50 protein-coding genes and 1 tRNA gene (2 of these 51 only partly in view) are annotated in these 55867 nt (G+C 61.0%); 23 read left to right on the forward strand and 28 right to left on the reverse strand.

Translation table 11 applies throughout. The features are described 5' to 3' along the window. The 3 genes from htpG to N902_RS0101895 form a co-directional block, all read right to left on the reverse strand. On the reverse strand, positions 1–427 hold the start of the coding sequence (htpG, locus tag N902_RS0101885) for a molecular chaperone HtpG (protein WP_027369548.1). Its footprint begins 1481 nt before the window's first position; 427 of the gene's 1908 nt are visible here — the first part of the coding sequence; it begins with the start codon at positions 425–427; its stop codon lies beyond the left edge, outside the window. A 167-nt stretch (positions 428–594) separates the two neighbouring features. Beyond that, positions 595–1788 carry a TraB/GumN family protein gene (locus N902_RS0101890; protein ID WP_051564107.1) on the reverse strand — a complete coding sequence of 398 codons (1194 nt, stop codon included), beginning with the start codon at positions 1786–1788 and terminating at the stop codon, positions 595–597. Between the two features lie 193 nt (positions 1789–1981). Continuing rightward, positions 1982–3304 (reverse strand): M48 family metalloprotease, encoded by a 1323-nt coding sequence (locus tag N902_RS0101895; RefSeq protein ID WP_027369550.1) that lies wholly within the window; start codon positions 3302–3304, stop codon positions 1982–1984. A gap of 217 nt (positions 3305–3521) precedes the next feature. On the opposite strand from N902_RS0101895, the gene N902_RS0101900 reads away from it, so the two are divergent. Beyond that, positions 3522–3845 (forward strand): BON domain-containing protein, encoded by a 324-nt coding sequence (locus N902_RS0101900; protein ID WP_027369551.1) that lies wholly within the window; start codon positions 3522–3524, stop codon positions 3843–3845. Positions 3846–3919: 74 nt separating this feature from the next. Here the strand turns inward: N902_RS0101900 and otsB are convergent, their stop codons facing one another. The 3 genes from otsB to N902_RS0101915 are packed head-to-tail and all read right to left on the reverse strand — an operon-like array spanning position 3920 to position 9450. Further along, positions 3920–4744, reverse strand: coding sequence for a trehalose-phosphatase (gene otsB, locus N902_RS15950; RefSeq protein WP_034621250.1), 825 nt, complete (start codon positions 4742–4744; stop codon positions 3920–3922). Positions 4745–4751: 7 nt separating this feature from the next. Beyond that, complete coding sequence (locus N902_RS0101910) at positions 4752–5798, reverse strand: adenine nucleotide alpha hydrolase family protein (protein ID WP_208596250.1); 1047 nt, start codon at positions 5796–5798, stop codon at positions 4752–4754. After that, positions 5770–9450: an AsmA-like C-terminal domain-containing protein gene (locus N902_RS0101915; RefSeq protein WP_027369553.1), complete on the reverse strand. Its 3681-nt coding sequence runs from the start codon at positions 9448–9450 to the stop codon at positions 5770–5772. The genes N902_RS0101910 and N902_RS0101915 overlap by 29 nt, the downstream gene beginning before the upstream one ends. Before the next feature lie 204 nt (positions 9451–9654). Here N902_RS0101915 and N902_RS15955 point away from each other — a divergent pair, with 204 nt between their 5' ends. Both N902_RS15955 and N902_RS0101925 read left to right on the forward strand, forming a co-directional pair. Beyond that, positions 9655–11199, forward strand: a complete 1545-nt coding sequence (locus N902_RS15955) for a M16 family metallopeptidase (protein ID WP_051564109.1) — start codon at positions 9655–9657, stop codon at positions 11197–11199. A 14-nt stretch (positions 11200–11213) separates the two neighbouring features. Beyond that, the gene (locus N902_RS0101925) at positions 11214–12644 is read left to right on the forward strand and encodes a M16 family metallopeptidase (RefSeq protein ID WP_027369554.1); all 1431 of its coding nucleotides are present in this window, start codon (positions 11214–11216) and stop codon (positions 12642–12644) included. A gap of 72 nt (positions 12645–12716) precedes the next feature. Here the strand turns inward: N902_RS0101925 and rpe are convergent, their stop codons facing one another. Beyond that, on the reverse strand, positions 12717–13391 hold the full coding sequence (gene rpe, locus N902_RS0101930) for a ribulose-phosphate 3-epimerase (protein ID WP_027369555.1): 675 nt from the start codon (positions 13389–13391) through the stop codon (positions 12717–12719). A 304-nt stretch (positions 13392–13695) separates the two neighbouring features. Here rpe and tkt point away from each other — a divergent pair, with 304 nt between their 5' ends. Further along, positions 13696–15693 (forward strand): transketolase, encoded by a 1998-nt coding sequence (tkt, locus tag N902_RS0101935; RefSeq protein WP_027369556.1) that lies wholly within the window; start codon positions 13696–13698, stop codon positions 15691–15693. Positions 15694–15821: 128 nt separating this feature from the next. Here tkt and N902_RS0101940 read toward each other — a convergent pair whose 3' ends face one another. Together N902_RS0101940 and N902_RS0101945 are read right to left on the reverse strand one after the other, a co-directional pair. Then, a complete protein-coding gene (locus tag N902_RS0101940; protein WP_027369557.1) occupies positions 15822–17045 on the reverse strand; it encodes a histidine phosphatase family protein in 1224 nt (407 codons plus the stop codon). Positions 17046–17109: 64 nt separating this feature from the next. Then, positions 17110–18048, reverse strand: coding sequence for a radical SAM protein (locus N902_RS0101945; protein WP_027369558.1), 939 nt, complete (start codon positions 18046–18048; stop codon positions 17110–17112). A gap of 87 nt (positions 18049–18135) precedes the next feature. Between N902_RS0101945 and rdgC the strand changes: the two genes are divergently transcribed. Then, the gene (gene rdgC, locus N902_RS0101950; protein WP_027369559.1) at positions 18136–18750 is read left to right on the forward strand and encodes a recombination-associated protein RdgC; all 615 of its coding nucleotides are present in this window, start codon (positions 18136–18138) and stop codon (positions 18748–18750) included. A 90-nt stretch (positions 18751–18840) separates the two neighbouring features. On the opposite strand, the gene N902_RS0101955 is transcribed toward rdgC, so the two are convergent. Both N902_RS0101955 and dprA read right to left on the reverse strand, forming a co-directional pair. Next, positions 18841–19764 carry a tyrosine recombinase gene (locus tag N902_RS0101955; protein ID WP_034621312.1) on the reverse strand — a complete coding sequence of 308 codons (924 nt, stop codon included), beginning with the start codon at positions 19762–19764 and terminating at the stop codon, positions 18841–18843. 109 nt (positions 19765–19873) lie between these two features. Further along, on the reverse strand, positions 19874–21025 hold the full coding sequence (gene dprA / locus N902_RS0101960; protein WP_027369561.1) for a DNA-processing protein DprA: 1152 nt from the start codon (positions 21023–21025) through the stop codon (positions 19874–19876). Between the two features lie 81 nt (positions 21026–21106). Between dprA and N902_RS0101965 the strand changes: the two genes are divergently transcribed. Genes N902_RS0101965 through N902_RS20080 form a run of 3 tightly spaced genes read left to right on the forward strand, consistent with a single transcriptional unit; the run spans position 21107 to position 23227 of the window. After that, positions 21107–22033 (forward strand): hypothetical protein, encoded by a 927-nt coding sequence (locus N902_RS0101965; protein WP_153304120.1) that lies wholly within the window; start codon positions 21107–21109, stop codon positions 22031–22033. 55 nt (positions 22034–22088) lie between these two features. Then, positions 22089–22649 (forward strand): THUMP domain-containing protein, encoded by a 561-nt coding sequence (locus N902_RS20075; RefSeq protein ID WP_051564111.1) that lies wholly within the window; start codon positions 22089–22091, stop codon positions 22647–22649. Beyond that, positions 22646–23227 carry a hypothetical protein gene (locus N902_RS20080; RefSeq protein ID WP_244147357.1) on the forward strand — a complete coding sequence of 194 codons (582 nt, stop codon included), beginning with the start codon at positions 22646–22648 and terminating at the stop codon, positions 23225–23227. The genes N902_RS20075 and N902_RS20080 overlap by 4 nt, the downstream gene beginning before the upstream one ends. 143 nt (positions 23228–23370) lie before the next feature. On the opposite strand, the gene N902_RS0101980 is transcribed toward N902_RS20080, so the two are convergent. Further along, positions 23371–23458, reverse strand: a tRNA-Leu gene (locus tag N902_RS0101980). Positions 23459–23512: 54 nt separating this feature from the next. On the opposite strand from N902_RS0101980, the gene N902_RS0101985 reads away from it, so the two are divergent. Next, positions 23513–23734, forward strand: a complete 222-nt coding sequence (locus N902_RS0101985) for a hypothetical protein (protein ID WP_027369563.1) — start codon at positions 23513–23515, stop codon at positions 23732–23734. Here the strand turns inward: N902_RS0101985 and N902_RS15965 are convergent. After that, complete coding sequence (locus N902_RS15965) at positions 23704–24360, reverse strand: 16S rRNA (guanine(527)-N(7))-methyltransferase RsmG (RefSeq protein ID WP_051564115.1); 657 nt, start codon at positions 24358–24360, stop codon at positions 23704–23706. The genes N902_RS0101985 and N902_RS15965 overlap by 31 nt on opposite strands. Positions 24361–24569: 209 nt before the next feature. Here N902_RS15965 and N902_RS0101995 point away from each other — a divergent pair, with 209 nt between their 5' ends. From N902_RS0101995 to N902_RS0102040, 9 genes are all read left to right on the forward strand, one after another. Further along, positions 24570–25541: an ACP S-malonyltransferase gene (locus tag N902_RS0101995; protein ID WP_034621252.1), complete on the forward strand. Its 972-nt coding sequence runs from the start codon at positions 24570–24572 to the stop codon at positions 25539–25541. Positions 25542–25623: 82 nt separating this feature from the next. Beyond that, a complete protein-coding gene (gene argS / locus N902_RS0102000) occupies positions 25624–27279 on the forward strand; it encodes an arginine--tRNA ligase (protein ID WP_027369565.1) in 1656 nt (551 codons plus the stop codon). Positions 27280–27329: 50 nt separating this feature from the next. Beyond that, complete coding sequence (locus N902_RS0102005) at positions 27330–27992, forward strand: SPOR domain-containing protein (protein ID WP_027369566.1); 663 nt, start codon at positions 27330–27332, stop codon at positions 27990–27992. Between the two features lie 160 nt (positions 27993–28152). After that, complete coding sequence (locus N902_RS0102015; protein WP_027369567.1) at positions 28153–28698, forward strand: pyruvoyl-dependent arginine decarboxylase; 546 nt, start codon at positions 28153–28155, stop codon at positions 28696–28698. 19 nt (positions 28699–28717) lie between these two features. Further along, a complete protein-coding gene (speB, locus tag N902_RS15970; RefSeq protein ID WP_034621254.1) occupies positions 28718–29602 on the forward strand; it encodes an agmatinase in 885 nt (294 codons plus the stop codon). Next, positions 29589–29975 carry a preQ(1) synthase gene (gene queF / locus N902_RS0102025; protein ID WP_027369568.1) on the forward strand — a complete coding sequence of 129 codons (387 nt, stop codon included), beginning with the start codon at positions 29589–29591 and terminating at the stop codon, positions 29973–29975. The genes speB and queF overlap by 14 nt, the downstream gene beginning before the upstream one ends. Positions 29976–30184: 209 nt before the next feature. Beyond that, positions 30185–30841: a queuosine precursor transporter gene (locus N902_RS0102030; RefSeq protein ID WP_034621256.1), complete on the forward strand. Its 657-nt coding sequence runs from the start codon at positions 30185–30187 to the stop codon at positions 30839–30841. Further along, complete coding sequence (locus tag N902_RS0102035) at positions 30838–31998, forward strand: class I SAM-dependent RNA methyltransferase (protein WP_027369570.1); 1161 nt, start codon at positions 30838–30840, stop codon at positions 31996–31998. The genes N902_RS0102030 and N902_RS0102035 overlap by 4 nt, the downstream gene beginning before the upstream one ends. A 33-nt stretch (positions 31999–32031) precedes the next feature. After that, positions 32032–33723 (forward strand): long-chain-fatty-acid--CoA ligase, encoded by a 1692-nt coding sequence (locus N902_RS0102040; RefSeq protein ID WP_027369571.1) that lies wholly within the window; start codon positions 32032–32034, stop codon positions 33721–33723. Positions 33724–33989: 266 nt separating this feature from the next. Here the strand turns inward: N902_RS0102040 and dxs are convergent, their stop codons facing one another. The 9 genes from dxs to rpoZ form a co-directional block, all read right to left on the reverse strand. After that, a complete protein-coding gene (gene dxs, locus N902_RS0102045; protein WP_244147358.1) occupies positions 33990–35930 on the reverse strand; it encodes a 1-deoxy-D-xylulose-5-phosphate synthase in 1941 nt (646 codons plus the stop codon). A gap of 158 nt (positions 35931–36088) precedes the next feature. Beyond that, positions 36089–36964: a polyprenyl synthetase family protein gene (locus tag N902_RS0102050; RefSeq protein WP_027369573.1), complete on the reverse strand. Its 876-nt coding sequence runs from the start codon at positions 36962–36964 to the stop codon at positions 36089–36091. Next, positions 36948–37205, reverse strand: a complete 258-nt coding sequence (xseB, locus tag N902_RS0102055) for an exodeoxyribonuclease VII small subunit (RefSeq protein WP_027369574.1) — start codon at positions 37203–37205, stop codon at positions 36948–36950. Before xseB ends, N902_RS0102050 begins: the two co-directional genes overlap by 17 nt. 92 nt (positions 37206–37297) lie before the next feature. After that, entirely contained in the window at positions 37298–38677 is a 1380-nt protein-coding gene (xseA, locus tag N902_RS0102060) for an exodeoxyribonuclease VII large subunit (RefSeq protein WP_027369575.1), read from the reverse strand. 113 nt (positions 38678–38790) lie between these two features. Beyond that, entirely contained in the window at positions 38791–40533 is a 1743-nt protein-coding gene (locus N902_RS0102065; protein WP_027369576.1) for a proline--tRNA ligase, read from the reverse strand. Positions 40534–40592: 59 nt separating this feature from the next. Then, complete coding sequence (gene ispG, locus N902_RS0102070; RefSeq protein ID WP_051564119.1) at positions 40593–41723, reverse strand: flavodoxin-dependent (E)-4-hydroxy-3-methylbut-2-enyl-diphosphate synthase; 1131 nt, start codon at positions 41721–41723, stop codon at positions 40593–40595. Between the two features lie 85 nt (positions 41724–41808). Then, positions 41809–42297, reverse strand: coding sequence for a cyclic pyranopterin monophosphate synthase MoaC (gene moaC, locus N902_RS0102075; protein WP_027369578.1), 489 nt, complete (start codon positions 42295–42297; stop codon positions 41809–41811). Next, a complete protein-coding gene (gene dnaJ, locus N902_RS0102080) occupies positions 42294–43409 on the reverse strand; it encodes a molecular chaperone DnaJ (protein WP_027369579.1) in 1116 nt (371 codons plus the stop codon). The genes moaC and dnaJ overlap by 4 nt, the downstream gene beginning before the upstream one ends. Continuing rightward, on the reverse strand, positions 43402–43626 hold the full coding sequence (rpoZ, locus tag N902_RS0102085; protein ID WP_027369580.1) for a DNA-directed RNA polymerase subunit omega: 225 nt from the start codon (positions 43624–43626) through the stop codon (positions 43402–43404). The genes dnaJ and rpoZ overlap by 8 nt, the downstream gene beginning before the upstream one ends. Positions 43627–43890: 264 nt before the next feature. On the opposite strand from rpoZ, the gene N902_RS15975 reads away from it, so the two are divergent. From N902_RS15975 to ispH, 3 genes are all read left to right on the forward strand, one after another. Further along, entirely contained in the window at positions 43891–44607 is a 717-nt protein-coding gene (locus tag N902_RS15975) for a tRNA lysidine(34) synthetase (protein WP_051564170.1), read from the forward strand. A gap of 173 nt (positions 44608–44780) precedes the next feature. Next, positions 44781–45809, forward strand: a complete 1029-nt coding sequence (locus N902_RS15980; RefSeq protein WP_034621262.1) for a tRNA dihydrouridine synthase — start codon at positions 44781–44783, stop codon at positions 45807–45809. Between the two features lie 18 nt (positions 45810–45827). After that, a complete protein-coding gene (ispH, locus tag N902_RS15985) occupies positions 45828–46709 on the forward strand; it encodes a 4-hydroxy-3-methylbut-2-enyl diphosphate reductase (protein WP_051564123.1) in 882 nt (293 codons plus the stop codon). A gap of 314 nt (positions 46710–47023) precedes the next feature. Here ispH and rnc read toward each other — a convergent pair whose 3' ends face one another. From rnc to N902_RS0102115, 3 genes are all read right to left on the reverse strand, one after another. Beyond that, positions 47024–47713 (reverse strand): ribonuclease III, encoded by a 690-nt coding sequence (rnc, locus tag N902_RS0102105; protein ID WP_027369581.1) that lies wholly within the window; start codon positions 47711–47713, stop codon positions 47024–47026. A 165-nt stretch (positions 47714–47878) separates the two neighbouring features. Next, a complete protein-coding gene (rnhA, locus tag N902_RS0102110) occupies positions 47879–48352 on the reverse strand; it encodes a ribonuclease HI (RefSeq protein ID WP_027369582.1) in 474 nt (157 codons plus the stop codon). Positions 48353–48397: 45 nt separating this feature from the next. After that, positions 48398–49777, reverse strand: coding sequence for a phosphomannomutase/phosphoglucomutase (locus tag N902_RS0102115; RefSeq protein WP_027369583.1), 1380 nt, complete (start codon positions 49775–49777; stop codon positions 48398–48400). A gap of 135 nt (positions 49778–49912) precedes the next feature. Between N902_RS0102115 and hflK the strand changes: the two genes are divergently transcribed. Together hflK and hflC are read left to right on the forward strand one after the other, a co-directional pair. After that, positions 49913–51010, forward strand: a complete 1098-nt coding sequence (hflK, locus tag N902_RS0102120; protein ID WP_027369584.1) for an FtsH protease activity modulator HflK — start codon at positions 49913–49915, stop codon at positions 51008–51010. 101 nt (positions 51011–51111) lie between these two features. Continuing rightward, on the forward strand, positions 51112–51981 hold the full coding sequence (gene hflC / locus N902_RS0102125; RefSeq protein WP_027369585.1) for a protease modulator HflC: 870 nt from the start codon (positions 51112–51114) through the stop codon (positions 51979–51981). A gap of 60 nt (positions 51982–52041) precedes the next feature. Here hflC and N902_RS0102130 read toward each other — a convergent pair whose 3' ends face one another. From N902_RS0102130 to pnp, 3 genes are all read right to left on the reverse strand, one after another. After that, positions 52042–53052 carry a Gfo/Idh/MocA family protein gene (locus tag N902_RS0102130; protein ID WP_027369586.1) on the reverse strand — a complete coding sequence of 337 codons (1011 nt, stop codon included), beginning with the start codon at positions 53050–53052 and terminating at the stop codon, positions 52042–52044. Between the two features lie 14 nt (positions 53053–53066). Then, a complete protein-coding gene (lpxB, locus tag N902_RS0102135) occupies positions 53067–54275 on the reverse strand; it encodes a lipid-A-disaccharide synthase (protein ID WP_084287602.1) in 1209 nt (402 codons plus the stop codon). Positions 54276–54472: 197 nt separating this feature from the next. Continuing rightward, positions 54473–55867, reverse strand: partial view of a polyribonucleotide nucleotidyltransferase gene (pnp, locus tag N902_RS0102140; protein WP_027369588.1) — the 3' portion only. Its footprint extends 840 nt past the window's final position; only the last 1395 of its 2235 coding nucleotides appear in the window; the start codon falls outside the window, past its right edge; the stop codon is at positions 54473–54475.

The raw sequence follows: 55867 nt of genomic DNA on the forward strand, positions 1-55867 counted from the left end.
ATTTGGTGGTCACCCGGACCTGGCTGGCGACCATGAATACGGAGTAGAAGCCGACGCCGAACCGGCCGATGATGTTTTCCGGGCTTTCCTGCTCCTCGGTGACCTTTTTGAGGAACTCCTCTGTCCCGGACTTTGCGATGGTCCCCAGATTGCTGACCAGCTCCTCCTCGCTCATTCCTGTCCCGGTGTCGGCAATGGTCAGCCGCCCGGCGTCCTTATCAGTTGAGATCCGAATCTCCAGGGGCTGATCCGGATCGGCGACCTCGGTTCCCTTGTTCTGGGCGAATCTGACCTTGTCCAGGGCGTCGGATGCATTGGAGACCAGCTCCCGGAGGAATATTTCCTTGTTCGTGTATATGGAATGGATAATGATATTTAAAAGCTTTTGGGTCTCGGCTTGAAAGTCGTAGCTCTGGGCTGTGGACATAGAGCGGCATCCTCCTCTTCAGGGTTTGTGGTTGGAGACGGTTTTCGGGGCCAGCCTGAGATTCCTTCGCCCCTGGGCAGCCCAGGCCCGAAGAAATCTCCAATTGCAATACATAGACATGCTGGGCTGGTTGTCAAGGAAGGCTGCTGAGAGGGCGGGGAGAAGACCTAAAACAGCCGGCTGGCGATCCACCCTCCGGCCACGAATGTGCCCAGGGAGCTGCCCAGGTTGGCCAAAACCACAACCAGGAGGATGCGGCACACAGGATTGAGCCAGAAGCTGCGCACAGAACCAAGAGCTCCGGGCAGGCCCTCCAGGTCGGCCACAGTGGGCTTTTTGACCCAGGCCTGCACCAGGCCGGCAACCCAGCCGGCAGCCACAGTGGGATTCAGGCTGGTGAGTGGAGCGGCCACAAAGGTGGAAACAATGGTGATTGGATGGGCCAGGGCCAGGGCAACGGCCAGAGCGGAGAAAATGCCGTTGACCAGGACCCAGATGGAGACGGACTGGATCGACTGCTCCGGTCCTTGAATAAATCCGTAGACAAGGAGGCCGAGAATAATGGCCGGGATGAGCCATTTGAGGACTCTCGGCCATTTCGCGGGCGGGGGGAGTTCTTGAAGAGGGGCCGGGTCGATCTGCGAGGGCAGGGCCTTGACTATTCCCGGGACGTGTCCGGCCCCGACCACGGCGACAACAACCCGGCCGGGGGCGTTCTGGATTGCATGGGCCAGGTACAGATCCCGTTCATCGATGAGCCGTTTCTTGACCTGAGGGTAGGCTCGAGCGACCTGATCCATGACCACTTCCAGCTGGTCCTTGTCCTTGAGCTCTTCAATGCTGGACTCATCCACCTTGTCCGGGACGATCAGGGTGCCCACAAGGTGAAAGAGCATCTTCAGCTTCTGCCACCAGGGCAGATAGCCCCAGACCCTTTTCAGGGTAATGTTCACATCCCGGTCGGCCAGGACCAGATTCGCCCCCTGCTCTCGAGCCTGGGTCACGGCAGCCAGCATCTCCGCCCCGGGCTGGATCCCCAGTTGCTTGGCTATGGAGCGGTAAAAGCCGGAAAGAATCAGCTGCAGGAGGAGGAAAAGGGCCTTTTTCTCCTTGACCACCTTGAAGAGATCCATGTTTTTCCAGTCATCGGGCCGGGTCATGGCCTGATGCCGGGAAGGACAGAGCTCGACGCAGACGGTCTCCGGCCGGATCTGGGAGATGGCGGTCTCCACGTCCCGGACACTGGCATGGGAGACATGGGCAGTGCCCACGATATGCACGGTCTTGTCCTCTAGACGGACAGTGGTCACGCTTGGGGGCAATGCGGTTTGAATCTTCGAATCAGTGGTCGTATCGGTCATTGCTGAGGTCAGTATGGTTGTGCGTCGATCTTTTGAAAAAAAAAGATCGATACGACGGTTTGACGGACAGAGTCGGCCCGTAGACCAGCCCTTGTAGACCTTTTGCATGCCCAAAGCAAGCCGAGCCGGTCTCTATCCGGAGGGAACAGAGCGATCCAGTATTGGATCCCAAGGCCGGCACCGGGTGGGTTGGTCAGCGGATATAGCCCCATTCCTTGAGTCGGGAATAGGCATACCGGGCCTGGTTTCCCTGGCTGCCTTGGCGCAGAAACTGCATATACCTGGAGGCGGCCGACTCTTTGCGGCCCATTCCCTCCAAGGACAGGCCTTGCAGGAAGGTGGTCATGGGATTGCCGGGCAGGACTTGGTCGTAGGAGGAAAAGGAATGCAGAGCGGTCTCGTAATCCCCCTGCTCCAGATTGATCACCCCGGTCATGTATTTGGCCTGCGCTTCCCGGGGATAAACCTCTTCCGCCTGCTGGGCGTAACGCTCAGCCTCCCGGGGACGCCCGAGGGCCATGAGGGCCTGGGACATCATAACCAAGGCGGCATAGTCGTCCGGAGCGACCTGGAGGGCCCGGCTAAATGATGCTTCTGCTTGGGCATAGTCCTTTGCGGCCATCTGCTTCTGGCCGTCCTGCATGGCTTTGATGGCCGGCTTGATCTTGCGCAGGTCCGCGGTCTGGTCCATGTAGCGTTCCTTGTACACCGGGTTCTGCGCCGCATACCCAAAGCGGGATTCGGCGGTCCGCCGGGCGGTCTGCAGCCGTTCCCTGGACATGGGATGGGTGGAGAACATGGTCTCCAGGGCCGAGGGCTGCCGGGAGGAGAGGTTGACCAGCATGTCCTGCAGGCCGATCATCCCCTGGGGACTGTAGCCGGCTTGAACCATGTATTCCATGCCCAGGGCATCTGCTTCCCGTTCATTGTCCCGGCTGTACTTGGCCAGAAGCATGCTCGCCCCGAGGCCGCCAAGGTTGGAAAGCAAGGCAGCGTAGGTGTCGTCGTCTCCCAGGGCTATGCCGGCTCCGGTCAAGAGTGCGGAGACAAAGACGCCCTTGGTCATTTGTTCACCGGTATGCCTGGCGTTGACGTGGGCGAGCTCATGCCCGAGCAGGGCGGCCAGCTCGGCCTCGTTCTCCATCTCCACCAGTATGCCCCTGGTTACCGCAATGCTCCCGCCTGGAAAGGCATAGGCGTTGACGTAGGCGGCGTTTACTCCTTGAAAGGAGTAGGGCATGTCCGGCCGGTGGGTCAGGGCGGCCAGGCCCTGTCCAGTCCGGTTGATATAGGCGTTGAGGCCCGAATCCCGGATCACTCCGTAGTCGGCTGAGAACTGGTGCGGGGAGCGTTCACTATCTATCTGAATCTCCTGTTCTCTGGACATGAGCATGAACTGGGACTGGCCGGTCACCGGGTTGACGGCGCATCCGGACAGGGTTCCTGCGGCCGCGCCCATGCTCAGGGCAAGAAACGAGCGTCTGCTCATCCAGGAAGTAGGGGGTGAGGTGGTCATACACAGGTCTCCAGGCAGAAGTATAATCAATGCTGGTTCTTCGACGTAGCCTGTGGATTTTTGGAGTTTGCCATCTCTTCTGTGTCGAAGAGCCTCAATGCTCATGCGCATGGTATCTCCAGATCCAGCGATCTGTCCAGGGCCCACATTGACCACCGGACCCAAATCCAATATTTTCGCTCACAGGTACAATAACCCCTGGTTCAAGGAGAGGTCTATGGCGGATGAAGAATACCCGGAAGGCCCGTCTTTTGCTGAAGAGATGGAAAATCTTTCTGACGAAGAGGTGGAAGAGGCAATACTGGACCGCATATTGGACCAAGGAGAGATCGACACGGAGAACTTTCATATCCAATGCCAAAACGGGATTGTTTCCGTGGAAGGGGTCCTGCCCTCGGCGGAGCAGTATCAACAGCTCATGCGCCTGTTGCGCGACGACCTGCAGCTGGAGCATGTGGTGGACAGAATACGCATTCAGGATGAAGTGGTTTTTGGCGACGACGAGGATGTTTTCACCAATTACGATCAGGACTTTGAATAACCCTGATCCGGGCCCCGTTCTTTCCTCATCCATGGGTGCTGTGCCGCCGGAACGATGAGGTCTCTGCCCTCAGGCTACCCAGAGGGGCCGTTACCTTCCAGCCATCGGAGGAGCTTTTCCAAAAAGAGGTGGACCTCCCGGGGGGTGTTCAGCCGGTAAGCGGCCCGGGTGGTGCGCTCCTCTTCGCTGACGCAGATGCCTGCCCCAGGCAGGGGGAGCACGGCAAAGGCGTGTTCGTCTGTGGTGTCATCTCCGATATAGATGGGTGCGCCCCGCCCTTTCCAAGCAGGAAGGAGGTCCAAGATATACAGGAGCGCTTGTCCCTTGTCCCATTCCAGGTTGGGCTGGATTTCGATCACTTTCTTGCCCCCAAAGTGCCGGAGTCCCTGGTGGAGGGCCAGGACTCTTTCCACCCCGGCCTGGACTGCATCCAGGTCCCGGGGCAGTGCCTGACGGTAATGTACGGCCAGGGAGTGCCGCTTGCGCTCGAGGTGCACGCCTGGAAAGGCCTGGAGCAGGGTGCGCAGTTCCTGTTCGACCCGGTCCAGGACGGGTGAAGGGGGATGCGGCTCAATCCGTCCGTGACCGGGGATCAGCAGATCGAAACCGTGGCTTCCGGCGTAGATCAGGCCGTCCACCTGGACCAGGCCCCGGATATTGTCCAGGTCCCGGCCACTGATGATTCCGGTCCAGCTCAGGCGGGCCAAGCGGCGAAGAGTGTCCCGCACCGGCTCGGAAAGCTCCGCCAGATCAGGATGATCTGCGATGGGGGTCAGGGTCCCGTCGTAATCCAGAAACACGGCCGGCATCCTGTCTTCCAGCCCAGTGACCACCTCCTGAAAGGAGTGCAGGGCGTGGGGCAGGGAATGGAGGCTGGCTGAAACACGGGCAGTGGACATAAAGGCCTCAGGGTTTGGATTTTTCCACCAGGCGGTTGTATAAGCTGCAAATGCCGCATAGATCGGCATAGGCCGGCTCCCCGCACACGCGGCATGTGCCGAAGCCGGATGCGGTGTCCTCGTCTGTTTCCCTCCCCTCGGTCTCCGGGCGTTCCCGGACCTGGCTTGTCCCTTGCGTAGCCGTTGGTTTATCCCGCAGATAGGAAAAGAGAAAGCTGCGTTTGGTTCCGGGCATGGACTGTTCCATAAGCTCCAGGGCCTGCTTGAAGGTGTGGGAGGTCGCTCCCCGGGAAAAGGAGCAGGTTTCATGCACCGGGACAATCCCCCGCAGCTCGCAGTAGGCCAGAAGCTCCTTGATCTCCAGGCGGTACAGGGGCTTGAGCTTGGCCGGGATCCGGGGGTGGGGCGACGGCAGGTAGGGATATTGCTTGGCCACGTGCTCCAGGCGCCTGCCCACGAGGTTGCCCAGAAGCCGCCCGGCCTCGTCGTCCAGGTTATGGCCGGTGACCAGGGTATTAAACCCTTCCCCGGCGGTGAGCCGATTGAAGTAGGCCCGTTTGAGCCGTCCACAGACGGAACAGGTCTTCCCCCGCAACAGACCGTGAACCTCGGGAATGGAGTACCCGAAGATCTCCTTGAGGCTGTACTCGCTCCAGCCCAGGCCGCGGGGTAAGGCAAAGTCGGCCACTGCCCGGCTGGAGGCCTCGGAAAACCCCGGGATGTCCAGATTAAGGTGCAGGCCCCTGGTCTCATACCCCAGCTGATGCACAAGATCCCAGACAGCCAGGGAGTCCTTGCCTCCGGACACCGCGACCATGACGGGACGGGGCTGAAACTTCATCTCTTTTAATCCCCTGCCCACTGCGGTGTGCACAAAGTGCAGAAAGCAGTCCGGACAGAAGTTGGCGTGATGGGAGGGCAGGTGGATCTCGGCCTGCCCACGGCAGCGGGTGCATTTCGCCCCCCGGGGCAAGGGGTGGGCAGGGCTGAACGTGGGTTGTTTGGGGAGCAGGTCAGAAACCGGATCACTCGCCGAGGGCTTTTTTGTCTTCATTATGCTCATCGGTAAAGGGCTGAAAGATTTTTAGGGGCAGTTTGAGGGTCCTGTGCATCAAGTCCACAAGCTCCTTGCTCACAGCCTGAGGGGATAAGGGGATGACCTTTGGATTCTGCCAGGAGCCGGTGACCCGCACAGGGATAGTGACCAGATTCCCCCGGGTCAACCCGCTGATGACCGGGATTTTTTTTATCAGCCGGTCCAAGGTCTTCAGGGGGGCGACCAAGACGACGATATCCACGGTCTCTTGTCCAAGATCAACCGTGCCGGAGAATCCCATTTCCAGGCTGTGGCCGTCAACAAGCCCATGGTCGACCTTGATCCGAGAGCCCTGCATCCGGGCTGAGGCCTGCAGGCTGGCAAATCGGATCCCTTCGTTCTCCAGATCCGGCAAGCTGCCGAAGAAGATCTCTGTGCTGTTTATGACCTCAAGGACCCTGGCCAGGATGGAGTACCTCAGCAGTCGGCCGTCAGTGACCTCGATGTTCAGTTCGCCGTGCAGGTGGGAGGCCAGGTCTTGTGCATCCGGGGCAGTGCCACCCAGGTGCCCGCGCAGGTCCAGGGTGCCGGTGGCCAGTTCCCTGCTGGATCCGGTCAGGCACTCCAGGATCGGCGTCAGGGGTTGCTGCTGGCAGGAGGGAGCAACTGTAAACCCAATCTCCTCCTGGGGCAGGGTGATCTTCCCCGGCACAGAGATCCCGCACAGGGCGCTCTGCTCATGGATGCGGACGGTCAAGGGGGCATTCGGCTGGAGATTCCAGGTCAGATGCAAGGGAGATATGATCCGGTTGTGGTAGCGAAAGGTTTCCACCCGGGTCGTGACCCGGCCCTGGACTGCCGGCAACCCGTGGTCCTCATCCGAGGAGAATCTGGAGGCCAAGGAGCTGAATCTGGACGTGACCCACGACCAGTCCGCCTCCTCGGCCTGGATGTTGAGGTCGAGGACGGTCTTTTTTGCATCTGTGCCCTGCATTGTGCCCTGGACAGCAATCTCATGTCCGTCCCAGGCCAGGGATGCGTCGTCAATCCTCAAAGAGGCCTGAGATTCGGCCTGTAGCCTAAGGCGGTGCAGGGTGAGCTCCGGGATGCCTTCCGGCTTCAGGCCGGTCTCAGTGATCTGGATCCCGCCCCGGACCTGGTCCAAACCCCATGAAGATGTATTGAGCCGGGCCTGCAGATCACCGGAGATCATCCCCTGTGTCCCGGTGATCCAGGGCTGGTCAAAGATGCGCTCCAGGGCTGCCGGACGGATCCGCCCGGCAAGGGAAGCCTGAATCCAGGGGCCTGTTCTGCTCCCGGAAAGAGTCCCCCGCAGGTCATGGTCCTGGATCGAAAACTCCCTGAGCTCAATCTGGTCCGCACCCCACAGGACATCCAGTGCGGCACCAAGCCCGGAGCCGAAGCCGAGGCGGGCCCGGAGGACAAAGGTCCCCCCGGCCTGATGCTGGAACCGGCCCTGATCAATGCTCAGGGGCCCCTGGACCTGAAAAGGGGAGGGAACCCCGGCCAATCTCTGTATCAGCCGGGCACTGTGCGGGCCGAACCGGCCGTCGAATTCAAGGTCCAGGCCAGGTGTTTTCCAGTCCACAGGCAATCCAGGCAGCACTGCGTCTATTTCGGCTTGACCGTCGAGAAAGCTCAGACTCAGGTTGCGGACCGCGCTTCGCTGCGGCCCCCAGACGATCTGCCCGGAAGTGAGGTCTGCGGGCTGGGACAACACGGGATGATCGACGCGAACGTTGTGGACTTGAGCCCTAAACTCCAGCCTTCTTTTCCGGGGAGAGGACAAGGGGAGATTGAGGGAGGCTTCTGAGACATCGGCCCGACCGAGCAGGTTCAGCCGGCTCAAAGCGTTGTTTGGGGCCAGTTCACCGGAGAGATCCTGAATCCAGGGCCAGAATGATCCAAGGTCCAGCCGCCCGTGCATACCGCGGATGTCCAGGGCCGGCTCATCTTTCCAGGTCAGGGCGGCATCGCTGAGTTCCAGCCGGCTGGAACCCAGCTCGGTCTGAGCTGACTCCACGGTCAGGCGGCGATTGGTGATGCGCAGATTTGTCCCCTTGGCCGTCACGGACCAGGGAAGCCGCTGATGTCCGCCGTTGATGGTGAACTCCCGGGCCAGGATGTCGATATTCAGGCCCTGAGGGGTCTTTGTCAGGTCCAGCTCTCCCCGGGCCCTGCCGTGAATATCGCTCAGTCCTTGCAGTTCACGGATAAACGCCTGGTCCTTGACTGTTGTATGCAAAATAGCGGGGATGTGCTCCACAGGGCCGGAAACCTGCATGGAAAGGGCGAAGGGTCTGTCCTCTCTGTCTTCCAGGCCGAAGCGGAAGCTCCCCTCCCAGCCCCTGGCCCGGTCCATTCGGGCCGAAATTCCGGAACCGTACAGGATTTTCTCCTTGACCCAGGCGTATCCGTCGGCTTCCCGCAGGGTCAGGTCGAGCTTGGGGATGTGCAGGGTGCCTTCTTCCATACGACCCTGGATAAGGAGCTCGCGCTTGAGCTCCTCGGTGTTTGATCCGTGGGTGCTGATATGCAGATCGGGAACGCGGCCTGCGCGGATCACTCCGAAAAGCTTATTCAGGAACTTGGATTTGGGAAACAGGTCCATGCATATCCCGGCCACGGGGGGGACGATCAGATCCCGTCCCTGCACGCCCAGCTGCAGCCACGGATGTTCAAAGTCCGCCCCTATCTGTCCGGTCAGGGAGATCTGGGGGTCCCGAAGGCGAGCATCATGGATATCGGCATACAGGGATGATGCCTGGAGCTGTAGGGTGCTTTCAACGGCAAGGCCGCTGATATCCCGGGTGCTGTGTTGTGTGCTGACCCGCAGGTTCTCGGCGGTCAGGTCCAGATGGGCATTCAGCCGCAGGTCATTGTGCACTGTGAAGCTGCTGTTGATGGTCACAAAGCCTGATTGAAAGCACAGGGGGAGCTCAGGTGGACCCAAAAGGGACAGGACCCGATCCGCCTGCAGTCCCTCGATCTGGGCGGTGCCCTGGATCTGGTCCTGATTCGCGGGGATTTCGGCAAAGAGGTGGAGGCTGTGGGCCAGGTCCCCCCGGGTCTGCAGGTCCAGGGTGATTGTTTCCGCATGGGCCAGCCGGGCAAAAACCCGGGTAAAGATCACCTGTTTTCCCTGGGGGAAGGATAGGCCCAGGGTTCCGGAAACGATGCCCAGCTCGGCACCCTGAGGCAGGGCAGAGGAAATCTTCTGAATGACGGCCTGCATTTTCTCCTGCCCGAGATCCTGTTCTGGAGCGGAGATGTCCAGGTCAACCCTGGGGCCGGTGGCCACAGCTTCGGCAAGGCTCAGCCTGCCCAGGAGGAGGTGTTCAAAGCTGGGCCTGATTTCCAATTCCTTGGCGGTGACCAGGCCGGCCCGGGGAAGGTGGATCTCAACCCCGCTGGCCCGGACCAGGGGCAAGGGGAAGAAGTCCAGCTCCATATCAGCGGCTTGCACGGGAACGGGCAGGGAGTCTTGGATGCGAGCGAGGAGGGCTTGCTGGATGCGGGGACTGTTTTTAATCCCGATCTCAGCAGCCAGGAGGACGAAGCCCAGAGCGGAGGCGACACAGAGCACCGAGGCCCCAAGCCAGGCGACAATTCTGAACAGGAAGTGTTGCTGAAAGTGTGTCGTGTTCATGGACCGCACGTCGGGTTGGGGGAAAAGAAGCAGGCTGTTTTGTCTATTCTAGGTGAGGAGAGCAGTGATGTCATCTCCTCTCTGGATATTTTCCAGGCTTGGTTTGACGAGGAATATGGTGTATGGGAAATCCTGAGCATCCAACGAAGGTGCCAGCGATCACGTCTTGACCCAGTTTTTTGCAAAGACCAAGGAAAGTCCGATATGAAGACAGCGTGGAAAGCATCTCTGTGGCAGTGTTGTCTGCTGTGTGTTGTGGGTATCCTGGCCTGCGCGTTTCAGGTCTGCGCAGCCGAAAACGACCTGCTGACCAGGATGGAGGGCAAGGTAAGCCGATTCACCCTGGACAACGGGCTGAGCTTTGTGGTCATCGAGCGCCATCAGGCCCCGGTGGCCAGCTTTGTGACCATGGTCGACGTGGGTAGTGTGGATGAGCCGGCCGGACTGAGTGGTCTGGCCCATATGCTGGAGCATATGGCCTTTAAAGGCACTTCCAGGATCGGGACCACGAATTGGGAGGCGGAAGAAGAGGTTTTGGACCAGCTGGAGCAGGCCTACCTAAGCTGGCGCAGGGCCCAAAAGTCCAATGACGCAGCCCAGGACACCGTGCAAGCCAGAAAGGAGAAGTTTGAACGCCTGCGGGAGAAAGCCAAGTCCTATGTCCAGCCCAACGAGTTCGCCTCCATTATTGAGGCCAATGGGGGCACGGACCTGAACGCGGCCACTTCTTCGGAGTACACCATGTATTTCTGCAGCCTGCCGGCGAACAGGGCTGAGCTGTGGTTCAGCCTGGAGTCGGAACGCCTGCGGGACCCGGTGTGGCGGGAGTTCTTCACTGAAAAAGAGGTGGTTCTGGAAGAACGCCGGATGCGGGTTGACTCCAGCCCCATCGGGCGGATGATGGAACGCCTGCTGGCAGCATCCTTTGTGGCCCACCCCTACCGGAACCCGGTCATCGGCTGGGAGTCCGAGATCAAGGCCGCCCTGCCCTCGGATCTGACCAGACTGTACGAAAAATACTACGTCCCGGAGAATATGGTCTGCGCGGTGGCCGGAGATGTAGACCCGGAGCAGATCCGGGCCTGGGCGGAGGAATACTTCGGCGCTCTGCCCACAGGGCCCAGGCCCCCGGAGGTCCAGACAAAGGAGCCTGAACGCCTGGGAACAAAGCAGCTAAAAATCTCCAGCCGGGCCCAGCCTGTCTTGGCCCGGACCTACTCCGGAGTGAGCCGCTTCCATCCCCAGGCCCCGGCTCTGGAGCTGGCCAGTGACATCCTCAGTCAGGGCCGGACCTCCCGCCTGTATACCTCTCTGGTTCAGAAACAGGAGCTGGCCGCTCAGGTGGGGACCTTCTCCGGATATCCTGCAGATGTCGACCCCGGACTGTTTGTGCTCTTTGCCCTGCCCAATGCCGGGGTGTCTCTGGACGATCTGGCAGCGGGCATAGATGAGCAGCTGGCCCGCATGCGCACCACTGACGTCTCTGACCAGGAGCTTAAGAGGGTGAAAGGTAAGGCCCGGGCCCGGCTTCTGCGCAGCCTGGATTCCAATCTCGGGCTGGCCAGGAGCCTGGCCAAGGCCCAGCTCCTGGACGGGGACTGGCGGGAGGCCTTCCTGGCCCTCAGACGTCTGGAGGATGTTCAGCCCGGAGAGATCCGCAAGGCGGTGGGGACCCATTTGGATCCGGATACAAGGGTTGAGGTCCGCCTGGTGCAAAACAGCAAGCCACAAGGCAAAACGAAGAATTAAGGGAAGGCTGTCCTATGTCCAGATTTATGTTCGGGTTGCTCCTGGTCCTGGGGATGTGCTGTGTCGCTGCGCCGGGCTGGAGCGACGCCCCGCCGCATTATACTGAGCTGACCTTTCCGCAGCTTTCCGATTGGCCCCATGTGCAGCCGCAGACCTTTACTCTGCCCAACAAGGCCCGGGTGGTGGTCATTGAGGATCATGAGCTGCCCCTGGTCCGGATCCAGGTCCTGGTCCGCTGTGGAGAGGCCCAGGTGCCGGAGGGACAGGAAGGTCTGGGAAAAGTGGCCGTCAAGGCCCTGCGCAGCGGGGGAAGCAGGTCCTACCCAGGGGAAGAGCTGAATGCCCTCCTGGAGAACAAGGCGGCCAAGCTCTCGGTTGATATGCGCTTTGCCTCCACCAAGATTTCTCTGGACCTTCTGCGCCGGGACCTGGACAGCCTGGTGCCGGTGCTGGGAGACCTCCTGGCCCACCCCCGGTTTCCGGAGGACAAGATAGCATGGGCCAAAAAGCAGGTGCTGACCGAAATCGCCAGGCGAAACGACAATCAGCAGGAAGTGGCCTTTCGGGAGTTCAAGCGTCTGGTCTACGGTCCGGAGACCGTCTACGGCCGTCTGCCTGACCCAGAAACGGTTCAAGATGTGCGGAGGGATGATATCCGGGATCTGCATGCCCGGCACTTTACCGGGGCCAATATGCTCATCGGAGTGGTTGGGGATGTGCGGGCGGAGCGGGTCCAGACCATGCTGGCTGAGAGCATGAGCGCCGTTCCGGCCGGAAAACCTGTGCAGCTGGACTTTCCTCCTGTGGAAGCCTCCGGGGAGCCGAAGCAGCAGTTCATCCATATGCCCGGGGTGAATCAGGTGTCCATACTCATGGGCCATAAGGGTGGCCTGCGTCAAAGCAAGGACTATGCCGCCCTGCAGGTCATGAACGCAGTCCTCAGTCAGGGCTTTTCCAGCCGTCTGTTCCAGAACCTGCGGAGCCGGATGGGGCTGGCCTATTCCGTCTATGGGCGCTTCGGGAGCAAGTACTTTTATCCCGGGGTTTTCCTGGCCGGACTGAAGACCCGGAGCGCGAATATGGTCCTGGCGACCAAGGCCTTGAAAAAAGAGATTGTCACCCTGCACAGGGACGGGGTCACCGGGGAGGAACTGCAGCGGGCCAAGGAGGAGTTCGTCAACTCCCTGGTCTTTCGTTACGAGACGCCCAAAGAGATCCTGGACCGCCAGCTGTACTATGCCTATCGGGACATGCCGGCGGACAGCTTTGAACGGTTGGTCGAGAACATCAGGGATGTCCGGGTCAAGGATGTGAACAGGGCAGCGGCCCGGCATCTGCACCCGGACCGGCTGCAGACGCTCATGGTCGGCAACCGGGATATGGTCCAGGATCAGCTGTCCGAGTTTCCAGAGATGAAGATCGTGGAGCTGGAAAAGGGAGACTGAAGGAAAGTCCAAGCCGTGGAGTGGGCCGGGCTTGAGGCCAAGCCCGGCTCCTTTGCGCATCTTGGCGAACCCTTACGGCCTGCTCCCGGCCGCTTCCAGGAACTCACGCAGCCGCTGCGCGTAGGGCGGATGCTTGAAAAAGGCCGAGCCGGAGACCAGAATGTCCGCCCCGGCCCGAACCAGCTTTTGGGCATTGTCCAGGTTCACCCCGCCGTCTACCTGAATGCTGCAGCGACAGCCTCTGTCTGTGATCATCTGTTTCAGATCCGCGATCTTGTCCAGGGAAAAGGGAATGAACGACTGGCCGCCGAATCCGGGGTTCACGCTCATGATCAGGACCATGTCCAGCTGGGGCAGGACGTAGTCCAGAACAGACAGGGGGGTGTGCGGGTTCAGGGCGAGCGCGCATTCGGCCCCCAGCTCCCTGATCCGGCTCAAGGTGCGTTCCAGGTGGACACAGGCTTCGGCATGGACGCAGACCAGATCCGCGCCGGCAAGGACAAACTCGTCCACATACCGATCCGGGTGGTCAATCATCAAATGCACGTCGAAGAACAGGCCGCTTTGACGGCGGCAGGCGGCTATGAACGGCGGTCCCAGGGTGATATTGGGCACAAAGTGGCCATCCATGACGTCCCAGTGCGCCCAGCGCAGACCGGCCTGTTCCAGGGCGTGCAGCTCATCAGCCAGGCGGCTGAAGTCAGAGGAAAGCAAGGAGGGGGAGAGAATGAACGGCTCTGCGGGCATGAATACCTCGATGAGAAAAGATTGACTCCAGATCAAAGTCCTTTTATGCGAAAGCGACGGGCCCTCTGGTGTTGCCCCGAGATTTTTGCAAATGGGTGCGAAATGTTCTTTATCCCGCCTATGGCCGGGCTCGCGCTATGTCCGCAAGCGGGAGTGTATTTCCCGCGCAGCTTCAGTGCAGCGCGCAAAAAGTAAGCAACTTTTTGCCCTCATTAATAATGAACCAGAGGGAAGAACCGGCCCGTCGGCTGTGCGCTGGGTATGCTATGCTGACTTTCTTTTGTCCGTCAAGCAAGGAGGAATCATGCCGTCCCGCAGGGAACTCGCCAATGCTGTGCGCTTATTGAGTTTGGATGCCATCCAGAAGGCCAAATCCGGACATCCCGGAGCGCCCATGGGCATGGCCGATATCGCCGAGGTGCTCTGGAACGACTACCTGGTGCACAATCCGAGTGATCCGGCCTGGCCCAACAGGGACAGATTTGTTCTGTCCAACGGGCACGCCTCTATGCTCTTGTATGCCCTGCTGCATCTGAGCGGATACGATCTGGGCATAGAAGACATCAAGGCCTTCCGCAGCCTGCATTCCAGGACTCCCGGCCACCCGGAGCACGGGGTCACGCCAGGGGTGGAGACCACGACCGGGCCTCTGGGACAGGGGATGGCCAATGCAGTGGGAATGGCCATAGCTGAGCGGGTCTTGGCCGCCCAGTTCAACCGGGAAGGGTTTCCCCTGGTCGATCACCACACCTATGTGTTCCTCGGCGACGGATGCATGATGGAGGGTGTCTCCCACGAGGCCTGCTCCCTGGCCGGGACCTTGGGGCTGGGCAAGCTGATCGCGGTGTACGACGACAACGGGATCTCCATTGACGGCAACATTGCCTCCTGGTTCGGGGACGACACAGCCAAGCGGTTCGAGGCTTACGGCTGGCATGTGATCCCGGAGGTGGACGGCCACGACAGCCAGGCGGTGGTGCAGGCCCTGGACCAGGCCCGGGAGGTTCAGGACCGCCCCACCCTGATCTGCTGCCGGACCCAGATTGCCTATGGGTCCCCCGGTCTGGCCGGAAGCCACAAGGCCCACGGCGCCCCTCTGGGAGAGGAGGAAATCCAGGCCGTGCGCACAAAGCTCGGATGGGACCATCCAGCGTTCGTGGTTCCCGAGGCCATCGCCCAGGGCTGGGATGCCAGGGAGAGCGGGGCCAAAGCCCAGGCAGAATGGGAGGAGATGCTTGCCAGGTACGCTGCTGATTACCCCGAGCTGGCCGCGGAGTTCAAGCGGCGCATGGCCGGGGAGCTGCCTCCGGACTTTGCCCATCTGGCCTGGAAGGCGGTCAATGAGCTGCAGGCCAAGGCCCAGGTTATGGCCACCAGAAAGGCGTCCAAGATGGCCCTGGAAGAGCTTGGTCCGCTGCTGCCGGAGCTTTTCGGCGGCTCTGCCGACCTCAGCGGGTCCAACCAGACCGTGTGGTCCGGATCCCGCCCGGTGAGCAAGGAGGGGTGGGAAGGCAATTATCTGCACTACGGCGTGCGCGAGTTCGGGATGGCCGCAATCATGAACGGCATGGCCCTGCACGGGGGGCTGATCCCCTATGGGGGGACCTTCCTGGTCTTTTCCGACTATGCGCGCAATGCCATCCGCCTCTCGGCCCTGATGGGGATTCGGGCCATTCATGTTTTGTCCCACGACTCCATCGGCCTTGGCGAGGACGGCCCGACCCACCAGCCTGTGGAACATGCCTCTTCCCTGCGCTTGATGCCCAATCTGCACGTCTGGCGGCCCTGCGACACTGTGGAGAGCGCTGTGGCCTGGGTTTCGGCCCTGTCCCGCCAGGGGCCGAGCGCCCTTTTGTTCTCCAGGCAGAGCACAAAGCATCAGGACCGGAGCCCGGAAACGGTTCAGGCCATCGCCAAAGGCGGCTACATCCTGTTTGAGCCGGACGCGTACCCCCAGGCCATCGTCATAGCCACCGGATCCGAGGTTGAGCTGGCCGTGCAGGCGGCCGAACGGCTGGGACACCAGGGCCGGGCGGTGCGGGTGGTTTCCATGCCCTGTGCCGAGGTGTTTGCGGCCCAAAGCGAGGAATACAGGGAGAGCGTTCTGCCCACAGCGGTGCAGGCCAGATTGGCGGTGGAGGCCGGCAGCTCCGACTGGTGGGCCGCATATGTGGGAACCCGGGGACGGGTCCTGGGGATTGACCGTTTTGGCGAGTCCGCCCCCGGACCGGATCTGTACGCCTATTTCGGATTGACCGCACAGCGGGTGGAAGAAGAGCTCATTGTCTTGCTCGGACAGTGACAGTCCCCCAGTTGCAGTTCGTGCTGTCCTAGACGGTATGCCCAGACCTGGGCATACCGTCTACAAGATCAGGTGGAGCGGTTCTCAATGGTCTTTGCCAGCCCCGGTGCAGGTCGTGGGCGTAGAGGCTAGCTGATCTTTTTCAGCTCAAAGAGCTTCTTCTGCTGCATGGAAACAATATGGTAATATTGGTTCTGGGGGACGTAGATGTAGGGAACGTCCTCAATCCGGCGGTAGAGGAAATGGGCCAGGATCATCCGGTTGACCGCCCGGTGCCCGACAATAACGATATGATCCGCATTTCCGCTTAAGAACAGGGCCTTTTTCACCCCCCTGTCGATCCGGGTCCGCATGCTCACGTATCCCTCACCCTGGGGATAGACGTAGTTGTATTTGTCCATCATCCGTTCGTAATACACATGGGGCATCTGGGCCTTGATCTCCTCGTAGGTCATCTCCTCGCAGATACCGGCGTCAATCTCATTGAACTCCTCCAGCTGTACCAGGGTGCACCCGCAGGACTGATTGTCGCAGATCGGCTTGGCCGTCTGTCTGGTCCGCTGCTTCTGGCTGCAGAAGATATAGGGCAGAGGGACCGAACTGAACACGTCGCCCAGGCGGAAGGCCTGCTCCTGTCCCTTTTCGGTCAACGGGGCATCGCCCCCGATCCGCTCTATGAGATTGTCCGTGGTCTGCCCGTGCCGGACGAGGAAGAGGTTCTTTACGTAGTCGGTGACCAGCAGGTCCCGGAGCTGCTCAAAGTGAGGCAGGTGATCGGTGAGCCAGAATTTGAGGATCTTGTTGTGCAGGGAGTCCACCTGGATGTAGTTGGCTTCATTCTGGAAAGGGTCGGAGATATGTTGATAATACCTGATCCGCTCCTTGAAGCTGGCCACCGCTTCCTGGTGCCCGAAGCGGCTGAACTCCGGCAGGCGGGCCTTCCTGTTGATGTTGGCCTCCAGGATCTCCGGATCGTTGTTCACGGTCTCAATAAAGAGCACAGGGTGGTCAGTGAGCATGGAGAGGATGAGCTCCCGCCGTTTGCGGCTGACGTTTGTCGCATCCAGGATGGCCACTTCACCGCCCTGATCGATGAAGTGGGCAGCATTCTTGATGTTGGTGACCGCAATGTGCTCGCGCAGGGCCGAGCTCTGTTTGTTGTTTGGGTCGTAAAAGTCTGAGTTGGCGGTGTTTCGGTCGATGAGGCGGCGGCGGAGGTCCCCGTTGTTGAAAATCTCAGTGGCGATGCCGCTGGCCAGAAAGCTTTCCTTGATCCGGGCGGCGATGGTTGATTTTCCCCGGGCCGGCAGGCCGGTCATGACGATGTACAGCTTTTGAGGGGTGGTATGCATAGGCGATGGTCCAGATGGCGGGCCTGCATTCCTGGAGGAAAGGCAGGTCCACACAGTAGTTATTTCATAGCGTGAAGAAGTCCTGCAGGCGCCGTTTGGGGCCTGGATCAATCCGGGTCAGGCCCAGGGCCCTGGCATGGGCGAAGGCCTCTTCCCTGGCCTGTGCGGGGATGGGCCCGCAGAGCTCTGGATAGGACCAGGCCTGTCCGCACGGCCGGTACTGGTCCATGATGTTTATATAGGTGTCTTTGGAGATCTCCCGGACCACAAAACGCAGCCAATCCATGGTCCCGGCCAGGCGGTCCGGCATGAGCAGGTGGCGGACCAAGAGCCCGCGGACAGCAGTGCCGTCGTGGTCCAGGACCAGGTCCCCGACCTGCCGATGCATTTCCTTGACCGCCGCCCTGGCCTGCTGGGGATAGTCCCCGGCCCGGCAATAGATCGCGGCTGGTTCGGGGTGATAGAATTTGATGTCCGGCATGTAGATGTCCACGATCCCTTCCAGCATGCGCAGGGTCTCAACCCGTTCGTAGCCGGAGCAGTTATAGACCAGGGGCAGATTCAGGCCGGACGCGGCAGCCTCCACCAATGCTTCCAGGATGTGGGGAACAACATGGGAGGGGGTGACCAGATTGATGTTTGCCGCCCCATGACGTTGAAGATCGAGCATGATCCCGGCCAGCTGTCCGGCGCGGACCGGGTGTCCTTGGTCTGTGTCGTGGCTGATGTCGTAGTTCTGGCAGAAGACACAGCCGAGGCTGCATCCGGCAAAAAATACGGTCCCCGAGCCCCGGCTTCCGACCAGAGGAGCTTCCTCTCCATAGTGCAGATGGGCCGAGGCAACCACCGCCCGGCGTCCGGTCCGGCAATAGCCGAGCTCTCCCTTGCTTCTGTTGACCCCGCACTGTCTGGGGCATAGATTGCATTCGGCCAAGGCGTCTACCGCCTGCTTGGCTCTGGCAACCAGAAGGTCACGGCTTACGTGTGCGTATCCCGGAGTCATACCTGTGGTCCTGATCACGGCTTGCGTACAGTATGAAAAATGCCTTGTTCCAGACCGGAGGTCAACACGCAAACCAAAGGAGACGGCATGGGCATCATGTCAGCCAGCGGGAGCTTTACCCGGTACCGGATTGTAGAGGATGTGCCCAAAGGGCTGTGGCTGGAGATCCAGGATCGCCTGGCCGGGGACAGCTTCCAGGAGATCGAGGATACAGCCGATGAAAATGCGTGGGGATGGGTGAGTATTGAGGACATGCTGGATACGCAATGGGCTTCAGGATCCCCGTTTAAAGGCGAGTATGTGGCTTTTGCCCTGCGTTTGGATACCCGGCGCATCCCCGCCGCGGTATTTAAAAAACATTATCAGGTTGCCCTTCAGGAGGCCACAGCCAAGGCCAAGGAGCAGGGCAAGAAATTCGTCGGCCGGGAGGCCAAGAAGGAGCTGAAGGAGAACGTCAAACTGTGGCTTTTGAGGCAGACTCTGCCGGTTCCGGCAATCTTTGACGTGGTCTGGAACATGCGGACCAACCGGATACTTCTGGGCTCGACCCAGAGGACGGCCCGGACCCTGTTCGAGGACCAGTTTGCCAAGACCTTTGAACTCCACCTGGAACCCCTGACTCCGTACTACCTGGCCGCCAATCTGGGCGGAGAGGAGGTGCACACCAAGCTTGAAGAATACGAGCCGGTGGTCTACGTGTGAGACCGCATGCAGGCCTCAACCGCAAGGGTTTGAAGGCCAGCCGTCTTCATGCCTGGCCGCAGCCGGGGTTTGGTTTGTCTTCGAGCCCCGCTAGCTCTTGGCCCGGGGGTGGGTCTGGTCGTAGATCTGAGCCAGGTGGCCCAGGCTGAGGTGGGTGTAGCGCTGGGTGGTGGACAGGGAGGAATGGCCCAGGAGCTTTTGAACCGAGCGCAGATCAGCGCCGGACTCCAGCAGATGGGTGGCAAAACTGTGGCGCAACACGTGGGGCGAGATGGACTGAGGCAGGCCGGCCATGGAGGCCAGGCGGTCCAGAACTCGGTTGGCCTGCCGGCGTTGAAGGCGTTTTCCCCGCCGGCCCAGGAAAAAGGCCTCTTGGTCATAGGCCGCCGGAAAGGCGAAACGATGATCAAGGTAGCGAAGCAGGCGATCTCTGGCCTCAGAGGTCAGGGGGACAACCCGCTCCTTGCTGCCTTTGCCGGTGACCCGCACCACATGCTGGCCAAGGTCCACATCCTGGAGATTGAGCCGGATGGCCTCACTGATCCGCAGCCCCGAGCCGTAGAGGAGCTCGGCCAGGGCAACGTCCCGCAGGGCCTGGGGGTCGGTGCCCGCGGCCTGGTCCAAAAGGGCGAAGACCTGGTCCACGTTCAGGCAGGTGGGGTGGGACGCGGAATGTTTGGGATTCTTGAGTCCTGAGCTGGGATCGGACCCGATCAAGCCCTGACGGAGACAGAAGCGGAAGAAACCGCGCAGAGTGGAAAGCTTTCGGGAAATGCTGGTCTTGGCCGTTCCGGTCCGGTGCAGGTCGGCGATAAAGGCCTGGAGAAAAGCGCGGTCCAGCTCTTCCGGATGCTCCAGGCTGGAGTGCCGAAAGCGGGCAAAGGCGTCCAGGCGGCGCAGATCGTTGGCATAGGCCTCCACGGTCGCATCGGCCAGGCCCTTCTGAGTGCTCAGGTAGGTCAGGTAACCGTGGACCGGTTCGGGGAGATCGGTGAGATTTTGGTCCATGTGCATGCCTTTCTTCTGGGGCAGCAGTCTGCCCCACATCTGATCTGAACAGGCTGCGGGCCGCAAAGACGCAAGGGATTATGGGCTCCGGGGCAACCTTGATGCGTCGATGGGCTCAGGCCAGGGCGTAGTACATGCCGCTTTGCTGCTTAACCACGCCTTTGAGCTCCAGCATGAGCAGGGTCTGGCTCACCTTGTTGCTTTCCCAGCCCAGCTGCTGGGTCAGGGTATCGATGTGCACCTGGGCGTCGGCGAGCAGGAGGCGGGCCAAAGCCTGCTCCTCTGATCCCAGGTGATCCAGCTTTGAAGCTGCGGGCTGGGCTGCGGCAGATGAGGACTGATCCTGAGCGGACTCCTCGTGATCTGTGGGCAGTTGGAAGGCCAGCTCCTGCAGGACATCTTCAGCTGAGCGGGTCAGCACCGCCCCCTGTCGGATCAGGTCCAGGCATCCGACGAAGCTGGGGGCCGTGGCCTGGCCGGGGACTGCAAACACCTCCCGGTTGTACTCCAGGGCCAGACGGGCAGTGATCAAGCTGCCGCTTTTCTGGGCCGCCTCCACAACCACCACGCCCATGCTCAAGCCGCTGATGATTCTGTTCCGGCGGGGAAAATTGTAGGCATCCGGTTCGCTCCCAGGAGGAAACTCGGTAAGTGCCAGTCCGGCAGCTGTGATTTTGGACCACAAATCAGCGTTTTGAGCCGGATAGACCCGGTCCAGGCCGGTGCCCAAAACGGCAATTGTCCGCCCTTGATCCCGCAGACCGGCGAAATGGGCCAGGCGGTCGATGCCCAGGGCAAAGCCGGAAACAACGCTTACTCCGGCTTGAGACAGGCCGGAGGCTATGCGCCGGGCCATATTCTGGCCGTAGGGGGTGCATTTTCTGGAACCGACTATGGCGACGCACGGGGAACGGAGCAGGGCCCGGTCCCCGATCAGATACAGGTACAGGGGGGGATCCGGTATCTGACGCAAGGAATCCGGATAGTCCGGGTCTGTATACATGACCACCCGGTCCTGCCTGCGGCGCACCTGCTCCAGCTCAGCACCGGCGGGGTCCCGCCACTTTTCCTGGGTGAAAATATCTGCTACTGAAGGGCGCACGAGCTGGTCCCGGCTCCATCGGTCTGCCGCTGTGACCGCATAATGGGCCGATCCGTAGGCCTGGATCAGTTTCTTGCAGGTTCGTGTTCCCAAGCCCTCTGTGTGCCGCAAGGCGAGGCAGGCCCAGAATTCCTGTGCCCGGGATGGAGAGTGTGCACTGGCCATAGGCTGTCACAAGGTCAGGGGTTGGATCCGGAAATATCGAGCCTAGGCCAAAACGCCTTTTTTTTCAATCTGGAGCTGATGATGGACGAGTACTTTCGCCTGGGGCTGGAGATCTTCGGCGTCATGGCCGGCATTGCGCTGGCCATTCAGGCCGGGGGGGCAACAGTGGCCTGGGGCAGCCAGGTATGGGGCTGGCAACGGCGGGCATCCTTTCTGGACAAGTTCGGGCGGCAGATGCTGGGCCTGAGCATGGTTGGCTTTCTGGGGGCTGTTGTCTTCGCCCTTGCCGGGCTTGGTCTGGGACATCTGCGGTATGGACTGCACATCCAAAGCGCAATGGCCGGTCTGCCCTGGCTTGCTGCGTCCTGGCCTTTGGCCGGGCTGGGCCTGGGCCTGGTTTTTTCCCTCCTAGCCGCCAAGACATGGAAGCCCCTAAAGCGGCGCAAAGCGGTGCAAGCCCTTGTCCTGCTTCCGGCCTGGCTCAGTCTGTGGGCCGGTCTGTATACTGGGCTGAATCTCTATTTCCAGGGGTTTCTGCACATGTTTTCTCCCGCCCGGGCCCCGGGCCTGGAAGCCGTATGGCAGGTACCGCTCTCCCCGGCCTGGGTGCTGCTTGCGGGCCAGGCCCTGGTTGTCGGCCTGGGGGGAGCAGGGGCGGCAGGCATGGTCTACCTGCTGACCCGGAGAAACATTGAGGACTTCGGCCGGGACTATTACCGCTTTGCCCTGCCGCATGCGGCCAAGTGGGCGGCCGTGCTTTTGGTGCAGGCCTTTTTTCTGGCCTGGGTGGCGGACAGGCAGGCTTTGGCCCTGTGGCTCCTTCCTTGCCGGGAGATGATCGCTCTGGGAGCGGCGCTGGGAGGATTTGTCGTGTACGGGGTGCTGCTCATTGTTTTCCTGCGCAGCGAAAATCCCCTGCGAGCCAAGGCATCGGCCCTGGGGGCCAGTGGAGTGGGAATTGCTTCCGCAGTGGCGGCCGCTCTGAGCCAGCTGTGGCTCTGGAGCTGAGGGGCTGACCGCTCAGCCTGGCCTGCGTGCACCCCTGCCCGGGGAACAGATCTTCATGTACAGATACCAGAAGAACAGCCGGTTCATTGCCCAGGTAGTCGACGGGCTGGAATACCTGGCTCAGGGGGAGGTCGAGGGGTTCGGGGCGGACAGCGTCCGCCGGGGCTATCGGAGCCTCTCCTTCCGGGCGGACCCGGCCTCCCTGTACCGGATTGTGTTCAATACCCGGATTATTTCCAGGGTGCTCGTCCCCCTGCTTCGTTTCGACTGCCACAGCGACCGCTATTTGTACAAGACTGCGGGCAAGATCAACTGGGCGGATCTTATCGGTCCGGACCAGCGCTTTGCCGTGTTCTCCAATGTCAGTCACAGCCGGATCCGCCATTCCCGGTACGCCGCCCTCAAGCTCAAGGACGCCATAGTGGACCAGTTCCGGGAGCGAACCGGACGCAGGCCGGATGTGGATCCTCAATCTCCGGATGTGTGGATCCATCTGCACCTGGAGAACAACAGGGCCACCATCAGCCTGGATGCCTCAGGCGGTTCCCTGCACCGCAGGGATATCGGCGGGTCTCTGTCCCGGCTCCGATGCAGGAAACCCTGGCAGCCGCGATGATCACGTTTACCGGCTGGGATGCCCAGACTCCCTTGTTCGATCCCATGTGCGGCTCCGGAACCCTGCTCTGCGAGGCCCTGATCAAGGGGGCCAGGATCCCGCCCGCTCTGTTGCGTTCCCGCTTCGGCCTGGAGCATATGCCGGATTTCGATTCCAGTCTGTGGGCCGAGGTGAGAGGAATGAGCCAATCCTTAGGCCGGAATCTGCCCCAGGGGCTGATCAGGGGAAGCGATGTGGATCAGCACGCGGTTCGGGCGGCCAGGACCAATTGCAGTCAGCTCCCGGGAGGGAAAGGGATCGTCTTGCAAGAGACCGGATTTGTCGATGCTCCGGGGCTGAACGAAGGAGTCATCGTCTGCAATCCGCCTTACGGACGGCGGCTGCAGGATAAACGACAGACGGCTGAGCTGCTGGAATCCTTCGGCCGCTTTCTGCGCCGGCGCTGCTCCGGGGCAACTGCCTACGTCTATTTGGGAAGCAGGGAGCTGCACCGTCAGATCCCCTTGTCTCCGGCCTGGACCAAGGATCTGTCCAACGGAGGACTGCAGGGCTGTCTGGCCAAGTACAGGATCAGATGAAGAAGATGGATAAAGGGACGAAGCCGTTCAGCCGGCGGGTGCTGCCGGCGTTTCAGAACGGGCCGGGCTGGATGTGCAAGGCGTTCCGGCAAGATACGCGAAAGGGACCGCGGCTGGTGAAGTGCCTGCGGTCCCTTTGAGGATGGTGCCGGGGGTGGGAATCGAACCCACATGGGCCAAAGGCCCGCGGGATTTTGAGTCCCGTGCGTCTACCAGTTCCGCCACCCCGGCGGCTTGTTCGATTTATAAGGGACTCGGGTTCTGCTGTCAACACAAGGAGTGACCATGCGTTTGGACGATGCCTACATCGAGGAGCTGACCGCCTATATCAAGTCCGGAGAGCTGGGCGAGGATTTTGAGTATTCCCCTGAGGAAAGGCGGTACGAAATACTGGACTTTCTGGAAAAGGTGATGGAGCTGGGAGAAGTCGCGGATGAGGCGGCCACCAAGATCATCTTCAAGAATACCCAGCTGGGTCAGGTGATGGGCGAAAAGACCCAGAAATAGCGGATGAGATCAGGTTGCACCGGGTAGGGGACCTCCTCCTGCATCCTCCAGCCCGGAGGGCAAATCCGCTCCGGCCCCCAGCTTTGGTTGGAAAAGACGATGACCCGCCCATTGGGGGCCAGAAGGGGCCGAACCTTGGGGAGCAGCTCGTCCCAGGGGCACATGGCCCGGCTGAGGATGAGGTCGGCCGAGGTCGGGTCCAGATCCCCGGCCCGGCAGGTCCGGACATGCGTGCGCTGCAGGTCCAGGGTGCGCACGGCGTGATGGAGGAATAAGCTCCGCTTTTGGCGCGGCTCAACCAGCAGGCACTCCCCGGGGGGCCAGACGATACGCAGGGGGATTCCGGGCAGTCCCGCGCCCGCTCCCAGGTCCAGGCTCAGAGGGTGTTCCGGCAGGTCCAGGCGGTGCAGGAGCTCGGCCAGGTGCAGGCTGTCCTGGACCAGAAAGCGATATGCAGACAGCCAGTCCTGCTTGCCGATGAGATTGATTTTGGCATTCCAGGTCAAGAGCTCTGAGATGTACCGGGCCAGCTGACTGGCTGCTGAGGAGTTCAGCCAGGGGAAGTCGGCAGCGGCCATCCGGCTCAACTCTTTGACCGGGACATGGCTAGGGGAAGCGTTTTTCATGTCAGACTGGGAGTTGAAATTTTCGGTTCCTGGACCCAGGAAATGGAAAGATGGACATGCGCGTTTGTTGTAAGAGTATAGTGCATTTATCTTGTTGAATAAATTTGATTATTAGCCATCCTTTGCACCTATGGCTATGCTTTACCTTTCCCCGGAATTCAGGTACAAATTTTGGTTTTCCATTTTGTGGTCAACCCAGGGAGAAGTCAATGGCTGAGCTGACCAGGACATTCAGCGGGGTTCTCTTCCCCGGTCAAGGCTCCCAGGAGCGGGGCATGGGTCGGGATATTGCTGAATTCGACACCCAGGTCATGGATTTGTGGCGGGCGGCGGAGAAAAAGTGCGGGGCCGAGCTGAGGGAGATATTCTGGGACGGTGATGAGCAGGCCATGACCGAGACCCGCTATCAGCAGCCCGCCCTGTTCTTGACCGGTCTGGGGCTGTGGCGGCATGTGGGCGCATGCCTGGCGCCTTCATGCATGGCCGGGCACAGTGTCGGTGAGTTCACCGCCCTGGCGGCGGCCGGGGCCCTGGCTGCGGATGAGGCCTTGGATCTGGTCTGCGTCCGCGGACGGCTGATGTACGAGGCCGGGGAGCAGCGGGCCGGAAGCATGGCTGCAGTGCTCAAGCTGGAGCAGGATGTGGTCCGGGATATTGTCCACCGGGTGGGTGCAGAAACCGGGGAGGAGCTGTGCGTGGCCAATTGCAACAGCCCGCAACAGACCGTGATAAGCGGGGCCAGACCGGCTCTGGAGCGGGCCGGGGAAAAAGTTCGGGAGTGCAGGGGCAGATATAAAGAACTCCCGGTCAGCGGGGCCTTTCATTCCCGGCTGATGGAGGAGCCGGCCAAGGAACTGGCCGGGGTCATGCAGAACGTCACCTGGAAAGCGCCCAGGATCCCGGTCCATTTGAACGTCACCTCCCGGACCGCCCGAACCGCAGGGGAGATTGCGGAGGCCATGTCCAGACAGATGATATCCCCGGTGCTCTGGTCCCAGATTATTCTGGACCAGTGGGACCAGGGCGTTCGCAGGTGGTGGGAGCTGGGGCCCAAAGGGGTTCTGACCCGGCTTATGCGACATATCCTAAGCGAGAAAACAGAGCCCTGGGAGGCGGAGTTCGTCGCCACCCTGCAGGGAGTTCAGCAGATGCTGGGGGACGCAACAGAAGGCCGCCCTTGAGGTCCCTTGAACCGACATCGGCCACCCAGCGGCGTCAGCCGCGAGACAGGGCCTAAAACTCAGCTTGCAGATACGAGGCACAATGCGCGCACATACATTTCTCCACGAGACCCTGGAATCCGCTGTGGCCGAACAGGGACTCCAGTGGCCGGACAAGGCCAAGATCGAGCCGCCCAGGGACAAGGGCCATGGCGATCTGGCCTCCAATGCGGCCATGGTTCTGGCCAAGCAGGCCGGGATGCCGCCCCGGGACCTGGCTGCCAAATTGGCGGATAGGATCAAACAGAGCGGACCGATGATCGCCGGAGCGGAGGTGGCCGGCCCTGGGTTCATTAATGTCTCTTTCTCCAATGAGTTCTGGCAGCAGACGGTGGCCGAAGTCCTGGATCAGGGAAAGAGCTATGGCTCCGGCCGGTGGGGGGAAGGAACCAAAGTCCAGGTGGAGTATGTCTCAGCAAATCCCACCGGTCCCCTGCACATCGGCCACGGGCGGGGAGCGGCCGTCGGAGACAGCCTGACCCGGATCCTCCGGGCCGCCGGGTATGAGGCCGAAACGGAATATTATCTCAATGACGCCGGACGGCAGATGAATCTCCTCGGCCGGTCCATCTGGGCCCGCTATAAGCAGGCCTGTGACAGGGAGGCCGATCTGCCGGAGGACGGGTACAAAGGGGCGTATATCCTGGAGCTGGCCCATGAGCTGGTGCAGGAACAGGGCGATGCGCTCCTCTTTCGCAGTGAGGAGGAGGCGGTCGCTGCATGCAGGAAATGGGGCGTGGACCGCATCCTGGGCGGGATCAAGGCCGACCTGGAGACCTTCCGGGTGGAGCACCAGGTCTGGTTTTCGGAACAGTCCTTGGTTCAGTCCGGAGCGGTCAGCGCGACCCTGCGGGAGCTGCAGGATGCAGGCCTGGCCTATGAGCAGGACGGGGCGCTGTGGTTCGCGAGCACGCGCTTCGGGGACGACAAGGACCGTGTCCTGCGCAAGTCGGATGGAGAGCTGACCTATTTCGCCTCGGACATCGCCTACCATGCAGACAAATACGCCCGGGGCTTTGATCTGTGCATCGATGTCTGGGGAGCGGATCATCACGGGTATGTGCCCAGAATGCGGGCCGCGGTGCAGGCCCTGGGGCGGCGGGCGGATGCATTCCAGGTTGTGCTCATCCAGTTGGTCAATCTGCTGCGCAAGGGGGAGCAGATGACCATGTCCACCCGGTCCGGACAGTTCGCGACCCTGGCCGAGGTGATCAGCGAGGTGGGAACCGATGCCGCCAGGTTCATCTTTTTGAGCCGCAAGAGCGACAGCTCCCTGGACATGGACCTGGATCTGCTCAAAGAGCAGAGTATGGACAACCCGGTGTATTATGTGCAATACGCCCATGCCCGGATCTGTTCCATGCAGGCCAAGGCCGAAGAGCGGGGAGTCCGGGCGGAGCAAAAGTCGGCGCAGATCCTGAGCCGCTTGGACACAGAGGAAGATCTGGACCTGATCAAGAGCCTGGAACGCTTTCCGGATACGGTCTCCGGAGCGGCCAGGACCCTGTCCCCGCATCATATCAGCTTCTATCTCCTGGATCTGGCCGGCATGCTGCACAAGTACTACAACCGCCACCCAGTTTTGAACTGCGGCGACGAACAGCTGGCTCAAGCCAGGCTGCTGCTCATGCGCAGTGTGGCCCAGGTCGTCCGCAACGGCCTATATCTTTTGGGCGTGAGCGCTCCAGAGGCAATGTAGGCGAACCTCAAAGGGTGTGTCCGCCTTGAAGGGGCCAGGAACAGCTGAATATGAGCTCACAAAAGGTCCAGACGAGCAAAAAGAGCTCCTCGAGCACCAAAGGGAGCCAGAAGAAAAAGAAAACGGCCAAGAGGAAGCCTGTTCAGTTCCAGCTGACCTGGTCCGGGATGATTTCGTGGGCAGTATTTTCCTTTGTGGTTGTGGCCTGGTCCTTTATTCTCGGGGTGCTGGTGGGCAGGGGATATCAGCCGGAGGCATTCGTGCCCCTGGTGGCTGAGTACATGCCCGGACATGCGGCAGAGGAACACAACGGGGACCAAAACCAGGGGAACGTGCTCAGTGCTCAAGAGCTGGGGTTTTATGACTCCCTGCAGAAAAGCGGGCAGGATAATGCCCAGCCGTCCGGGGCTGCGAAGTCCTCCCGGTCTGCCCCCCCGGATCCAGAGGTCGTGGTTGAGCGCAATGAGCAGCGCTATACATACGAGTATCAAGTCGGGGCTTTCAAACGGCAGAGCCAGGCGGCAACCCTGCGCAGCTCGTTGGCTGAGCGGGGGTTCTCGGTGGATGTGGTCCAGAGCATGGTTCAGGGGACGCCCTGGTACCGGGTTTTGGTTCGGCACACGGGCCAGGCGGGGGAAGTGGAACCCTTCATTGCCCGGCTGCGCAAGGCGGGGGTCACAAACTTTTTCTTGCGCAGCAAGAATCCTGAATAATTACCGCCTGCGCCACTATGGACCTGAGATGGACAAAAGGAGCGTGCATGGACGACGGTATAAGCGACAAACATGCCGGTTTGGTTTGGAAGTTTGGAAATATCTTGGCATTGCCCGGGCCGGCTGAGTTCTGGCCCTGACACATGAAGGAGGTCCGACCATGACATTTGTACCCCGCGAGTGCTTTTTCACCAAAGGAATTGGCCGTCACAAGAATAAGCTGCAGTCCTTTGAGCTGGCTCTGCGCGATGCCGGTATTGAAAAGCAGAATCTGGTATACGTTTCCAGCATATTCCCGCCCAAATGCCAGATCGTCAGCCTGGATCAGGGGATCGACAAGCTGCAGGCCGGACAGATCACCTACTGTGTCATGGCCCGGAATGCGACCAATGAAAAGGGCAGGCTGGTGGGCTCGGCTGTGGGCATGGCCTTTCCGGCAGACGAGAGCCACTACGGGTATATCTCCGAACACCATGCCTTTGGGGCCGAAGAACAGGAGATCGGAGATTTTGCCGAAGACCTGGCCTCCACCATGCTGGCCACGACCCTGGGCATCGATTTCGACCCGGAAAAGGATTACGATGAACGACGGCAGATCTATCGCATGAGCGGGGGGATAGTGGATTCAGCTTCGGCCCCGTGCGTGACCCGGGGAGTGGCTGGGTTGTGGACCACGACCATTTCGGCCGCAGTCTTTCTGCCATAGGCCGGAGCTGAGGAGCGACATGGCTTCCTATCTGGATCTTGATACCAAGAATGGACAGCGCATAGATATCTGGCCAGTGCCCTATGAGGGCACAGTCAGCTTCGGGCAGGGGACCAGCAACGGCCCGGAGGCCATTCTCCGGGCCAGTGCGGAGATTGAAACCTGGGATCAGGATCTGGGAGTGGATCTGGCGGATATGGCCCACTTTCCCACCCTCCCCTGGTTTGAACCGCCGGCATCCGGGCCAGAGGACGTGGTCCGGGCCATGGATGAATTCGCGGGGTCCGTCTGCTCTTTGGATCGTTTTCTGCTCACTCTGGGCGGGGAGCATACAATTGCCCTGCCCCCCATCCGGGCCTATCACCGCCTGTTTCCCGATCTGGCGGTCCTGCAGATCGACGCCCATGCCGACCTCCGGGAGTCTTTCCAAGGCAGCCGGTTTTCCCACGCCTGTGTTATGGCCAGGGTCCGGGAGCTGGGCATCCCGGTCGTCCAGCTCGGCATCCGCAGTCTGAGCCGGGAAGAGGCCGAAGATATCCGCATTGCCCAGGGAGACGGCCTGTTGACCTTCTTTGCCCACGCCCTGCCGGATCCGGAAACCGGGGCAGAGCAGATCCGGGAGTTTCTGGGGGGAAGACCGCTGTATATCAGTTTTGACGCCGACGGGCTGGATCCCTCCATTCTGCCCGGGACAGGCACGCCTGAGCCGGGGGGGATTCCCTTTGCCTGGCTGCAGAGGTTTTGGCCCCTTTTCTTCGGCTCCACCCGGCTGGTGGGCATGGATTTCTGCGAGCTGGCCCCCATGAGCGGGGCCGGCGTTGTTTCCGAATCCGTGGCCGTTCGGTGCATCAACCGCATATTGGCCGCATATCTGCGCTCCGGAGGAGGCAATGCCCCAAGCTGAAGGCCGCATGTTTTCCTATAAAGGGGAGGAGGAGATCCGTCCGGAGTATTTGGAGACCTTTCCCTTTCCGGGCCGGGATCAGTATATAAAGACCGAGACCCGGGAGTTTGTCGCTGTCTGCCCTTTCAGCGGTCTGCCGGACTTCGCCCATCTGATTGTCGAATACTACCCCGAGGGCGGGATGTGCATCGAGCTGAAGTCCCTGAAGTACTACATCACCAGCTTCAAGGAGGTCGGCATTTACCAGGAGCAGGCAACCCGCCGGATCCATCAAGATCTGGCCCGGGTGCTGAATACGGATCGCCTGCAAGTGACCACGATATACAACGTCCGGGGCGGATTCACCACCACGGCGATCCAGGGCAGTCTCTGAAGCCACAAGACGGAGGATAGAGGCCGGAAGGCAGGGACCCAGCACCGCCAGCGGCGGTCCTTTGGTTCAGCTCGAGCAGCAAGCCTTTGCTCTTCCCTGGACACTGCCCGGCCCCGGCCTGGAGACCACACGCTTGGCCGCCGGACACCCTGAACCAGCCTGTACGATTCCGCCGGCGGATACACCACTTACACGCAGCAGGTACACGCATGATCCCACCCCAAAGAACCCAAGCCAGCCCCCAGGCTTTGGCCATCCTGACCAGCCTTTTCGCCGGCAGCCTTGTTCTGGCTGCCGTTTTGGCCACCAAGATCATCACAGTAGCCGGATTGACCGTGCCGGCCGGCGTCCTGGCCTATGCCCTGACCTTTATCTGTACGGATGTGATCGGGGAGGTGTGGGGGAAGGAACGGGCCCGGGAGGTCGTGGGAGCCGGTTTCGTCGCTTTGATTGCCGCCTTCGGACTCATCCAGCTGGCTCTGCATTGGCCCCCTGCCGACTTCTGGTCCGGGCAGCAGGCCTTTGCCGCGGTCTTGGCCACCACCCCCCGGATCATTGCCGGCTCTCTGGCCGCGTATCTGGTCAGTCAATTCACCGATGTCTGGATCTTTCATGCCTGCAAGAGGCTGACCAGGGGACGGCATCTGTGGCTGCGGAACAACCTTTCAACCGCCCTGTCCCAGTTCATAGACACCGTGATTTTCATCAGCATAGCCTTTGGCGGGGTCATGCCCCTGCTGCCCCTGTTTGCGGGCCAGTGGGCGGTCAAGATGGTCATTGCGGCTGTGGATACCGGAGTCGTCTACCTCCTGGTCTGGGGACTGGGTGCGGGCGGGCGGCACAATGGTGCTGGCGAGCCGGCATGATGCAGAGCGCTGATCTGACAATCCAGCGCCTGATCTGGAGGGGACGGGGATTGGCCAGGATGGACAGCGGGCAGGTGGTGCTGGTTGAGCCCGGCGTGTTCCCCGGGGAGCGGGTTCGGGTGCACATCACCCGGGCCAAAAGCGACTATCTGCAGGCCAGATGGACAGATGTCCTGCAGCCCCATCCCAGACGGCGGCCCCACCCGTGCTCATTGGCCGGGACATGCGGCGGATGCCGTTTCGGCTGGCTGGCCCACAGCGCGCAGCTGGAACTCAAGGCCGAAGTGGTGAAGAACGAGCTGCACCGGGCCCTGCCCGCGGAGCAGAGAGCAGATCTGCCGCAGATCAAAGCAGTGGCCGGTCCCAAGCAGTGGCGCTATCGCTGGCGGGGGCAGATGCATGTCAGCAAGGGGCAGCCGTGCATGATGCCCTTGCAGGGACATGATCCTGTACCCTGCCCGGACTGCCTCTTGCTGGCCGGCCCGTTCAGCCGTCAGGTCCCAGAATTGTGCGCAGACGCCGAAGACGGCAGGATTGCCCTGGCCGCCAGTCCGGCCACCCATCAGGCGGCCAGGGTGGGCGAGCCCGGAGTCCTCCATCTGCCTTTGCCGGATTTTGACCTGGACCTCTTGGTGCCTCCGGACGTGTTCTTTCAGGCCAACTGGGCGGGGAATCAGCTCTTGGTCCGGGAGGTCTGCTCCTGGATCGACCCCGGATGGAGGGTGGCCGATCTCTACGCCGGAGCAGGCAATTTCGCCCTTCCCCTGGGGAAGAAAGGCTGTCCGGTCCTGGCCCTGGACAGTGCTGCCCGGGCAGTGGACGCAGGGAAGAAGAACGCCCGCCGGCTGGGCCTGGATCATGTCCGTTTCGGGCGCCGCAATCTGGCCCGGGAATCTGTCCGCCGCAGACTGAGCAAGGAAAACGTGCAGGCCGCAGTTGTCGATCCCCCCCGGACCGGGGCGGGGAAAAAGCTGGCTCAGACCCTGGATGTCCCATCCCTGCAGCGCATGGTCTGGGTCTCATGCGACGTGGTCAATGCCTGCCGGGACCTCGCGCCTTTTCTGGTCCGGGGATGGAAAGTTCGCGATATCAAGGTCTTTGATCTTTTCCCCCAAACCTGGCATGTGGAAACGGTGTTCGTTCTGGACCGGGGCTGAGACTGAGATCGAGACATGTGCAGGAGGACGCAGATGCTGAGCAACGACATACAAAGGCCGTGGCTGGACCGGTACGATCCGCAGGTTCCCCCCCATCTGGAGTATGAGACCATTCCCTTGTTTGCCTATCTGGATCGGGCCGCTGCCCGCTATCCACAGCGTCCGGCCCTGGTCTTTCAGAACCTGCGCCTGGGGTATGCCCAGCTCAAGGAACAGGCGGAGACCGTGGCCGCCAACCTCCAGCGCCTGGGGGTGGGCAAAGGAGACCGGGTGGCAATCATGCTCCCCAATTTGCCCCAAACCGTTATCGCCTACTGGGGGGTGCTCAAGGCCGGGGCGGTGGTGGTCATGACCAACCCACTGTACATGGAAAAAGAGCTGGTCCATCACATCACCGACTCCGGCAGCCGGGTCATGATTACCTTGGACCGGCTGTGGCCCAAGATTTCCTCTCTCTGGTCCAAGCTGGAATTGGATACTGTGATCACCACCTCAGTGGGCGATGGCCTGCGCTTTCCCCTGAATATTCTCTATCCACTCAAGGCCCGGCGGGAGAAGACCGCTGTTTCCGTGCCCCACGACGGAAAGAGCGTTTTGCCCTGGAAGGCCCTGACCCGGAGAAAAGCCCCTTTTGCCCCGGTGGAGATCGATCCCAGGAAGGATCTGGCTGTCCTGCAGTACACGGGAGGGACCACCGGATTGGCCAAAGGGGTCATGCTGGGGCACGACAACCTGGGCGCCAATGTCCAGCAATGCTCGGCGGTTCTGCACACAATAGGCGACGAACCGGAGGTCTTTCTGGGGCTGCTGCCTTTTTTTCACGTCTACGGATTGACGGTGTGCATCAATTTTGCCACCGCCCTGGCGGCCACTGTGTCTCCCTACCCCCAGTTCGTGCCTCAAGAGGTCCTCAAGGCCATCGACAAGGTCAAGCCGACCATTTTCCCGTCTGCGCCCGCGGTATTCAACGCCCTTTTGCAGCAGAAAAACATCCGGGACTTTGATCTTCGCTCCATCCGCTACTGCGTGACCGGTTCGGCTCCCATGCTTGTGGAGCTGGCCAAACAGTTCAAGGACCTGACCGGTGCGGAGATCATAGAAGGCTTCGGCCTGACCGAGACCTCGCCGGTAACCCACCTCAACCCCCTGCGGGGCAAACGGAAGACCGGATCCATCGGGCTTCCCTTTCCGGACACGGATGTCAGTATCGTGGACACCGAGATGGGGGTCGAGCATCTGCCCCCAGGGCGGTCCGGGGAGCTGATCATCAGGGGGCCGCAAGTCATGCACGGCTATTGGGGACGTCCGGACGAGACCGCCCAGACCCTGCGCGGCGGCTGGCTGTACACCGGGGACATCGCCTATATGGATGAGGAGGGCTATTTCTTCATTGTGGACCGCAAGAAGGATCTGATCATTTCCGGAGGCTACAATATCTACCCCCGGGAAATCGATGAGGTCCTGTATGAGCACCCCAAGGTGGCGGATGCGGTCTGTGTCGGTGTTCCGCACAAAACCCGGGGGGAGATCGTCAAGGCCTATATTGTCCCCAAACCGGGACAGGAGCTGGACAAGAAGGAGGTCCTTGGATTCTGCCGCCAGAAGCTGGCCAACTTCAAGGTGCCCAAGAAGGTCGAGTTCCGTGAGGAGCTGCCCAAGACGGTTGTGGGCAAAGTCCTGCGCCGGGCGTTGAAAGAAGAGGTGGAGGCAGAGGACAGAGGATAGATGTCGGCAGTTGGGGGGGGGGCAGTAGCCAGTGGCCGGAGGACAGGGATCAGAGGCCAGACCTCAGAAGTCAGCGGAAGGCGGAACACCAGGAGAATGTGGCCTGGTCCGGCGAGTCCGTGGGTAGGGGCGAATCATGATTCGCCCCTCCTTGTCTACCGTATGTGACTCCCTTGTTCAAACCGGGCATCAGCAGCCAGCAGTTCCGTCGATGTCGCGAATGACTCCCGATATCTGCCCCCCGATTTCCGGCCGCCGGCCAAAGACTATGGCCCCAAGAGCGCTTCCAGGGCCCTGGCGATGTGGTCCTGGTCTATTCCAACCTCCCGCCGCAGGGTGGCGCAGGGGCCATGACCGACAAAGGCGTCCGGCAGCCCCAGGCGCTTGATGCGCAGTCCGGACAGGAGGTCCTGGTCAGCCAAGAACTCCAGGACAGCGGAGCCGAATCCGCCGGCCAGGGCGTTTTCCTCTACCACCAGCAGCTTGGAAATGCCGTTGTGGATGAGGGAGCGCAGTGTGTCCCGGGGCAACGGCTTGACAAACCGGGCATTGACCAGCCCGATCTGTGCCCCGGTCCTCCCTTCAATCTCCTGCACAGCCCGCAAGGCGGGGTAGACCCGGCTTCCAATGGCCAGAACCGCAGTCTCTTCCCCTTCCCGCAGTATCTCCGCCTGACCGCAGGAAATGGGGTGCACCTGGTCTGCAAGTTCATGCCCGGGCCCCATGCCCCGGGGATACCGGATTGCTGCCGGCCCGGAAAGGTTCGTGGCCAAAGCGAGCATGGCCTGGAGTTCGGGCTCGTCCTTGGGAGCCATGAGGGTCATATTCGGGATGCTTCGCAGGTAGCTGAGGTCAAAGGCCCCGTGATGCGTGGGCCCGTCCTCCCCAACCAGGCCGCCTCGATCCAGACAGAAGGTAACCGGCAGGTTCTGCAGACACACGTCGTGAATGATTTGATCGATGGCCCGCTGCAGGAAGGTGGAGTAAATGGCCACCACCGGCTTCAGTCCCTTGCTGGCCAAGCCCGCGGCAAAGGTCACGGCGTGCTGCTCGCAAATGCCCACATCGAAGAAGCGGTCCGGGTATGCGGCCTTGAACTCTCCCAGCCCGGTGCCCTCAGGCATGGCTGCGCTGATGGCCACGATCCTGCCGTCCTCCTTGGCCAGGGCGCACATGGAGCGGCCAAAAACCGAGCTGTAGTCCCCGGGGGAAGTCCGGGACTTGGGCGGGGCTTCTCCGGTCTCCGGCTCGAAACAGCCCACACCGTGGAAGTGGGTGGGATTTGATTCCGCCGGGGGATAGCCTTTGCCCTTGACCGTGACCACGTGGACCAGAACCGGTCCGTGCAGGGAGCGGACCTGGTCAAAGACATTGGTCAGCTGGCGGAGGTTATGGCCGTTGATGGGGCCGACATAGGTAAACTTAAAGGCCTCGAAGAGCATGCCGGGGGTGAACAGGTTCTTCAGCGACTCCTCGCTCCTCCGGGCGTAGTTGACCAGATCCTGTCCAATGCGCGGAACCTGGAGAAGCTTGGCTTTGATGTCCTCCTTGAACCGGAGATACCGCCTGTCGGCCAGGGCCCGGCTGAAGAACGAGGACAGAGCGCCCACATTCTGAGATATGGACATCTCGTTGTCATTGAGGACCACAACCATATCCCGGTCCAGGTCTCCGGCCTGATTCAGGCCCTCATAGGCCTGGCCCGCGGTCATGGATCCGTCCCCGATGACGGCCACCACCTTGTTCGATTCGTTCTGCAGGTCTCGAGCCACTGCCATGCCCAGGGCAGCGGAGATCGAGGTGCTGGAATGGCCGACCCCGAAGTGGTCGAACCGGGACTCGCCCAGGCGGGGAAATCCGCTCATCCCCTGGAATTGGCGCAGGGTCTGAAATGCCTCCAAGCCCTGGGTCAAGATCTTGTAGGCATAGCTTTGGTGCCCGACGTCCCAGATAATGGGGTCCTGGGCGGGGTCATAGGTGTGGAGCAGGGCCAGGGTCAGCTCGACAACGCCCAGGGAAGGAGCCAGATGGCCCCCGGTTCTCGACACAGTGGCCACAATCTCCCGGCGCAGCTCCTTAGCCAGCTGTTCCAGCTCCGATGGCTGCAGATCGCGGATCTGAGCCGGATCGGCTATGTGGTCTATGATGGATGCATGGGTTTGGCTCATAAGATAATCACCGCTGTCTCTGTCCAGTGCTTCGGACATGTTCGGATATCTATGCCTTTCTCTTGCCCTCTCAGTGACATGGTTCTTGGACGTAGCCTGTGGATTTTTGGAGTTTGTCATCTCTTCTGTGTGCCCACCTTTGGCCCGGTATTTTCTTAGCCCCGCCAAAGGGGGGATCCCTGCCCCTTTGCCTGGGGCTACTCCACCCTGTCCATGATATATCCGGCCAGATCCCGGAGAAAGTCGATCTGCGGCCCCTGGAAGGGCTGAACAGCACGCAAGGCCTCTTGGACCATGGCCTGACCCAGTCTGCGGCTTTCCTCCAACCCGATCAAGGCCGGATAGGTGGCCTTGCCCATGGCCAAATCGCTCCCGACGGGCTTGCCTATTTTCTCCGCCTCTCCAACCACATCCAGGATGTCGTCTGCCACTTGAAAGGCCAATCCGATGCACTCCCCGTATCTGGTCACCCGATCCAGGTCCCGGTCCTCGGCCTGGCCCAATATGGCCCCGGCCCGGCAGGAGGAGCGGATCATGGCCCCGGTCTTCATGGCGTGCATGGTCTGCAGCTCGTCGAGCTCGGCCTCTTTGCCCCCGCTCAGGCCCATATCCACCACCTGGCCCCCGACCATGCCCCGGGGGCCGGCAGCATGGGAAATATCCAGGGCCGCCCTGCGGACCTGGTCCGAGGGCAGGGGGGCGGAGAGCATGAGGGCAAAGGCCTCGGTGAGCAGGCCGTCACCGGCCAGAATGGCCAAGGCCTCCCCGTGCTGGACATGGTTTGAGGGCTGGCCGCGGCGAACGGCATCGTCGTCCATGGCCGGAAGGTCGTCGTGAACCAGGGAGTAGGTATGGATAAGCTCCAGGCCGGCGGCGAAAGGGACGGTCTCGGCTCTGGAGCGTCCGAAATACTCGGCCCAGACCAGGCAGAGTACAGGGCGGATGCGTTTGCCTCCGGCCATCAGGCTGTAGCGCATGGCCTGGGCCAGGGAGGGAGGAATGGATTCATCCTGAAGGCAGGAGGTGAAGAAGTCTTCCATCTCCCTGCGATACAGATCAAGAGTCTGTTTCATTGTCGGCATCTGGGTTTTCGTCCTCCAGCTCCAGATCCTGCAGAAGGCCTTGGGAGTAGATCTGAACCTTGTGTTTGGCGTTCTTGATTTGTTCCCGGCAAGATTTGGCCAAGGCCGTTCCTTCCTGAAAAAGAGCAACTCCCTGCTCCAGGGGCAGGTCCTCGTTTTCCAGCTGGGTCACAATCTCCTGCAGCCGGGCCATTTGCTGTTCAAAGCTCGGAGTGTCTTTCTGTGAGGTCATATGCTGTGCATGCATCGGTTGTGGGGCCCCGGGACCAGAAGGTCCGCATAGAGAGCCCATGTGCGGTCAAGTCCGGGTGATTGATCGGGTTCCTAAGATTCTTCCCCGGCCCTTTCTTCCGGCCATATCCGGTCTTCAGCGTTGTCCACCCGGGCCCGGATGATGGCTTCTTGGGTTGTGATCTCCAGTGTGTCCCCGGCCTGGACCTGCTCCGCGCGACGGAGGAATTCCCCGGTTGCCCCCAGGCGGACCAAGCTGTATCCGCGGCGCAGAGGGAGGTATGGGTCCAGCCCGGACATGGCGGCCTGTCCATCCTGGAGCTGGTGCTCTTTGGTCCGCACCAGGCTGCGCATCCCGGTCTGCAGCCGGGAAGCCAGGTGGGTGAGCCGGTCCAGGTCGCGCTGCAGACGGGCTGCCTTGCCCAGACGCCGCAGGTCCCGCAGGGCGTGCCCCAGTCTGTCCTCCTTGGGCCTGAACACCTCCCGCCTCAGGCGGTGCAGGCTCCTGCCGAGTGTAAGCAGCTGTTCCTGCCTGCGCAAGAGGTATCCCTTGGGCGAGAGCCAGCTCAAGGCCTGATGCAGAGAGCTGATTGTGTGTTCCTGTCGATCCAGCCTGGCCTTCCAGGAGTTGAGCAGCTTGGTCTCCAGCTCGTCAAGGGCCTGGATGTACCCGCTGCGTTCCGGCCACACGAGCTGAGCGGCGTGACTGGGCGTAGCGGCCCGCAGGTCAGCGGCCAGATCAGCGATGGTTGTGTCCACTTCGTGACCTATGCCGGTGAGCACTGGTAGAGAGCAGGCGTCTATAGCCCGGGCCACGGTTTCGGTGTTGAAGGTCCACAGATCTTCCAGAGAGCCTCCGCCGCGGATCAGAACGGCAGCCTGGGCCCAGCCTTCCAGGTCGGCCGTTTCCAGGGCGCTGGCCACGGTGTGTTCCGCATCCCGGCCCTGGACCTGACAGGGATAGACGCGGATGTCCGCAGGCAGGCCGCGGGTATGGGAGAGGCGCAGGAAATCGATCAGGGCCGCCCCTGAGGGGCTGGTGATTACCGCCACCCGTTGGATGGAGGGCGGGAGCTGCTTCTTGCGCCCAGGATCAAACAGGCCCTCCTGAGCCAAGGCCTTTTTCAGGGCCTCGAACTCCAGGTGCAGACGGCCCAGGCCCTGGTCCTGGACCAGTTCGGCCAGGACCTGATAAGTGCCCCGCTGGGCATAGACGTTCAGCCGTCCGGCGCACAGGATGTCCTGTCCGGTCCTGAGGCTGGCGGGTGAAACATTCATTCGCCCGGCCTGATTGGACTGGAACCAGACGATATCCAGGCAGGAGCGCTCGTCCTTGAGGGTGAAATAGATATGTCCGGAGCCGGGTCTGGAGACGTTGCCCACTTGGCCCTGAACCCAGACAAAGGGAAACTCGCTCTCCAGGGTATCCTTGATGGCCTGGGTCAGTTCACAAACGGAGAATATATGGGGCATACATACATTTCATGACGGATGACGATCATTCAACCTTAGCTTTCAGTCTATTCTAACCCCATGGTGTCAAGTGTATGCTCTGCTGAGGTCGGGATTGTCCCTGACTTCTGATCTCAGTCATCTGTCTTCTGCTCCAGCCCCCATCCAGCCCAGACCTCCTGCCGCCAGGCCCGGAATCCGGCGGTGAAGTCGTCCAGGGGGAGCTCCTGCCTTTCTCCAGTGCGCCTGTCCTTGACCTCGACCACCCCTTTGTCGATGCCCTTGGCCCCGACCAGGATCTGCAGGGGAAAGCCCAGCAGATCTGCGTCCTTGAACTTGAAACCGGGCCGTTCCTCCCGGTCGTCCAAGAGGACGTCCAATCCAAGCCCTTCAAGCTGCGCAGTGATGTCTTCGGCAGTGGCCATGACCTTTTCGTTCTTGGCATTTAGGGCCAGGACCATGGCTTCAAAGGGCGAAACCGGAGGAGGGAAGATGATGCCGTCCTGATCGTGATTTTGTTCGATGCAGGCGGCCACGATCCGGCTGACCCCGATCCCGTAGCAGCCCATGTGCATGTACTGCTCCGTACCCTGCTCGTCCAGGAAGGTGGCCTGCAAGCTCCGGCTGTACTTGGTCCCCAGTTTAAAGACGTGCCCGACCTCTATGCCCTTGTTGAACTGCAGCTCCTTCCCGCACTCCGGGCAGGGATCGTCAGGGCGGATGTTGACCAGGTCAGTATAGTGCGCAACCCGGGCGTCCCGGTCCAGGTCCACGTGCAGATAGTGGGCATCGGCCTGATTGGCCCCGGTCACCCAGTCCGTGCCCTGGGTGAGCAGCCGATCGGCGACAACGGTCTTGATCTGCAGCCCGACGGGACCGGCGAAACCCACCGGGGCTCCGGTCCATTCCCGAATCTGCTCCGCGGTGGCCAGCTCCAGCTCTGTGGCCCGGAGGAAATTTTTGAGCTTCACATCATTGAGCTCCCGATCGCCGGGGATGAGTGCTGCCACCGGCTCTCCGTCGGCGGCAAAAAGCATGGTTTTGACCACTTGGTCCGGGGAGATGTCCAGCTGGGCGGCCAGGTCCTTGACTGTATGAGCCCCAGGAGTATCCACGATCTCGGGCTGGGGACAGCTAATGCCGGGTTGCTCAGCAGGAGACCGGACCTCAGCCTTTTCCAGATTGGCCGCGAACCCGCAGGCCGTGCAGGACACGACCACGTCCTCACCCGTCTCGGCCAAAACCATGAACTCGCTGGACACGCTGCCGCCGATGGGGCCGGAGTCGGCCTCCACAGCCCGGAAGGTGAGCCCCAGGCGCTGAAAGATCCTGGTGTAGGCATCGAACATGCTCCGGTAGCTGAGATCCAGGCCGTCTTGGTCCCGGTCAAAGGAGTACGCATCCTTCATGATGAACTCCCGGCAGCGCATCAGCCCGAACCTGGGGCGGATCTCATCCCGGAACTTGGTCTGGACCTGGTACAGGTTGACCGGCAGCTGGCGGTAGGAGCGGATTTCATGCCGGATCAGGTCGGTGATCACCTCCTCATGGGTCGGGCCCAGGCAGTAGTCCCGGGAGTGCCGGTCCTGGAGGCGCAGAAGCTCCCGGCCGTACTCGCTCCAACGTCCGCTTTCCTGCCACAGGTCTGCAGGCTGGACCATGGGCATGAGCACTTCCATGGCTCCGGCCCGGTTCATCTCCTCCCGCACGATGCGGGCCGTCTTGTCCAGGGCCCGCAGTCCAAGGGGCAAAAAGGTATAGATGCCCGAGGTCAGCTTGCGGATCATGCCCGCTCGGACCAGGAGGCGGTGGCTGACGACATCGGCTTCAGCCGGGTTTTCCTTCAGGGTGGGCACATAATACCGGCTCAGTCGCATATCCCTCTCCGATGGGTTGTGGTTGGTTCAGCTTCCATTGTCCGGCGGTCCTGCTGCAGCTAGAAATGGGGATTGGGCTGCTTCCCTCGCAGCTGGTCCAGAAAGGCAGCCAGCTCTGCTTTGAATGCGGGCATGATCTCGTCTTCTGTCTGCAGGCGCCGGACTACCCGGCCTTTTTTAAAGATCACTCCGCTGCCCCGCCCTCCGGCCAGGCCGATATCCGCTTCCTTGGCTTCACCCGGACCGTTCACCGCGCAGCCCATGACGGCCACGGTGAATACCTCAGGCACCGGGCGGAGGAGGTCTTCCACCTGACGGGCAAGGCTGAACAGGTCGATCTCGGTCCGGCCGCAGGTGGGGCAGGAGATGAGCTCCGGACCTCTGGATCTCAGCCCCAGGCCGCGTAGGATCTCCCAGGCGACCAGGACCTCGTCCACGGGATCGGCGGTCAGGGACACCCGGAGGGTGTCCCCCAGGCCTTCGGCCAAAAGCAGCCCGATTCCCAGACTGCTTTTGACCGTTCCCCGAAGCAGGGTCCCGGCCTCGGTGATCCCGATGTGCAGAGGGCAGTCGGTCTGTTCCGCCAGCAGGCGGTAGGCGGCCAGGGTGTGGGCCACAGACGATGACTTGAGGGAGATTTTGTATTCGGTGAACCCCCGGCCTTCCAAGAGACGGACGTGGTGCAGGGCGCTTTGCACCAAAGCCTGGGGGGTGGGGCCGCCGAAGCGCTGCAGGATGGACTTTTCCACCGATCCGCTGTTCACCCCGATCCGGATGGGCACCCTGTTGGTCCGGGCGGCATCCACCACCCGGTTGATGCGAGGGGATGACCCGATATTGCCGGGGTTGATGCGCAGGCCATGCATGCCGGATTCCACCGCCGCCAGGGCCAGGCGATAGTCGAAATGAATATCGGCAACCAGGGGGACAGGGGAATCGGCCAGGATTGCGGGCAGGGCCCCGGCCGCGGTCTGGTCCGGGACGGCCAGGCGGACGATCTCGCACCCTGCATCTGCCAGCCTGTGGATCTGGTCCATGGTGGCTGGCGGATCCCGGGTATCAGTGTTGGTCATGCTCTGGATGCGGACGGGCGCATCTCCACCAACGCTGAGCCCTCCAAGATGGATGGTCCGTGTGGGATGCCGGGGGCTGGATAGGGCTTGGGTGCTCTGCGTGTTCCGACTGGACATGCCCATCTGTGTACAGCAAATCGGGCCAGGCGCCAAGGGGGCGCGGGGGACCGGCTGATACCGGCGGGGCGGCAAGGGAAAGGGATCAGTCTCTGACGTCGTAGGTCCCGCTGCGGCCGCCGGATTTGTAGATCAGCCTGGTGTCTGCGATAACGATGTCTTTTTGGACAGCTTTGCACATGTCGTAAATGGTCAGGGCGGCTATCTGGGCGGCCACCAAGGCCTCCATCTCCACCCCTGTTGGGGCTGTGGTCGCGGCCAGGGCCTCGATATATATCTTGGCCGTGTCCTGGTCCAGCTCAAACTGGATGTCGATTTGGGAAAGGGGCAGGGGGTGGCACATGGGGATGAGCTGAGCGGTCTGCTTTGCGGCCATGATCCCGGCCACCTGGGCTGTGGTCAACACATCCCCCTTGGGCAGGGCCTGGTCCCGAAGCAGGGCGAAGGTGGTGGGCGCAAGCTGAACCGTTGTGGCGGCCACAGCCTGGCGGGTGCTTTCCGGCTTGGAGCCGACGTCGACCATGCGCACTCCGCCCTGCTCGTCGATATGGCTGAAGGAGCCGTTGGTGCTCATTGCTCGCCCATGGCCCGCTTAAAGAAGTTCCTGACCTTGCCTTTGGGTTTTTCAGCCTCCAGCTTCTCAAACTCCCGCAGGAGGTCTTCCTGCTGCTTGGTCAGCTTGGTCGGGGTTTTGACCCGGACCTGGACCAGGAGGTCCCCTTTTCGACTGCTGCCCAGATGGGGGACACCCAGCCCCTTGAGCTTAAAGGTCTGTCCGCTCTGGGTTCCCTTGGGAATGTCCATGGGCACCTCTTCGTCCAGGGTGGGGACCTCAATGCGATCCCCGAGGGTGGCTTGAACAAAGCTGAGATCCACCTGGGTGATCAGGTCGAAGTCCTGTCGGGAGAACCGGGGGTGGTCCTGGACCCGGATGACAACAAACAGATCCCCGGGCGGACCGCCGTTTCTCCCTGGCTCACCCTCGCCCTGCAGGCGAAGCCTGCTTCCATTGTCCACACCGGCCGGGATATTCACCTTCAGGTTCCTGGTCTGTTGCACCGTGCCCCGGCCTTGGCAGTCCGGACAGGGCTTGGTGATCACCTTGCCGGCTCCGCGGCAGATGGGGCAGGGGGTGGCGATGCGGAAGAATCCCTGGCTCTGAAAGACCTGGCCCTGGCCGCCGCAGTGCTTGCAGGTCTCGGGGCGGTGCCCGGGCTCGGCCCCGCTGCCCTGGCAGGTCGAACAATCGGTTTCCTTGGGGATCTGCAGCTCGGTTTCCGTTCCCTTGACCGCATCCTCGAAGGAGATGGTCAGGTTATAGCGCAGATCGGCCCCGGCCTGGGCCCTGGGGCCGCGCCTGGATCGTCCGGCGGAACCGAAGCCGAAGACATCTCCGAAGATGTCGCTGAAGGTGTCGAAGATGTCGTGGGCCGAACTGAAATCCTGGTGACCGCCGGAGTTGTTCAGGCCATCGTGGCCGAAGCGGTCATAGACGGTCCGCTTTTCTGTGTCGCTGAGGACTTCGTAGGCCTCGGCCGCCTCTTTGAATTTGTGTTCTGCATCAGGGTCGTTGGGGTTGCGGTCCGGATGATATTTAAAGGCCATGCTCCTGTAGGCCTTCTTGATCTCCTCCGTACTGGCACTGCTGCCCACACCCAGGATTTCGTAATAGTCCCGTTTAGCCATGGTCTTGCACCTCAATTCCCGCTTCTGGAATTGCATCCTCCAAAAGCACCTTGCCGGCGGCTATTTCCCGCAAGGCGGTGACTACCTCTTTGTTGTTGGCCTGGACCAAGGAGGGGTATCCCTCCCGGTACATCTTGACCCGCTTGATAGCCATCTGGGCGATGACAAAACGGTTGTTTATTTTCTCCAAGGCGTCTTCAACTGTGATTCTGGCCATAGATGCGCTCCGTTCCTGGATTACCGTCGGATAAAGGGTGTGAGGGAAATCTCTGGATAAAGAGGGGGGATCTCCCTGTGCGCGGAAATGTCCCGCTAAGGTCTGTCTGTCAAACAGAACAATATAGTCACTGCAGGTAGAGGGGTCAAGGGTTCGGGCTTGCGAGGCCGCAGGGAAACGTGTATTCCGGACTTCGTGGGATCAAGACAACGGAAGAAGCTCAGCTTCGCTCAAAAGAAATGTGTGTCCAAGGCCGGCAAGCTGATGCTGGACAACAGCATGCTCCGTCCCGGGGCCAGGATCGGAGTGGCTGTGTCCGGGGGGATGGACAGCTGGGTCCTGCTGCAGGCTTTGAGCCTGCACCGGCGCAAGCTGCCTTTTCCCATTCAGCTTATGGTCCTGCACATCAATCCCGGATTCGATCCGGCCAATCACGCCCCCTTGATCAACTGGGCCCGGGAGGCCGGAGTGGCGGTGCACGCGGAGGTCTCTGACATGGGGCCTCGGGCGCATTCCCCGGAAAACCGCAAGAGCTCCCCCTGCTTTTTCTGCAGCTGGCGCAGGCGAAAACACCTGTTCACCCTGGTGGAACACTATGGGTTGACCCATTTGGCCCTGGGCCATACTGCCGACGACCTGGTGCAGACCTTTTTCCTCAATCTGTTCTATCAGGGCCGGGTCGAGGGGCTGTATGCCAGGGAGCCTTTTTTTCAGGGCCGTTTTGAACTCATCCGTCCCCTACTGCATGTGGAGAAACGCCTGGTCCGCAAGGCGGTCCGGGACTGGGGGCTTCCGGTCTGGGCCAATCCCTGTCCCTCGGCCCAGGCCAGCAAGCGAAGCGAGGTGGATGAGTGGCTCCAGACCATGTGGGCGGGAAACTCCAAGATGCGAAAAAGCGTCTTCAGCGCCCTCAAGCGGTGGCAGCAGTCAACGCCGGTTCCGGATTTGAGCCGGCCGAACCAGATATCCCGGGACTCGTGACCGCAGCTCTATCTGTTGATGCGCCTGCAAAAAATATGTTTTTGCAGGCAGTGTCAAGTTTTAAGTTGAAAGTTTTAAGTGAAATCAAATAGTTGTAAATTTTAACTTGTGCGTTTAACCCCAGTCTTCGACTTTTTGCACTTGAGTCTATCCGTTGTGGAATGCAGGTGCCCATGTCCAGCCCCAGCCCATCTCCTCCCCGGCTGCCGATAGGTCCAAATCAGCCCTGGCTGGCCCCCCTGGCCGGATTCTCAGATCTCCCCTTCCGGCTTTTGTGCCGGGAGATGGGGTGCGCCGCGGCCTGCACGGAGATGATCAGCGCCAAAGGGCTTCTGTATCACAGCTCGGGCACCTGGGATCTGCTCCGCACCTGTTCCCAGGATCATCCCCTGGTGGTCCAGCTCTTCGGGGCCGAAGCGGAGGTGATTGCAGAAGCAGTCTCTGGCCTGAAAGAGATGGGCTTTTCCTTCTTTGATCTCAATGCCGGGTGCCCGGTCAAAAAGGTGGTCAAGACCGGAGCCGGGGCGGCCTTGCTGCACCATCCGCCGCATCTGTGCAAGGTTCTTTCTGCAATGGTGGATGTCGCCGGTCCGGGGCGGGTGGGGGTCAAGCTGCGAAGCGGGGTCACCTCCGGGACAGAGGTCCTGTCCTGGATCCAGGGGCTGGACTCTTTGGGCCTGGGCTGGGTCAGCCTGCATCCGAGGACTGTGCGGCAGGGGTATGCCGGACGGGCGGACTGGCAGGTTCTGGACGCAGTCAGCAGGAAGATGCAGCTTCCGGTTCTAGCCAGCGGGGATCTGATTAGTGCCCGGGACGGTCTGCATTGCATGCAGAGCACGCAGGCCGGCGGGCTCATGTTCGCCCGCGGGGCCCTGGCTGATCCGGGGATCTTTGCCGCGTATCTTAAGGCCCTTAAGGACGGGGAGGAGCACAGCAGGGAGGAGAAAGACGCCCTGGTCAGGACCCTGCGCACCGCCCGGCGGCATATCGAGCTGACCCGGGAGCACGGCAGGGGCGATCATGAACTGCTGCGGATGCGGACCATCATCCCCAGGTACATGCGGGGATTTCCGGGGGTAAAGCATGTCCGGCAGCGGGTGGTGGCCTGCAGGACATGGTCGGAACTGGTCTCGTACCTGGACCAGGTGGAGATGCAAAGTGCCCAAGATTTGCAACGGCCTTCGAACATACCGCATACTTGAGGTGCACAAGGAGGACCAATGGCGGACACGATTATTCGGGCCACGACGGCCGGATTCTGCATGGGCGTGGATCTGGCCCTTCGCAAGCTGGACCGGGTCCTGGCCGAGAACACCTGTCAGGAGAAGATCTGCACCTTGGGGCCCATCATTCACAACCCCCAGGTCTTGCGGGACTATGCCGAGCAGGGCGTACAGCAGGTTGACTCGGTTCAGGAAGTGCAGCCCGGGAGCTGTGTTGTCATCCGGGCCCACGGGGTGCCCATGCCGGTGCAGAAAGAGCTCCAGAACCGCGGGGCGCGGATTGTGGATGCCACCTGTCCCAAGGTCAAGAAGGCCCAGATGCTGATAGCCGAACACAGCGCCCACGGGGCCCGCCTCCTCTTGTACGGAGAGCCCGATCATCCGGAAGTGGCCGGGCTGCTCAGCTACGCCTCCCCCCGGGCCCAGGTCATCGAGAATCTGGAGATGGTGGACGCCCTGGATCTCCACCCGGAACAGCAGTATTTCCTGGCCGCTCAAACCACCCAGGACCGCTCCGAGTTCCAGTCCGTGGTCGCCAGGCTGGAAGAACGGCTGGGGACGGAGTTTCCGGTCCTGGACACCATCTGCGACGCCACCCGGGAGCGGCAGAAAGAGGCCATGCGTATCGCCCGGCAGGTGGATGTCATGCTGGTCGTCGGAGGGTTCTCCAGCGGCAACACCAGACGGCTGGCCAAGGTGGTCCAGGATCAGGGGGTGCCCAGCATTCACATAGAAAGCGCCGACGACCTGTCGGGTCAGGAGCTGAGCCAGGCCAGCCGGGTGGGGATTACCGCCGGGGCGTCCACCCCCAGGAAGGTGATCGATGCCGTGGAAAAGACGGCCGCACGCTGGAGCGAATGGGGAGGTTCTTGGACGTAGCCTGTGGATTTTTGGAGTTTGCCATCTCTTCTGTGTGCCCACTTTCGGCCCGGTATTTTCTAAGTCCCGCCAAAGGGGGATCCCTGCCCCCTCCAGGCACTCACATGTTGGACATTGCTTTCAGATGGACTGAGCATATCATGCATGTGAGTGCCTGGTTTCCCCCTTTTGGCGGGACCAAGAAAATGTGCGGGCCTGCCGCTTACGGCACACAGAAGAGACGGCAAACTCTTATATATGCAATTCCACATTCTGTGTCCAAGAGGCAATGATGATCGGTCCGAACAGGACCTCTGGACCGGCTGATCGGGGGGCTACTGGTTCTGCCTGGCATGCAGGACGGCCAGGGCCTGTTCGGCTGCACACTGTTCGGCCTTTTTCATGCTGGTGGATGAGGCCCGGCAGGCGGACCCGTCTGGCAGGGTGAGCTCCACGGTGTAGACCTTGGCGTGCTCCGGGCCCTCGCTGCTGATCAGGGCGTATGTGGGCCGGGCCTGGAACTGTTTCTGGGTCAGTTCCTGCAAGCGGCTCTTGAAGTCTTTTTTCCGTTCCCTGGGCAGTCGGGATGGCCAGAAGGGCTCCAAAAGACGGAGGATAATCCCCCGGGTTGTAGGGTAGTCGCTGTCCAGAAAGATGGCCCCAAACAAGGACTCCAGGGCGTCACACAGAACCGCGTCCCGGTCCCTCCCCCCTTGCCGTTCTTCGCCCTTGCCCAGAAAGATGAACTCACCGATCCGAAGCTCACGGGCCAGCTGGGCCAGGGCCGGCTCGCTGACCAGCTTGGAGCGCATGCTGGTCAGCACGCCCTCTCTGGCCTGGGGAAACCGGGCATACAGGGTTTCGGACACGCTGAGCTCCAGGACCGCATCTCCGAGGAACTCCAGCCGTTCATTGTGGGCCATGGAGGTGTCGTACTCATTAGCGTACGAGCTGTGGGTCATGGCCTGATGGAGCAGGGTGCTGTCGGTGAACGTATATCCGATGTGATCTTCCAATCCCTTCATGGCCGAGTCAGACACGCCTCTTTCTCCCTTCAATTGACTCAACTGCAAAAAGTCAAAGACTGGGGTTAAACGCACAAATTAAAATTTATAACTATTTGATTTTACTCAAACTTGCAACTTAAAACTTAACACTGCCTGCAAAACATATTTTTTGCAGGCGCATCTTCAATTGCTCGGATCCAAGGTTAATCTGGGCTTGCTCGCCGCCTTGCGGGCCAAGCTGTCGCAGCGCTCGTTCTCTGCATGTCCCTGATGCCCCCGGGTCCACTCAATGGACACCTGGTGCTTTCTGATCAGCCCGGCCAGCTCTTTCCACAAGTCTTGATTCTTGACAGCGGCTTTGGAGGCTGTTTTCCATCCGTTGCTCTGCCAGCGGCGCAGCCAGCCCTGAACCAAGGCATCATGAATATACCTGGAATCAGTGACGATATGTACCCTGTGGGGGTCGGACAGGGACTTCAGCCCCTCGATGACCGCCTTGAGCTCCATCCGGTTGTTTGTGGTCCCGGCCCATCCCCCGGACAGCTCCTTGCGCTGACCGGCCCGATCGATGATCACGGCCCATCCTCCGGGGCCTGGATTGCCGAGGCAGGCCCCATCGGTATAGAGAGTAGCCTGGTCTTCTGTGTCTGTGCTCATTGCTGGATGCTCGCCTGGGTATAAAGGTGCTGGGTGAATAAAAGCTCATGTCCGGGTCAGGTCTGTGATCCATCCCCGCAGGGGAGCTTGGACAAACTCCCTGATCTCCCCCAGCCGTTGTTCGGTCTCGGCTTCAAAGCGCAGAACCAGGACCGGCTGGGTGTTGGAGGCCCGGACCAGGGCCCATCCGTCTCCAAGGTCCAGGCGCACGCCATCCACGTCGATGACCTGATACTCATCATTGTTTGGAGTGAAATGGGTCCTGGCCCGCTGAACCACATCGAACTTTACGGCATCCGGGCAATCCATGCGGATCTCCGGCGTACAGGCGGTGGGCGGCCAGTCGTCCAGCAGGGCGGAAAGCGGCTTGTCCTGGTGGGCGACAATCTCTGCCAGCCGCTGGGCGGCGTACGCCGCGTCGTCGAATCCGTAATACCGGTCGGCGAAGAACATATGCCCGCTCATCTCTCCGGCCAGCAGGGCGCCGCTCTCCTGCATCCGGGCCTTGATCAGGGAGTGACCGGTCCTGCACATCTCGGGGTCCCCACCGTTTTGAGCGATGTCCTTGAACAAAAGGTGCGAGCACTTGACCTCGGCCAGGATCTTGGCCCCGGGATGCTCTCGGAGCAGGTCCCGGGCAAAAACGGCCAGGAGCCGGTCTCCATACATGACCTCTCCCTTCTCGTCCACCACCCCGATGCGGTCGGCGTCCCCGTCCAGGCCTATGCCGAAGTCGGCTCCCTGTTCACGAACCGCGGCCTGCAGGTCCCGCAGGTTGTCGGCTACTGTGGGATCTGGATGGTGGTTGGGGAAATCAGGGTCCGGCCGGCAATAAAGTTGTGTCACTTCCGCTCCGATTTCGTCCAAGAGCCGGGCACATATCTCTCCCCCAGCCCCATTGCCCCCGTCCACAACCACCCGGACCGGACGGGCCAGACTGGTCTGGGAACTCAAGGACTGGATATAATCGGGGACAATATCCATCTCGCTGACCACGCCCCGGCCTTGTGCAAACTGCCCCGAGCACATAATAGCGTAGATGCGCTGGATATCCTGGGAATGGATGGTGTTCTTGCCGGACCAGATCTTAAATCCATTGTATTCCGGTGGATTGTGGCTGGCCGTGATCATGACTCCGGCTTGACGGTTCAGGGTTCTAACGGCATAATAAAAGACTGGAGTTGGGACCATGGGCAGGACGACAACGTCCACACCTGCATCCAGCAGTCCCTGGACCATAGCTTGCTGATAGGACAGGGAGCTGTGCCGACAATCCCGGCCGACAACCGCCTGAGAGTGCCCGTTTTCCACAAAGAACGTCCCACAGGCCCTGCCCAGGGCTTCAACCCACTCGGGGTCAAAGTCTTGATCCACCAGACCGCGTATATCATAGGCGCGGAAGATATCCGGGGTGATCGGCCGCATTCGCACTCCTTCATTTTCCAGAACAGGATTTACGTCACAACGCAGAGCAGAGGTTAGGGTATTTTGGCCTGCCGGGCAAGTCTCCGGCCGGGCCAGGAACGACGATGAAATCTCTAAGCAAGGTCCAAACAGAACATGAATTGGGATTGGGAAAAGCTCCAGGAAAAGAAACAGCGGCAGTCCAAGGGAGGCAGCGGCGGCGGTGGCCGGGCGACCCCTCCGGATCTTGGCGAGTTCATGCGGAAATTTCAAAACTTCAACAACTTTAAATCTCCCGCAGTCAAGCTCGGGATCGCTTTGGTGATTCTCTTATGGCTGGCCAGCGGCTTCTACATCGTCCGGCCGGACGAAGTGGGCGTGGTCCAGCGCTTTGGGGCCTATGCCCGGACCACCCAGTCCGGACCGCACTATCACCTTCCGATTCCCATCGAGTCGGTCAAGACACCCAAGGTGACCGAGGTCAAACGGGTGGAGATAGGGTTCCGCAGCCGGGATGCCGGGGCCGGGATGGGGCTGTCCGGTTTCCGCGAGGTCCCTGAGGAGTCCTTGATGCTGACTGGAGACGAGAACCTGGTCAATGTCCAGTTCATCGTCCAGTACCAGATCAAGGAGGCCCAGAACTATCTGTTCAATATTCAGCAGCAGCAGAAAACGGTCAAGGACGCTGCCGAGGCATCCATGCGGGATGTGATCGGCAGCAATCGAATAGATGCCGTGCTCACGGCCGAGAAGTTCGAGGTCCAAAGCCAGACCAAGGAGATCCTGCAGCGCATCCTGGATTCCTACGACAGCGGGATCCGGGTCACGGCAGTCAAGCTCCAGGACGTCCATCCGCCGAAGCAGGTCTCCGACGCCTTCAAGGATGTGGCCAGTGCCCGGGAGGACAAAAGCAAGCTCATCAATCGGGCCATGGGCTACCGGAATCAGATCCTGCCTCAGGCCCGGGGGCAAGTGGCTTCAATCCTCAATGAAGCCGAGGCCTACAAGGAGACCACCATCCGCAAGGCCAAGGGAGACAGCGAACGGTTCGAAAAGCTGCTGGCCGAATACAAGCAGGCCCAGGATGTGACCCGGGAACGTCTGTATCTGGAGGCCATGCAGGCGGTCCTGGAGAAGGTGCACAGCACCTACCTCCTCTCGGACCAGGCTGCGGACTCTGTGGTTCCCTATCTGCCCCTGGATCAGCTGGGCAACCGGAAGCCGAAGGAGGCGAGCCAGGGGAACGGGCAGTAGTTTCAGCGGGCCGCTCTTTGGGAAGAGAGCAGATGGGATGCTTGTGGATTTCCGGCGGACTTCTGCACATAGTTTCACTTAAATGAAGGACATATTCGTATATGGCAGTACAAAAATCGCCTATAGCCGTGGCTGTGGTCTTGGTCCTGCTGCTCATCGGCATCAGCCAGACCTTTTATACCGTGGATGAGACCGAGAAGGGAGTGGTTCTGCAGCTTGGAAAGCCGGTGGGAGACACCGTTGGCCCGGGGCTGCATTTCAAGCTTCCCTTTGTCCAGGACGTGGTTACCTTTGATAGTCGGATCCTGGAGTACGACGCCGAGCCGGCCGAGGTGATCACCAAGGACAAGAAGACCTTGGTGGTGGACAACTACGCCAGGTGGCGGATCAAAGACCCCCTGCTCTTTTACCGGACCGCCCGGACCGTGGAGGGAGGGACCTCCAGGCTGGACGATATTGTCTACTCCGAGCTGCGGGTGGCCCTGGGCCGATACACACTGAGCGAGATAGTATCCACCAAGCGGGCGGATATCATGGATCAGGTGCTGAAAACCACCAGGCGGGATCTCCAGCCGTACGGGATTCAGGTCTGGGATGTGCGGGTCAAGCGGACGGATCTTCCCGGGGAGAACCAAAACGCGATTTTCGCCCGCATGGAGTCAGAACGGGAGCGGGAGGCCAAGCAGTATCGTTCCGAAGGTGAGGAAGAGGCGGCCAAGATCAGGGCCGAAGCGGACAAGGACCGGTCCATTATGCTGGCTGAAGCTGAGCGCAAGGCCCAGATCATGCGCGGTGAGGGAGACGCCATAGCCACAAAGATCTACGGGCAGGCCTTTGGCCGGGATCCCGAGTTCTACGCCTTCACCCGCAGTCTGGAGGCATACAGGTCAGGATTCGGGCAGAACTCCGATCTGGTCCTGTCTCCGGACAGCAGCTTCTTCAAGTACCTGATGAGCATGGACAAGCAATAGGCGGGCTGGATCGCGCAAGAGCTGCAGAGAGCCCCTGAGGCGAGGCCAAGGCCGGGTTGATCAGAACCCGGCCTTTTTTTCGGCCAGCTTTTGGCGTCTGCTCATTTCCGAGAGGATGATCTCCGCCGTTTGCAGGGCGCGAAGCCCGTCCTGTCCGGAGACAACCGGGGGGGTTGTCTCCCGTATGCTGCGGGCAAAGCTCTGCAGCTCGTGTTTCAGGGCATTGGACTGGGCCGGCTGCGGGGTATGCAGGTACACGGACCGGGCCTGCTCCCCCACGCCGATCTGGCCAATGGAGGTTGAATCCAGATCCGATGGGATGGGGGCCTGGTCCAAGTGCAGGATCTCTGTCTTCTGCTCCAGAAAGTCGATGGCTATGTAGGCCTTGCTTTGAAACATGCGCATCTTGCGCATGTCCTTGGCCGATATCCGGCTGGCGGTCAGGTTGGCCACTGCTCCGTTTTCGAACTCCAGGCGGGCATTGGCGATGTCCTCGTTGCCGGATACAACCCCTACCCCGCAGGCCTGAATGGAGTCCAGGGGGGCTGGGATCAGGGCCAGGACGATATCGATGTCGTGGATCATCAGGTCCAGGACCACACTGACGTCCAGTCCCCGGGGATTGAACTGGCTCAGCCGGTGGGATTCTATGAACAGGGGATCCAGTGGATATCCGGCCAGGGATTGAAATGCGGGGTTGAACCGTTCGATATGCCCGACCTGGAGAATACGGTTTGCCTCCTCGGCGTGGCGGATCAGCTCTTCAGCCTGGCTGGAGCTGGCGGTTATCGGCTTTTCCACGAACAGGTGGCACCCGCGGTCCACAGCCGCACAGGCCACCCGGTAGTGATGGGCGGTGGGGACCACGATGGATACGGCCTGGACCTGGTCCAAAAGATCTTCAGGAGACAAAAAGGCTTGGCAACCGCAGCTTGCCGCGACTTCCCGGCATCGGTCGGGGTCCAGATCGCAGACACCGACCAGGTTCAGCTCCGGTATGCCGGCGGCCAGCTTGGCGTGGATGGACCCCAAGTGGCCGACTCCGATGACCCCAAATGAGAGAGCAGACATAGGCACAGTCCTTCTTAGCCTGCGGCAGTGTCCAGGATCAGCCGGGCAGCCGTGGTTGAGGCGGTGTGCGCTCCGAGCATGGAGCGAATATCCTGGAGCCTGTCGCGGATTGCATATCGTTTCTCCGGATGTTCCAGCCAGTCCACGGCCTGTGCGGCCAGAACCCCGCCCCGGACCCGCTGCTGGATGTATTCCGGGTAGACGCCCTGGTTCAGGATGAGATTGGGCATGCTGATGTAGGGTACATCGATCACCGTGCGGGCGATGGTGTAGCTCAGCCAGGAGATCCGATAGGCCACCAGGGTGGGCAGGCCCAAGACCGCACACTCCAGGGTGGCGGTTCCGGAGGCGCTGAGGACCAGGCTGCAGGCCTTGAGCTCCGAAAAGCGGTGGGCAAAATCTGCGATGTGCACCGGGATGTCCCTGGGCCACAGGGAGAGGAGCTCCTCCCTGGCCACCCCGTCGGCCCGGCACAGGACGAAGCTGGCCGACGGCCGATGCCGAAGGATAAGCCTGGCCGCCTGAGCGAACCTGGGGAGCAGGGCGGCGATCTCCTTGCGTCTGCTCCCGGGCAGGAGCCCGATCCGGTCCGGGACTTCCCGGATCTGATCCAGGGAACTGAGGTCCATATGTTCGAGCAGGGGATGGCCGACAAAGGCCACTTCCAGGCCGTGGCTGGCGAAAAAGTCCTGCTCAAAGGGAAAGATGCACAACAGCTGGTGCACGTAGCGGCGCAGAAAGTGGACCCGGTATGTCCGCCAGGCCCAGACCTGGGGGCTGATGTAGTAAATGACCGGTATTCCCAATGAATGGGCCATCTTGGCCACCCGGAAGTGAAAGTCCGGAGCATCCAGGAGCACGACGCAGCTGGGACGGTGCCGGCGAAGGGCTTTTTTGATCCGGGCGTAGAGAGAGACGATGCGGGGCAGGGCAGAGAGGACCTCGGTCAGCCCCATGACCGAGAGGTCTTCGGCCCGGAAAAGTGCAGTGAATGGAGCCGCCCGCATCCCGGCACCTCCCATGCCCAGCAAAGGGGTGTCCGGGGCCTGGCTGTGCAGGGCGTGGACCAGGCCGGCCCCATGCATGTCAGCAGAGGTCTCGGCTGCGCTGATCCAGATGGGAGATCTCGTGGATGTGTGTTTCAAGGCGTGTAGTACAGTGCCGCCGGGACTGGCGCGGCATAGGTTGAGGGAGCACGGACCCAGCAGGGACAGATCGTCCATATTAATGAGAGCAAAAAGTTGTTTACTTTTTGCGTGCTGCACTCAGCTGCGCGGGAAATAAATTCCCGCTTGCTTCATCCGCGAGTCCCGCCTATGGCGGGACTACAAATGGGTGCGAAATGTAGAGAACATTTCGCACCCATTTGTAACAGGGATCAGCGCACAGCCGCAGTCGGCGGCTATGCGCCTTTGCAGCTTTAGGAGTCCTTGTTCTTGGGGGAGGATCTGGGACCTCTGGAGTCCTTGTTCCGCGGTCCTCCGCCGGGCTTTTTGCCCCCGCCCCCGCCGGGGCCCCGGCCGCTGGGCATGGTAAAGGGCTTGCCCTGTTCCTCCAAAAGAACCGCCTTGCGGCTCAAGCGGATCTTGCCGGTGTTCTCCTCGATCTCAATGACCTTGACCCGGAGCTCATCGCCGAGCTTGAGGTAGTCGTGGATGTTCTCCACCCGTTCTGTATCGATCTGGGAGATGTGGACCATGCCTTCCACTCCGGGAAGGATTTCCACAAATGCACCGAAGTCCTTGATGCTCTTGACTTTTCCATCGTAGGTCTTGCCCAGTTCCGCCTTTTGGTCGTAGAACATGACCATATCGATGGTTTCCTGCAGGGTGCTCTGGTCCGGGGCAAAGATGGATATCTTGCCGCTGTCTTCAATATCTATGGAGGCCCCGGTGGCCTTGGTGATAGCCCTGATGTTCTTGCCTCCCGGGCCGATGACATCCTTGATCCGGTCCGGATGAACCTCGATCACCTTCAGCTGCGGGGCGTGCTCCGAGAGATCAGTGCGCGGCCGGGACAGGACGTTGTCCATATTGTCCAGGATGTGCATCCTGGCATCCCGGGCCTGGTGTAGGGCCTTCTTCAGGACCTCGGATGTGATCCCCGAGATCTTGATGTCCATCTGAATGGCTGTGATCCCGTCCTTGCTTCCGGCCACCTTGAAGTCCATGTCTCCCAGGTGGTCTTCATCCCCAAGGATGTCGGTAAGTATGTAGAATTCTTCCCCGTCCTGGATCAGCCCCATGGCAATACCGGCTACCTGAGAGGAAACAGGGACTCCGGCGTCCATCAGGGCCAGGCTGCCGGCGCAGACAGTGGCCATGGACGAGGAGCCGTTGCTTTCCATGACCTCGGCCACGATGCGAACGGTAAAGGGGAAGTCCTCAGCGAAGGGGAGCACCGGGGACAGGGCCCTTTCGGCCAGGGCGCCGTGTCCGATTTCCCGCCTGGAGGGACCCCGGGGCATCTTGACCTCCCCCACGCAATACGGGGGAAAGTTGTAGTGCAGCATAAAGCGCTTGCTGACTTCTCCGGACAGGGTCTCCACATGCTGTTCGTCCTGGGTCCCGCCGAGGGTGACCGTTCCCAGAACCTTCGTTTCCCCGCGCCCGAAGATGGATGACCCGTGCACCCGGGGAAGAACGCCGACCTCAATCCCCAGGTCGCGAACGGTCTTCATGTCCCGGCCGTCGATCCGCGTCCCGGTGTCCTTGATCTTTTTCCGGACCAGCTCGCTCTCCAGCTCTTTAAGCAGGCCGGAAGCCTTCTTCAGTCGATCCGGCTCTTCGGGGTAGCGTTCGGCCATTGCGGTCAT

The sequence above is a fragment of the Desulfovermiculus halophilus DSM 18834 genome, from assembly GCF_000620765.1.
Lineage (GTDB): Bacteria > Desulfobacterota > Desulfovibrionia > Desulfovibrionales > Desulfothermaceae > Desulfovermiculus > Desulfovermiculus halophilus.

What these genes read in the sequence shown, in the direction of transcription:
- N902_RS0101890 (WP_051564107.1), bottom strand. Translation starts at nt 1,788, where the DNA reads ATGACCGATACGACCACTGATTCGAAGATTCAAACCGCATTGCCCCCA.
- N902_RS0101895 (WP_027369550.1), bottom strand. Translation starts at nt 3,304, where the DNA reads ATGACCACCTCACCCCCTACTTCCTGGATGAGCAGACGCTCGTTTCTT.
- N902_RS0101900 (WP_027369551.1), top strand. Translation starts at nt 3,522, where the DNA reads ATGGCGGATGAAGAATACCCGGAAGGCCCGTCTTTTGCTGAAGAGATG.
- otsB (WP_034621250.1), bottom strand. Translation starts at nt 4,744, where the DNA reads ATGTCCACTGCCCGTGTTTCAGCCAGCCTCCATTCCCTGCCCCACGCC.
- N902_RS0101910 (WP_208596250.1), bottom strand. Translation starts at nt 5,798, where the DNA reads ATGAAGACAAAAAAGCCCTCGGCGAGTGATCCGGTTTCTGACCTGCTC.
- N902_RS0101915 (WP_027369553.1), bottom strand. Translation starts at nt 9,450, where the DNA reads ATGAACACGACACACTTTCAGCAACACTTCCTGTTCAGAATTGTCGCC.
- N902_RS15955 (WP_051564109.1), top strand. Translation starts at nt 9,655, where the DNA reads ATGAAGACAGCGTGGAAAGCATCTCTGTGGCAGTGTTGTCTGCTGTGT.
- N902_RS0101925 (WP_027369554.1), top strand. Translation starts at nt 11,214, where the DNA reads ATGTCCAGATTTATGTTCGGGTTGCTCCTGGTCCTGGGGATGTGCTGT.
- rpe (WP_027369555.1), bottom strand. Translation starts at nt 13,391, where the DNA reads ATGCCCGCAGAGCCGTTCATTCTCTCCCCCTCCTTGCTTTCCTCTGAC.
- tkt (WP_027369556.1), top strand. Translation starts at nt 13,696, where the DNA reads ATGCCGTCCCGCAGGGAACTCGCCAATGCTGTGCGCTTATTGAGTTTG.
- N902_RS0101940 (WP_027369557.1), bottom strand. Translation starts at nt 17,045, where the DNA reads ATGCATACCACCCCTCAAAAGCTGTACATCGTCATGACCGGCCTGCCG.
- N902_RS0101945 (WP_027369558.1), bottom strand. Translation starts at nt 18,048, where the DNA reads ATGACTCCGGGATACGCACACGTAAGCCGTGACCTTCTGGTTGCCAGA.
- rdgC (WP_027369559.1), top strand. Translation starts at nt 18,136, where the DNA reads ATGGGCATCATGTCAGCCAGCGGGAGCTTTACCCGGTACCGGATTGTA.
- N902_RS0101955 (WP_034621312.1), bottom strand. Translation starts at nt 19,764, where the DNA reads ATGCACATGGACCAAAATCTCACCGATCTCCCCGAACCGGTCCACGGT.
- dprA (WP_027369561.1), bottom strand. Translation starts at nt 21,025, where the DNA reads ATGGCCAGTGCACACTCTCCATCCCGGGCACAGGAATTCTGGGCCTGC.
- N902_RS0101965 (WP_153304120.1), top strand. Translation starts at nt 21,107, where the DNA reads ATGGACGAGTACTTTCGCCTGGGGCTGGAGATCTTCGGCGTCATGGCC.
- N902_RS20075 (WP_051564111.1), top strand. Translation starts at nt 22,089, where the DNA reads ATGTACAGATACCAGAAGAACAGCCGGTTCATTGCCCAGGTAGTCGAC.
- N902_RS20080 (WP_244147357.1), top strand. Translation starts at nt 22,646, where the DNA reads ATGATCACGTTTACCGGCTGGGATGCCCAGACTCCCTTGTTCGATCCC.
- N902_RS0101985 (WP_027369563.1), top strand. Translation starts at nt 23,513, where the DNA reads ATGCGTTTGGACGATGCCTACATCGAGGAGCTGACCGCCTATATCAAG.
- N902_RS15965 (WP_051564115.1), bottom strand. Translation starts at nt 24,360, where the DNA reads ATGAAAAACGCTTCCCCTAGCCATGTCCCGGTCAAAGAGTTGAGCCGG.
- N902_RS0101995 (WP_034621252.1), top strand. Translation starts at nt 24,570, where the DNA reads ATGGCTGAGCTGACCAGGACATTCAGCGGGGTTCTCTTCCCCGGTCAA.
- argS (WP_027369565.1), top strand. Translation starts at nt 25,624, where the DNA reads ATGCGCGCACATACATTTCTCCACGAGACCCTGGAATCCGCTGTGGCC.
- N902_RS0102005 (WP_027369566.1), top strand. Translation starts at nt 27,330, where the DNA reads ATGAGCTCACAAAAGGTCCAGACGAGCAAAAAGAGCTCCTCGAGCACC.
- N902_RS0102015 (WP_027369567.1), top strand. Translation starts at nt 28,153, where the DNA reads ATGACATTTGTACCCCGCGAGTGCTTTTTCACCAAAGGAATTGGCCGT.
- speB (WP_034621254.1), top strand. Translation starts at nt 28,718, where the DNA reads ATGGCTTCCTATCTGGATCTTGATACCAAGAATGGACAGCGCATAGAT.
- queF (WP_027369568.1), top strand. Translation starts at nt 29,589, where the DNA reads ATGCCCCAAGCTGAAGGCCGCATGTTTTCCTATAAAGGGGAGGAGGAG.
- N902_RS0102030 (WP_034621256.1), top strand. Translation starts at nt 30,185, where the DNA reads ATGATCCCACCCCAAAGAACCCAAGCCAGCCCCCAGGCTTTGGCCATC.
- N902_RS0102035 (WP_027369570.1), top strand. Translation starts at nt 30,838, where the DNA reads ATGATGCAGAGCGCTGATCTGACAATCCAGCGCCTGATCTGGAGGGGA.
- N902_RS0102040 (WP_027369571.1), top strand. Translation starts at nt 32,032, where the DNA reads ATGCTGAGCAACGACATACAAAGGCCGTGGCTGGACCGGTACGATCCG.
- dxs (WP_244147358.1), bottom strand. Translation starts at nt 35,930, where the DNA reads ATGTCCGAAGCACTGGACAGAGACAGCGGTGATTATCTTATGAGCCAA.
- N902_RS0102050 (WP_027369573.1), bottom strand. Translation starts at nt 36,964, where the DNA reads ATGAAACAGACTCTTGATCTGTATCGCAGGGAGATGGAAGACTTCTTC.
- xseB (WP_027369574.1), bottom strand. Translation starts at nt 37,205, where the DNA reads ATGACCTCACAGAAAGACACTCCGAGCTTTGAACAGCAAATGGCCCGG.
- xseA (WP_027369575.1), bottom strand. Translation starts at nt 38,677, where the DNA reads ATGCCCCATATATTCTCCGTTTGTGAACTGACCCAGGCCATCAAGGAT.
- N902_RS0102065 (WP_027369576.1), bottom strand. Translation starts at nt 40,533, where the DNA reads ATGCGACTGAGCCGGTATTATGTGCCCACCCTGAAGGAAAACCCGGCT.
- ispG (WP_051564119.1), bottom strand. Translation starts at nt 41,723, where the DNA reads ATGTCCAGTCGGAACACGCAGAGCACCCAAGCCCTATCCAGCCCCCGG.
- moaC (WP_027369578.1), bottom strand. Translation starts at nt 42,297, where the DNA reads ATGAGCACCAACGGCTCCTTCAGCCATATCGACGAGCAGGGCGGAGTG.
- dnaJ (WP_027369579.1), bottom strand. Translation starts at nt 43,409, where the DNA reads ATGGCTAAACGGGACTATTACGAAATCCTGGGTGTGGGCAGCAGTGCC.
- rpoZ (WP_027369580.1), bottom strand. Translation starts at nt 43,626, where the DNA reads ATGGCCAGAATCACAGTTGAAGACGCCTTGGAGAAAATAAACAACCGT.
- N902_RS15975 (WP_051564170.1), top strand. Translation starts at nt 43,891, where the DNA reads ATGCTGGACAACAGCATGCTCCGTCCCGGGGCCAGGATCGGAGTGGCT.
- N902_RS15980 (WP_034621262.1), top strand. Translation starts at nt 44,781, where the DNA reads ATGTCCAGCCCCAGCCCATCTCCTCCCCGGCTGCCGATAGGTCCAAAT.
- ispH (WP_051564123.1), top strand. Translation starts at nt 45,828, where the DNA reads ATGGCGGACACGATTATTCGGGCCACGACGGCCGGATTCTGCATGGGC.
- rnc (WP_027369581.1), bottom strand. Translation starts at nt 47,713, where the DNA reads ATGAAGGGATTGGAAGATCACATCGGATATACGTTCACCGACAGCACC.
- rnhA (WP_027369582.1), bottom strand. Translation starts at nt 48,352, where the DNA reads ATGAGCACAGACACAGAAGACCAGGCTACTCTCTATACCGATGGGGCC.
- N902_RS0102115 (WP_027369583.1), bottom strand. Translation starts at nt 49,777, where the DNA reads ATGCGGCCGATCACCCCGGATATCTTCCGCGCCTATGATATACGCGGT.
- hflK (WP_027369584.1), top strand. Translation starts at nt 49,913, where the DNA reads ATGAATTGGGATTGGGAAAAGCTCCAGGAAAAGAAACAGCGGCAGTCC.
- hflC (WP_027369585.1), top strand. Translation starts at nt 51,112, where the DNA reads ATGGCAGTACAAAAATCGCCTATAGCCGTGGCTGTGGTCTTGGTCCTG.
- N902_RS0102130 (WP_027369586.1), bottom strand. Translation starts at nt 53,052, where the DNA reads ATGTCTGCTCTCTCATTTGGGGTCATCGGAGTCGGCCACTTGGGGTCC.
- lpxB (WP_084287602.1), bottom strand. Translation starts at nt 54,275, where the DNA reads ATGGACGATCTGTCCCTGCTGGGTCCGTGCTCCCTCAACCTATGCCGC.